55 protein-coding genes and 1 pseudogene (1 of these 56 running past the window's edge) are annotated in these 57,203 nt (G+C 57.7%); 27 read left to right on the forward strand and 29 right to left on the reverse strand.

All coding sequences use genetic code 11. The annotated features are described in order from the left end of the window. Positions 1-192 precede the first annotated feature (192 nt). The 4 genes and pseudogenes from GRH90_RS26625 to GRH90_RS20955 all read right to left on the reverse strand — a co-directional run bounded on the left by GRH90_RS26625 (position 193) and on the right by GRH90_RS20955 (position 4,501). Positions 193-1,257 (reverse strand): helicase RepA family protein, encoded by a 1,065-nt coding sequence (locus GRH90_RS26625; RefSeq protein WP_312857210.1) that lies wholly within the window; start codon positions 1,255-1,257, stop codon positions 193-195. A gap of 84 nt (positions 1,258-1,341) precedes the next feature. Further along, positions 1,342-2,256 (reverse strand): annotated as a pseudogene (locus GRH90_RS26630) (primase-helicase zinc-binding domain-containing protein); the annotation flags it as partial. Continuing rightward, positions 2,253-3,134, reverse strand: a complete 882-nt coding sequence (locus GRH90_RS20950) for an integrase domain-containing protein (RefSeq protein WP_162367916.1) — start codon at positions 3,132-3,134, stop codon at positions 2,253-2,255. The gene GRH90_RS20950 and the pseudogene GRH90_RS26630, both read right to left, overlap by 4 nt. 887 nt (positions 3,135-4,021) lie before the next feature. Beyond that, complete coding sequence (locus tag GRH90_RS20955) at positions 4,022-4,501, reverse strand: Lrp/AsnC family transcriptional regulator (RefSeq protein WP_162367917.1); 480 nt, start codon at positions 4,499-4,501, stop codon at positions 4,022-4,024. Between the two features lie 163 nt (positions 4,502-4,664). Here GRH90_RS20955 and GRH90_RS20960 point away from each other — a divergent pair, with 163 nt between their 5' ends. From GRH90_RS20960 to GRH90_RS20995, 8 genes are all read left to right on the forward strand, one after another. Beyond that, on the forward strand, positions 4,665-5,027 hold the full coding sequence (locus GRH90_RS20960; RefSeq protein WP_162368049.1) for a Dabb family protein: 363 nt from the start codon (positions 4,665-4,667) through the stop codon (positions 5,025-5,027). 11 nt (positions 5,028-5,038) lie between these two features. Continuing rightward, positions 5,039-5,461, forward strand: a complete 423-nt coding sequence (locus GRH90_RS20965) for a DUF2000 domain-containing protein (protein ID WP_162367918.1) — start codon at positions 5,039-5,041, stop codon at positions 5,459-5,461. A 107-nt stretch (positions 5,462-5,568) separates the two neighbouring features. Then, on the forward strand, positions 5,569-6,981 hold the full coding sequence (locus GRH90_RS20970; protein WP_162368050.1) for a phenylacetate--CoA ligase family protein: 1,413 nt from the start codon (positions 5,569-5,571) through the stop codon (positions 6,979-6,981). After that, complete coding sequence (locus tag GRH90_RS20975; RefSeq protein WP_162367919.1) at positions 6,978-7,949, forward strand: branched-chain amino acid transaminase; 972 nt, start codon at positions 6,978-6,980, stop codon at positions 7,947-7,949. Before GRH90_RS20970 ends, GRH90_RS20975 begins: the two co-directional genes overlap by 4 nt. A 25-nt stretch (positions 7,950-7,974) precedes the next feature. Further along, positions 7,975-8,559: a type 2 periplasmic-binding domain-containing protein gene (locus tag GRH90_RS20980; RefSeq protein WP_162368051.1), complete on the forward strand. Its 585-nt coding sequence runs from the start codon at positions 7,975-7,977 to the stop codon at positions 8,557-8,559. A 16-nt stretch (positions 8,560-8,575) separates the two neighbouring features. Continuing rightward, positions 8,576-9,127 carry a carboxymuconolactone decarboxylase family protein gene (locus GRH90_RS20985; protein ID WP_162367920.1) on the forward strand — a complete coding sequence of 184 codons (552 nt, stop codon included), beginning with the start codon at positions 8,576-8,578 and terminating at the stop codon, positions 9,125-9,127. 15 nt (positions 9,128-9,142) lie between these two features. After that, positions 9,143-10,090: an ornithine cyclodeaminase family protein gene (locus GRH90_RS20990; protein WP_162367921.1), complete on the forward strand. Its 948-nt coding sequence runs from the start codon at positions 9,143-9,145 to the stop codon at positions 10,088-10,090. Positions 10,091-10,157: 67 nt separating this feature from the next. Next, positions 10,158-10,784 carry a LysE family translocator gene (locus GRH90_RS20995; protein WP_162367922.1) on the forward strand — a complete coding sequence of 209 codons (627 nt, stop codon included), beginning with the start codon at positions 10,158-10,160 and terminating at the stop codon, positions 10,782-10,784. Between the two features lie 382 nt (positions 10,785-11,166). Here GRH90_RS20995 and GRH90_RS21000 read toward each other — a convergent pair whose 3' ends face one another. Next, positions 11,167-11,418: a S24 family peptidase gene (locus GRH90_RS21000; RefSeq protein WP_246236187.1), complete on the reverse strand. Its 252-nt coding sequence runs from the start codon at positions 11,416-11,418 to the stop codon at positions 11,167-11,169. A 360-nt stretch (positions 11,419-11,778) separates the two neighbouring features. On the opposite strand from GRH90_RS21000, the gene ssuE reads away from it, so the two are divergent. The 4 genes from ssuE (at position 11,779) to GRH90_RS21020 (ending at position 15,945) form a co-directional block, all read left to right on the forward strand. Next, entirely contained in the window at positions 11,779-12,342 is a 564-nt protein-coding gene (gene ssuE, locus GRH90_RS21005) for an NADPH-dependent FMN reductase (RefSeq protein WP_162367923.1), read from the forward strand. Positions 12,343-12,466: 124 nt separating this feature from the next. Next, positions 12,467-13,453: an ABC transporter permease gene (locus tag GRH90_RS21010; protein ID WP_162367924.1), complete on the forward strand. Its 987-nt coding sequence runs from the start codon at positions 12,467-12,469 to the stop codon at positions 13,451-13,453. Then, complete coding sequence (locus GRH90_RS21015) at positions 13,450-14,292, forward strand: ABC transporter permease (RefSeq protein ID WP_162367925.1); 843 nt, start codon at positions 13,450-13,452, stop codon at positions 14,290-14,292. The genes GRH90_RS21010 and GRH90_RS21015 overlap by 4 nt, the downstream gene beginning before the upstream one ends. A gap of 6 nt (positions 14,293-14,298) precedes the next feature. Continuing rightward, positions 14,299-15,945 carry an ABC transporter ATP-binding protein gene (locus tag GRH90_RS21020; protein WP_162367926.1) on the forward strand — a complete coding sequence of 549 codons (1,647 nt, stop codon included), beginning with the start codon at positions 14,299-14,301 and terminating at the stop codon, positions 15,943-15,945. Between the two features lie 48 nt (positions 15,946-15,993). Here GRH90_RS21020 and GRH90_RS21025 read toward each other — a convergent pair whose 3' ends face one another. Genes GRH90_RS21025 through GRH90_RS21050 form a run of 6 tightly spaced genes read right to left on the reverse strand, consistent with a single transcriptional unit; the run spans position 15,994 to position 23,754 of the window. Further along, on the reverse strand, positions 15,994-16,809 hold the full coding sequence (locus tag GRH90_RS21025) for an SDR family oxidoreductase (protein ID WP_162367927.1): 816 nt from the start codon (positions 16,807-16,809) through the stop codon (positions 15,994-15,996). 11 nt (positions 16,810-16,820) lie between these two features. Further along, positions 16,821-18,056 (reverse strand): acyl-CoA dehydrogenase family protein, encoded by a 1,236-nt coding sequence (locus GRH90_RS21030; RefSeq protein WP_162367928.1) that lies wholly within the window; start codon positions 18,054-18,056, stop codon positions 16,821-16,823. A gap of 1 nt (position 18,057) precedes the next feature. After that, positions 18,058-19,425 carry an LLM class flavin-dependent oxidoreductase gene (locus GRH90_RS21035; protein ID WP_162367929.1) on the reverse strand — a complete coding sequence of 456 codons (1,368 nt, stop codon included), beginning with the start codon at positions 19,423-19,425 and terminating at the stop codon, positions 18,058-18,060. After that, positions 19,422-20,777: an LLM class flavin-dependent oxidoreductase gene (locus GRH90_RS21040; RefSeq protein ID WP_162367930.1), complete on the reverse strand. Its 1,356-nt coding sequence runs from the start codon at positions 20,775-20,777 to the stop codon at positions 19,422-19,424. Before GRH90_RS21040 ends, GRH90_RS21035 begins: the two co-directional genes overlap by 4 nt. 54 nt (positions 20,778-20,831) lie before the next feature. After that, positions 20,832-22,094 carry an acyl-CoA dehydrogenase family protein gene (locus tag GRH90_RS21045; RefSeq protein WP_162367931.1) on the reverse strand — a complete coding sequence of 421 codons (1,263 nt, stop codon included), beginning with the start codon at positions 22,092-22,094 and terminating at the stop codon, positions 20,832-20,834. Between the two features lie 55 nt (positions 22,095-22,149). Then, complete coding sequence (locus GRH90_RS21050; RefSeq protein WP_162367932.1) at positions 22,150-23,754, reverse strand: ABC transporter substrate-binding protein; 1,605 nt, start codon at positions 23,752-23,754, stop codon at positions 22,150-22,152. Positions 23,755-24,038: 284 nt separating this feature from the next. Here GRH90_RS21050 and GRH90_RS21055 point away from each other — a divergent pair, with 284 nt between their 5' ends. The 5 genes from GRH90_RS21055 to GRH90_RS21075 are packed head-to-tail and all read left to right on the forward strand — an operon-like array spanning position 24,039 to position 30,402. Beyond that, positions 24,039-25,640: an ABC transporter substrate-binding protein gene (locus tag GRH90_RS21055; protein ID WP_162367933.1), complete on the forward strand. Its 1,602-nt coding sequence runs from the start codon at positions 24,039-24,041 to the stop codon at positions 25,638-25,640. Position 25,641: 1 nt separating this feature from the next. Next, positions 25,642-26,427: a class II aldolase/adducin family protein gene (locus tag GRH90_RS21060; protein ID WP_162367934.1), complete on the forward strand. Its 786-nt coding sequence runs from the start codon at positions 25,642-25,644 to the stop codon at positions 26,425-26,427. Further along, the gene (locus GRH90_RS21065; protein WP_312857211.1) at positions 26,405-27,631 is read left to right on the forward strand and encodes an acyl-CoA dehydrogenase family protein; all 1,227 of its coding nucleotides are present in this window, start codon (positions 26,405-26,407) and stop codon (positions 27,629-27,631) included. Before GRH90_RS21060 ends, GRH90_RS21065 begins: the two co-directional genes overlap by 23 nt. 8 nt (positions 27,632-27,639) lie before the next feature. After that, positions 27,640-28,785, forward strand: a complete 1,146-nt coding sequence (locus tag GRH90_RS21070) for an LLM class flavin-dependent oxidoreductase (protein WP_162367936.1) — start codon at positions 27,640-27,642, stop codon at positions 28,783-28,785. Positions 28,786-28,812: 27 nt separating this feature from the next. Continuing rightward, entirely contained in the window at positions 28,813-30,402 is a 1,590-nt protein-coding gene (locus GRH90_RS21075; RefSeq protein WP_162367937.1) for a rhodanese-like domain-containing protein, read from the forward strand. A gap of 67 nt (positions 30,403-30,469) precedes the next feature. Here the strand turns inward: GRH90_RS21075 and GRH90_RS21080 are convergent, their stop codons facing one another. Further along, entirely contained in the window at positions 30,470-31,198 is a 729-nt protein-coding gene (locus tag GRH90_RS21080) for a helix-turn-helix transcriptional regulator (RefSeq protein WP_246236189.1), read from the reverse strand. A 413-nt stretch (positions 31,199-31,611) separates the two neighbouring features. Further along, positions 31,612-31,839 carry a YgdI/YgdR family lipoprotein gene (locus GRH90_RS21085; RefSeq protein ID WP_162367938.1) on the reverse strand — a complete coding sequence of 76 codons (228 nt, stop codon included), beginning with the start codon at positions 31,837-31,839 and terminating at the stop codon, positions 31,612-31,614. 211 nt (positions 31,840-32,050) lie between these two features. Between GRH90_RS21085 and GRH90_RS21090 the strand changes: the two genes are divergently transcribed. Next, positions 32,051-32,968, forward strand: coding sequence for a class I SAM-dependent methyltransferase (locus tag GRH90_RS21090; protein ID WP_162367939.1), 918 nt, complete (start codon positions 32,051-32,053; stop codon positions 32,966-32,968). 38 nt (positions 32,969-33,006) lie between these two features. Here the strand turns inward: GRH90_RS21090 and pagP are convergent, their stop codons facing one another. Continuing rightward, the gene (gene pagP / locus GRH90_RS21095; protein ID WP_162368053.1) at positions 33,007-33,501 is read right to left on the reverse strand and encodes a lipid IV(A) palmitoyltransferase PagP; all 495 of its coding nucleotides are present in this window, start codon (positions 33,499-33,501) and stop codon (positions 33,007-33,009) included. Positions 33,502-33,882: 381 nt separating this feature from the next. Continuing rightward, complete coding sequence (locus GRH90_RS21100; protein WP_162367940.1) at positions 33,883-34,830, reverse strand: LysR family transcriptional regulator; 948 nt, start codon at positions 34,828-34,830, stop codon at positions 33,883-33,885. A gap of 251 nt (positions 34,831-35,081) precedes the next feature. Here GRH90_RS21100 and GRH90_RS21105 point away from each other — a divergent pair, with 251 nt between their 5' ends. Beyond that, positions 35,082-35,720, forward strand: a complete 639-nt coding sequence (locus tag GRH90_RS21105; RefSeq protein ID WP_162367941.1) for a nitroreductase family protein — start codon at positions 35,082-35,084, stop codon at positions 35,718-35,720. A 17-nt stretch (positions 35,721-35,737) separates the two neighbouring features. On the opposite strand, the gene GRH90_RS21110 is transcribed toward GRH90_RS21105, so the two are convergent. From GRH90_RS21110 to GRH90_RS21125, 4 genes are all read right to left on the reverse strand, one after another. Then, entirely contained in the window at positions 35,738-36,523 is a 786-nt protein-coding gene (locus GRH90_RS21110; RefSeq protein WP_162367942.1) for an anti-sigma factor family protein, read from the reverse strand. Next, on the reverse strand, positions 36,520-37,041 hold the full coding sequence (locus GRH90_RS21115; RefSeq protein ID WP_312857207.1) for a sigma-70 family RNA polymerase sigma factor: 522 nt from the start codon (positions 37,039-37,041) through the stop codon (positions 36,520-36,522). The genes GRH90_RS21110 and GRH90_RS21115 overlap by 4 nt, the downstream gene beginning before the upstream one ends. A gap of 102 nt (positions 37,042-37,143) precedes the next feature. After that, positions 37,144-37,407: a hypothetical protein gene (locus GRH90_RS21120; protein ID WP_162367943.1), complete on the reverse strand. Its 264-nt coding sequence runs from the start codon at positions 37,405-37,407 to the stop codon at positions 37,144-37,146. Further along, a complete protein-coding gene (locus tag GRH90_RS21125; RefSeq protein ID WP_162367944.1) occupies positions 37,346-38,227 on the reverse strand; it encodes a DUF305 domain-containing protein in 882 nt (293 codons plus the stop codon). The genes GRH90_RS21120 and GRH90_RS21125 overlap by 62 nt, the downstream gene beginning before the upstream one ends. A 79-nt stretch (positions 38,228-38,306) precedes the next feature. Between GRH90_RS21125 and GRH90_RS21130 the strand changes: the two genes are divergently transcribed. Continuing rightward, complete coding sequence (locus tag GRH90_RS21130; protein ID WP_162367945.1) at positions 38,307-38,456, forward strand: hypothetical protein; 150 nt, start codon at positions 38,307-38,309, stop codon at positions 38,454-38,456. Between the two features lie 458 nt (positions 38,457-38,914). Here GRH90_RS21130 and GRH90_RS21135 read toward each other — a convergent pair whose 3' ends face one another. Further along, entirely contained in the window at positions 38,915-39,259 is a 345-nt protein-coding gene (locus tag GRH90_RS21135; protein WP_162367946.1) for a DUF202 domain-containing protein, read from the reverse strand. After that, positions 39,256-39,651 (reverse strand): YidH family protein, encoded by a 396-nt coding sequence (locus GRH90_RS21140; protein ID WP_162367947.1) that lies wholly within the window; start codon positions 39,649-39,651, stop codon positions 39,256-39,258. The genes GRH90_RS21135 and GRH90_RS21140 overlap by 4 nt, the downstream gene beginning before the upstream one ends. Before the next feature lie 274 nt (positions 39,652-39,925). On the opposite strand from GRH90_RS21140, the gene GRH90_RS21145 reads away from it, so the two are divergent. Continuing rightward, a complete protein-coding gene (locus GRH90_RS21145; RefSeq protein WP_162367948.1) occupies positions 39,926-40,570 on the forward strand; it encodes a hypothetical protein in 645 nt (214 codons plus the stop codon). A gap of 78 nt (positions 40,571-40,648) precedes the next feature. Here GRH90_RS21145 and GRH90_RS21150 read toward each other — a convergent pair whose 3' ends face one another. Further along, positions 40,649-41,932 (reverse strand): MFS transporter, encoded by a 1,284-nt coding sequence (locus GRH90_RS21150; RefSeq protein ID WP_162367949.1) that lies wholly within the window; start codon positions 41,930-41,932, stop codon positions 40,649-40,651. A 552-nt stretch (positions 41,933-42,484) separates the two neighbouring features. On the opposite strand from GRH90_RS21150, the gene GRH90_RS21155 reads away from it, so the two are divergent. Then, positions 42,485-43,336 (forward strand): oxidoreductase, encoded by an 852-nt coding sequence (locus GRH90_RS21155; protein ID WP_162367950.1) that lies wholly within the window; start codon positions 42,485-42,487, stop codon positions 43,334-43,336. Between the two features lie 201 nt (positions 43,337-43,537). Beyond that, positions 43,538-44,707: an amidohydrolase gene (locus tag GRH90_RS21160; protein WP_162367951.1), complete on the forward strand. Its 1,170-nt coding sequence runs from the start codon at positions 43,538-43,540 to the stop codon at positions 44,705-44,707. A gap of 147 nt (positions 44,708-44,854) precedes the next feature. Here the strand turns inward: GRH90_RS21160 and cbl are convergent, their stop codons facing one another. The 4 genes from cbl to GRH90_RS21180 form a co-directional block, all read right to left on the reverse strand. After that, entirely contained in the window at positions 44,855-45,811 is a 957-nt protein-coding gene (gene cbl / locus GRH90_RS21165; protein ID WP_162367952.1) for an HTH-type transcriptional regulator Cbl, read from the reverse strand. Positions 45,812-46,217: 406 nt separating this feature from the next. Beyond that, positions 46,218-46,937 carry a cysteate racemase gene (gene cuyB / locus GRH90_RS21170; protein ID WP_162367953.1) on the reverse strand — a complete coding sequence of 240 codons (720 nt, stop codon included), beginning with the start codon at positions 46,935-46,937 and terminating at the stop codon, positions 46,218-46,220. Then, positions 46,934-47,947, reverse strand: coding sequence for a D-cysteate sulfo-lyase (gene cuyA, locus GRH90_RS21175; protein ID WP_162367954.1), 1,014 nt, complete (start codon positions 47,945-47,947; stop codon positions 46,934-46,936). The genes cuyB and cuyA overlap by 4 nt, the downstream gene beginning before the upstream one ends. Positions 47,948-47,979: 32 nt before the next feature. After that, positions 47,980-49,014 carry a malate/lactate/ureidoglycolate dehydrogenase gene (locus GRH90_RS21180; RefSeq protein ID WP_162367955.1) on the reverse strand — a complete coding sequence of 345 codons (1,035 nt, stop codon included), beginning with the start codon at positions 49,012-49,014 and terminating at the stop codon, positions 47,980-47,982. Positions 49,015-49,309: 295 nt separating this feature from the next. On the opposite strand from GRH90_RS21180, the gene GRH90_RS21185 reads away from it, so the two are divergent. The 4 genes from GRH90_RS21185 (at position 49,310) to GRH90_RS21200 (ending at position 53,369) form a co-directional block, all read left to right on the forward strand. Further along, entirely contained in the window at positions 49,310-50,314 is a 1,005-nt protein-coding gene (locus GRH90_RS21185) for an ABC transporter substrate-binding protein (protein WP_162367956.1), read from the forward strand. 33 nt (positions 50,315-50,347) lie between these two features. After that, positions 50,348-51,202, forward strand: coding sequence for an ABC transporter ATP-binding protein (locus GRH90_RS21190; RefSeq protein WP_162368055.1), 855 nt, complete (start codon positions 50,348-50,350; stop codon positions 51,200-51,202). Between the two features lie 40 nt (positions 51,203-51,242). Then, positions 51,243-52,109, forward strand: a complete 867-nt coding sequence (locus GRH90_RS21195) for an ABC transporter permease (RefSeq protein ID WP_162367957.1) — start codon at positions 51,243-51,245, stop codon at positions 52,107-52,109. A gap of 75 nt (positions 52,110-52,184) precedes the next feature. Beyond that, positions 52,185-53,369, forward strand: a complete 1,185-nt coding sequence (locus GRH90_RS21200; protein ID WP_162367958.1) for an iron-containing alcohol dehydrogenase family protein — start codon at positions 52,185-52,187, stop codon at positions 53,367-53,369. Between the two features lie 9 nt (positions 53,370-53,378). Here GRH90_RS21200 and GRH90_RS21205 read toward each other — a convergent pair whose 3' ends face one another. The 3 genes from GRH90_RS21205 to ompC all read right to left on the reverse strand — a co-directional run. Next, on the reverse strand, positions 53,379-54,380 hold the full coding sequence (locus tag GRH90_RS21205) for an ABC transporter substrate-binding protein (RefSeq protein ID WP_162367959.1): 1,002 nt from the start codon (positions 54,378-54,380) through the stop codon (positions 53,379-53,381). A 524-nt stretch (positions 54,381-54,904) separates the two neighbouring features. Continuing rightward, positions 54,905-56,011 (reverse strand): porin, encoded by a 1,107-nt coding sequence (locus GRH90_RS21210; protein WP_162367960.1) that lies wholly within the window; start codon positions 56,009-56,011, stop codon positions 54,905-54,907. Positions 56,012-56,504: 493 nt separating this feature from the next. Beyond that, on the reverse strand, positions 56,505-57,203 hold the 3' portion of the coding sequence (ompC, locus tag GRH90_RS21215) for a porin OmpC (protein WP_162367961.1). 438 nt of this gene lie beyond the right edge of the window; 699 of the gene's 1,137 nt are visible here — the last part of the coding sequence; its start codon lies off the right edge, out of view; it ends in the stop codon at positions 56,505-56,507.

Raw genomic sequence — 57,203 nt, forward strand, 5'->3', positions numbered from 1 at the left:
AATAACGGCCAGGATCTGGTGCTCGGTAAAACGGGCTTTGCGCATAGTGATCTCCTCGTTGGCATCTTCATTATGCCGGAAGATCTCTAAAAGTAACTGGCTCTGTTATACGGGATACTTACACAATCATCTGGTCCCGTTGTTGTTAGTTGCGGGCCCCACGGATGCCGTCGGAGGGTCCTTGAAATAGCCCTACCGCTTTGTTGGTATTGTTAAATAAATATTTTCACCATCCAGCGTAATCACCCCCTCTTTTTCCAGCTTGAGCAGCCAGCGAGAAAACTTCTTATCGGCGCTGATACCCTTGGGGCGCAGTGCCTGACGAAGCTGCGAGCGGGTGCAGTCTCCGAGGTCGAGGAGCGCCTGCCAGACGGCGATATGATTGCCCGTCAGATGCGACACTCCTGCCAACTCCGGGTAAACAGCGGTCGGGTCCTGTGCCGCCCTGGACTGGTCATGCAACACCAGGGAATCCACAGGTTCACCGTCCTCATCGACATACACCGTGACCGGGCTCAGGTCATACGCCGCCGGCTCGGGTGGCTCCGCGTCCTTCATCTTAGTGCAGCTCAATACCAGGGCATGCCCTTCGCCTTCACGCCGGACGTTAAACTCCGCGTCCAGCGCCGCCTGAAATGCGCTGGAGCCCCGTGCGCCCCGGTCCTGGTCCTTGCCGGAGTGATGGACAATCAGCACCGAGGCCTGCGTGGCGGTGCGAATGGCGTCACAGCCCTGAATGAACGCGCCCATGTCGCGTGCGGCGTTTTCGTCCGAGCCGCCAAAGCAGCGCGCCAGGGTATCAAGGATAATCAGCCGCACCGGCATGGTGGTCAGACGGTTCACGTCCGCCGCCGCCTGAATGACCTGATTGACGCTTTCCGGGCTGGCGGGGAATACGGCACAGTCCACCCGGAACAGGCCGTCCACCGGGCTATTGCCGTTGAGCGTCTGTTCCCAGGCCCGTATACGGCGCGGGACGCCGATACCGCCTTCACCGGCCACGTAAATCACCGCGCCCTGATTCACCCGCTGCTGCGCCCAGGGCTTGCCGGTAGCAATATGGCAGGCCCAGGAGACCGCCAGGAAAGACTTAAACGAGCCGCCCGGCCCGTAAATACTGCTGAGCGAGTTGCCGGGGATATGGCCCTTAATCAGGTAGTTCTGCGGGGTATCATATCCCTCCGAGCCCCGGCGCAGCGGCAGGGAGGTGGTGAGTTCAGGGGAATGACGGTCAACGGACGTGATACCGGGTTTCATGGTGGCGCTCTCCTGGTGAAAATCAGAATGGGAAATGAAAAGCTGGCGGTAAAAATCGCGGTGGGCCTGTTCGGGGCCGTACAGGCGCAGGGCATCATCGTGGTCGGTTGCCTCACCGAGCGGCAGCACGACCACCCCGTTTACGGCGCGGGCGGCGCGTACTGCCTGCAGTTTTCCGGGGTTGTCTGGATGAGTTCGGTCGTTATCGGCGGCCAGAATAAGGCGTGCCTGCGGATAGGCCTCGCGCAGGGCACCGGCCACATTCAGCAGGTTATTGGCTGACAGGGCGGCGCAGATGCGCATGCCGGTCATAGCCCGGACCGCCAGCGCGGTGGCGTAACCTTCGGTAATGGCGATGTCTTCAGTGGCTGGAGCGGTAAAACCGGCTGGAGGGCAGACAGTGGCATCCGGCGGCAGCGCCACAAAAGCGCCTTTCAGGTGCGAGCTCGGGAGCAGATGTTTGGTGCCCAGCGGACTGACCAACTGGGCGCCGGTCAATTGTCCTGTTGTATCCTGAAGGGGTAACACCAGCGAGCCAGGGGGAAAGATGTCTCCGGCCACGGTGATGGTCTGTCCCGCCGGCAACACCGGTCCGGCCAGGTCATAGCCCTTCGCCTTCAGGTAAGGGGACTCCCCCGTGACACAGCAGGCCAGCAGGGAACTGACCCGGGCGGTGATATTGACGGTCGGCCGGGCTTTTTCCCTGGCTGGCGGGGTTGACGTTGCGCCCTCCAGAGAGGCCACTCTTCTGGCCGCTTCAGCAAGTGAACAACGGTGGACGCGGGCCACCAGGTCCAGTCCGTCGCCGGCCCCGCAGCGATTGCAGTACCAAGTGCCCCGCCCTTCCCGGTCATCCATACGAAAGCGGTCCAGCCCGCCACAGACCGGACAGGGACCGTGCCGATGATGTGCCGGCACCGGTATCGACAGCGAGGACAGAATGGCGGGCCAGCGGTGCCGGGCCTGGCGGGTGATATCGGAAACAAAGGTGCTCGTCACGGGCTCACCCCCTGGGCATACACCCGGCGGATATAACGCCCGCGCCCGTCACCATGTCCAAGGTCGGTGGACGTCAGGGCACAGGCTTCCCGCAGACTGAATCCCTTCGACCTATAATGGCGAAGCGCATCCTGCGCCCAGGCATAACGCAGGCTGTGGGGGGAATACACCCCGGTCAGTCCGGCGCGAGTGGTCTGCGAGCGCCAGTAGTTCATGGCGGTTTTCAGGTCGGGTTTGGGGATTAACCGTCCATGACGTGTGGCGGAAATATCCAGCGCCCGATTTACGGCGTGTGTCATCGCTTCACGGTCCAGTACCAGGGTCTGGCGCGGACGTCCGCCCTTGGTGCCGAAGACCACTGCCAGACGTTCATCGCCCCGCGCCAGCGCCGCGGCCCAGGTCGACAGCGACTGTGAACACTGCACGGCCTCCTGCGAGCGCAGCCCCATTAGCCGGGTCAGCTGTAGCGTGACGGCCAGTCCGGCATCCTTTTGCGTGCAGGTATCGAGGGCGGCCTGATAACGCGTCTGGCTGATGGCGACACGGGTGCCGGCCCGGCTGGCGCCCTGGAGCCCCAAAGCCTGATTGCCGAGGCGGTCGGCGTCGGCCAGCTTGTCCCGCCCGGCTTCGCGCAGCATCACCCGCACGGCGGCCATCTCATTGTGCAGGGTGCGCAGACTGATGCCCTGCGCCTGGCGGTCAGCGATATAGGATTCAATATGTTTGGCTTTCAAGTGACTAACCGATTTCACCTGAATGTTAAGGTCCAGCAGATGGCGGCTGAGACGCTCGGCCATATGCAAACGGTCATGGACCGTCTTGTGACTGCCGCCGGCCTGGCGGGCCAGCTTTTGCAGTTCACGGCATAATGCTGTCATGGTGATACCCCTGTCTCCGGCGCGCGATAGTCCGCGACACGGGGGTATCCCGTGCCGTGCTGAACAATACCTGTGCGCCGGAGTGGCAGTGGTTGAGGTGTGGCGGGGAGTCGGTTATGCACTCGGTGCAACCGCCTGCGTCAGCAGGAAATCCCCTCAGGCGGTAAAGCCTGCCTCAGGTATTGATTCAGTCCTCCTTTGGTGAATGGATGAGAAGAATTGACGCAGAAAAGCGTGCGTCAGATGACAGGGATGCTCAGTCAGGCAGCATAATTTCAGCGTTGGTGCGGTGGTCGGGTGCGGCGTCACTTTCACCCGTTAGCACGGGAAAAGTGACGCCGCTGCCTCATGGAAACATCAATTGAGGCAAAAAAGGCCACGGCCACGACGAATGCGCCAGGGTGGAACGAGGAATAACACACACCAGCCAGGGAAAGGGCATGGCATTGGGGATACATCAGATAAATGACCGCCGGCAAAAGCCAGGCATCAATGAGAGATGAATATCAGCACCGGATTGGCGCAGAGGGAGAAATTAGCCACCACCGCCGAAGCGATACCCGCGCTGCCGGTGACGAAGCGGGCTAGGGATTGACCACTCAGATTATCCCTGAGCGTTGCCTTGCAGGACGTGGCAACCTGGGGTGTTGTCCTCAGACAACAGGTACAAAATAATCCTACACCGGCAATTATCCGCTGGCAAGGCTGACGCGCTTCGCTTGTCGTCTCCGGTCTGCCCATGCAAATAAGTTGTATGGGCAGACCGGAGATTGAAATGATCTCATAAGATGTCGCCCTACACATAATGTTATATGTCTTGAACACATGGGGCCAGACTATTAACTGATGGAATTCCCGTCTAAAACCGGGGGTACTTCTTTATAGGATTACCCTGCTTTGGATATGCCTTTTATCGGATAGGTGACTAGTGGTTTTATTTCCTTCAGGACAAACATACTTTGCATCGCTTTTATACCAGGCAGGCGGCGAACGACCGACATGGCAAAATCAGCATAGGAGTCCAGGTCATTTGCGACGACCTGCAATAAAAAATCAGCATCTCCACCTATGCTATAACAGGCTACTACGTCTTCGAGAGCCGTAACCTCTTCTTCAAATTTTTTAGCTTCAGCCTCACTGTGACTATCGATGGCAACGCGCACAAAAACCATGACACCAAGCCCGATTTTTTTCCTGTCCAGTACCGCCCTGTACCCCTGGATGACTTCATCTTCCTCAAGCTTCCGCACTTTGCGCCAGCATGGGGAAGCAGAAAGACCGATCTTATCTGCCAATACTTGGTTGGTAATGCGAGCGTCATCCTGTAGAAGCCGCAAAATTTTCATTTCTGTCTTATCCAGTGCCATAAAAGCAAATCTCTTTCTGAAATAGCGTTCATTTGGGTAAAACTATCCTATTGACATCAGAAATGAAAGGCAGATAGGTAACAAATTTCCGCCAACCGCAGGCATAATAATTACTCAGTCTAATAATTCAAAGCCTAAGAATGGCATGGTATTTGAGGTGAAAATGCTGCTACACATTGTCTTGTTCACTTTTAAAAGTCCCTGGAACTGGTCATCGCTTGAAGCTATCGATGCAGAACGGGCTACCCGGAGACACCATCATTACATCAGAGAGATAAAAGGGTGGATTTCTGGCCGAAACGTTACCCACCGCAGCATTGCTGCCGATTTTGCTGTCGTTGGCCTATTTGAAAACAAAGAAGATATGAATGCTTACCTTGTCCATCCCGATCATCAGGCCGGGGTAGACAAATGGAAGATCATTGCGAACTGGTCAATTGTAGATCTTGAACTGAATAGTGACTTTACGCTTAATACGGGCTTATTTGAATCGCTTAGTTCTATCTGCCACTTTCCCCAGGAATAAAAGGACTAAATATGAAATTTGATGCCAGTATTCATCGCTGCACCATCATCATTCACAGCGACCTTCCCACCGGCTTGGCAATGAATGCCGCCAGTGTGATCGGTATAAGTTTCGGGAAAACTATCGAAAATCTCGTCGGCCCGGATATGCAGAGCCTTGACGGTCTGAATTATCCGGGTGTGATTCACTCTCCTCTGCCAGTACTCCTCTCTTCTGGAGATTATTTACAGGAGCTGCAGCGTACAGCTAAAGAAGACGCAGATATTTATGCAATGCCGTTCAGTGCGCTTGCACAATCCTGTAAAACATATGATGAATATGGGGAACGCATTTCTTCCGTCAGCAGCACAAACATAGAATTGGTGGCTATAGGCTTGATTGGCCCCAAAAAGAAAATAACCGGACTTACGGGTAACCTTCCCCTTTACAAATAATGAAGTAAGCACAACTTATTCAAGTAATCTCAGAATAGTTTAAATCCTGAGCCGAACTATGCCATTAAAGTGATGGTGTGATTTTTTTAACACGAGAGGTTTTTATTATGTATGCTGTTTTCAAAGACGACCTCCTCCTGAAAGCCAGGAATGTGTATCAGCAACATAGGGATTTCGAAGCAGGAAAAATTAGCCGGAGTCAGCTGATTAAACATCAAAACGACAGTTTTAAAGATGTGCTGAATTATGTGTCTTCAAATTCGCAATTTTATAAAAATCATCTTTCTGGAATAACAAATCATGACATCGAAAACATTACCCTTAATGAAATAAACTCACTCCCGTTTACCACAAAGGATGACTTAAGAAAATATGGGGCATCGCTGGCGTCAGCCCCTCTTCGTGATAGCTGGATCTATTATGAAACGACTGGAACGACGGGATCTCCGACGCCATGTCCACGAAATGAGATCGACTCAATACATAATAACACACCTCTGATCATTCATTACCGTAACATATTTAATCAACATGGTACCGGACATATAGTAGGCGTAATGGGGCCAAGCGAACTGCATTCAACTGGTGATACTTTTGAAGATGTTTTACGCAGCTTAGGCCACAGCGTTGTAAAAATGTGGCCGCGTTCGCCCGTCGTTGGCATGAAGCGTGTGATGGCACTGATTGATGAACTGAAAATCACGGCTTTAGTCTGCACTCCTGCTGTCGCCATTTCGCTGGCCCGCTTTATGAGGCAATGCGGTCGTTCTCCCGCCGAGAGCAGCATCCGTTTGATACTCACCGTCGGTGAGCTCACCACTCCCGCCCTATTAAGAAACATTGGCGACGTTTGGAACGCCCAGATATATAACTGCATGTATGCTTCACAGGAATCCTCCATTCTCGCGGTCTGCAACCATGATGGCTATCTGTATACCGTTCCGCTGAACAACTACTATGAAATCATCGAGCCTGTCAGTGGTAAACCTTTTGATAGCGCCAGCGGACAGGTCACAGGTGAACTGGTCATTACCCATCTTTATAAGGGACAAAAGCCCCTGATACGCTATAGAACCGGTGACATGGTGCGTTCAACGTTAATGCCGAATGGATGTCAGAGGCTTGTTCCGATAGGGCGTGTGCGCGATGTCCTCAATCTCAACGGGACCCAATACTGTGCGTGGGACCTTGAGGCTGCATTACTCGACAGGTTGACCGGCTGCCTCGATTTCGCCATCCAGATTGAACGCCATCAAAGAACGGACACGCTCAATATCACTGTGGAATTATTTGATTCCACTACAGACTCCGCTGCCCTGCTCTCTGAAGTCAAAAAACATATGGAAGGCAAATTAAATGGCGTGAGAGTCAACCTCGCAACAGGCGAGACCACAGCCATCACCGGAACCTCAGCGATGGTGAGCTGGAAAGCCGCACGGTTGCATGATCGCAGACCTGAAGGGGATAACACCGACCGGGATGCGGCGCTGGACTTAATCACTGGTGGGTTTAAATCATGAACATCCCGGTTCGCCACACATCATCAATAGAAACTAAAACTGCACATCATCCCTTGGTTTATCTCAATGGTGAGATTGTCGAAACTCAAAACGCCACGCTGCCGGTGACTACTCAAGCATTTAATTATGGGACGGGAGTATTTGAAGGAATACGTGGATATATCAGCCATGAGGGAGAAAACGTAAATATTTTCCGGCTGGATGAGCACATAAGACGGCTACTTAATTCTGCATCATTGCTCCTGATTGACGATATCCCCACCGCTGATGAAATACAGAAATCAATTCTCAACTTATTGCGTCTCAATAATGCCCGGAGCGATTGCTACATTCGGCCTCTGGCATTTAAGCAGCATTTACTGCCAGGCAGCGGCTTTGGTGTAAAGCTTTCAGGTGTAAGCAGCGGTTTATCTATAAACACCTTAAATATGCGTTCTTATGTAAAACAGGATGGAATACGCTGCACTTTTTCCAGTTGGCGGAGGATTGCAGACAACGCCATTCCTGTGCGTGCAAAAATAACAGGAAGTTATGTTAACTCTGCGCTGGCGATAGAGTCTGCCCGGCTGAGCGGTTTTGACGATGCATTTATGTTAAACACGCATGGTAATCTGTCAGAAGCGACAACATCAAACATTTTCATTGTAAAAGAGAACAAAATAATTACTCCTCCGGTTAATGCTCATATTCTAGAAGGCATTACACGTGCTACCGTTATAATCCTGGCAAAGGAACGGTTGGGATTAGAAGTAGAAGAGAGAGATATCTTGCCTTCAGAAGTACTTATGGCGGATGAATGTTTTCTCTCCGGAACAGGTGTGGAAATCTCCCCGGTTATACAAATCGATCACCACCATCTTAAAAGCATCAATGATGAAAGTACTACTTTGTCGATAAGAAATATTTATCAACAGGTCGTGCGTGGCGAAATAGATAATTTCAGTTCCTGGTTAACGCCCGTTTATTAATTCGTCCTTATAGAGAGAATGAATGATGAAAACTTATTTCATGGATATGGGGTTAGAACGAGCATTAAATTTACCTATTTACACGCTTGGTCCGTCAGGTACAAGCAGCGAATATGCATCGCGGTTTTTCAGTAAATGGATGGTTGATACTTACAACCGTAGCATTCACGCTTTGGTCCTTAATGACACCTATGAATTGGCGCGTGAAAATCTCAATAAGGAGAAAGGATTATTAGTTGTTGCCAATGCCTATCCCGCAATTAATGATTTTTATATGGATACACGGCTGTCGCTCCTGGCGACATTCGTTTTTGATACTCCCCTGTACGGTCTTGCTGTCAAAGGTCCATTACCCTATCGTCCACTGTGTATAGCTTCACACCCTGCCCCCATTCCATTAATCAGTGAATTGCTTCCCGAGGGGCTTTTTATCGCACGAATTGTCGAGATGGACTCTACCAGCGCTGCTGCCATAGCAGTGGCAAATGGTGAAGTCGATATGGCGCTAACGACGGAAATCGCCGTTGGGTTACACAACCTGAAATTCGTATCCAGCACCCGACCGATCCATATGCTCTGGTCTGTATTCGGCTCTCAGACTCAACACTAATAAGGTAAGAATAAAAATGGACATATTGAAACCGCATACTCCGCAAAGCGCTCCCTCAGCCAGCCGGGCGCTATTGCAGAGTTCTGTTGACAGTTTTGGCTGGGTTCCCAGGCAGAGTGCTTACATGGCCGAATCTCCAGCGCTTCTTTCATCCTATCAGTTTGCTCACGATACTTTTTCGCAATGTTCATTGCAGGAAGAGGAACGAGCCGTGGTGTGGATCACCACCGGCATTATTAATGGATGCAGCTATACCGTTCAGGCTCATAAATGGATAGCAATGCACAAGGGCGTACCCGCTCAAATTCTGGATCAGTTGATATATGACCCACGTGATTTACCGGAACGACTATCTGCGCTTTATCACTTTACGCGTGCGGTAATACTGGCGCATGGACAGATCCCTGCGGAAAAGGTGGCCGCATTCCTTGACGCCGGTTTTACCCGTGAAAATATGCTGGACGTGATCCTCGGCGTCTCACAGAAAACCATGTCCACACTGCTTAATAGCATTGCCGGAACTGAGGTGGAACCTCAGTTTATGGACGTCGGCACCGAAATTGAATGAAAGGTCCTCTCCGCTATGCGCTATTTTGATCGACAGAGTGTCGAGAATACCTTGCCACCCGAGCTGTGCCTGCAACTGAGCAGAGAAGCTTTTATGCTTTTCAGTCAGGGTAAAATCATGCAATCCCCACGCGACATCATCGCGGCTGAAGACGGCTGCATTATGGGAACCATGCCGGCATGTATCCGGGAAGGAGACTGGAAAGGCTTTGGCTTAAAAACGGTGAAAGTTGATTTCAGCCATGCCGATGGACGAGCTTCGCATGAGGGGGTAATACTGCTGTATGACGCCCTGCCGGACGGAGGAATGGCGGTTATTGACGCCGGTGCCATCACGGAATTAAGAACGGCGGCAGCATCCGCATGGGCAACTGAACAACTTTCTTCTCCTTACTCCTCCCGGCTTGCCATACTGGGCAATGGCGTACAGGCCAGAAAGCATGTGCAGATGATGCGATTCATCAGACCAATAGAAAGCATTACAATCTGGGGTAGGGACAGCGCCCATACCGGCCTGTTTGCCGCCTGGTGCCGCGAAAAAACGGGCTTGCGTATTGAAGTAAAACAAACACCTGAAGAGGCGGTCAGTGGCACAGACATTATTTGTACTGTGACTGCGTCAAAATCCCCATTGCTCCGGCTAAAGGATCTTAAACCGCATTGCCATGTCAATGCCGTGGGCGCATCTGCACCGGGTTTTCAAGAGCTTGATGCAGATGTTTATGCCGGGGTTGAGCTGTATGTCGACTCACGCGATGCCGCCTGGCAAGCCTCGTCTTGCCTTCAGGAGGCCAGGAAAAATCGGCTAATCAGTGCGCAATATCCTATCAGCGAAATCGGTGAGCTGGGCGATGCCTTATCATCCCGCCGGACATCACGCTCAAAACCCACGGTGTTCAAATCGGTAGGAATTGCTGCGCAAGATTTGGTTTTTGCCCGAGCTGTAGTCAGGATGTGCCCATAATTAATTTTTCAATTTTCATCTGTTGATGGACAGGGACATCAATGAACTTACGAAACAGGAACACAACATGTTAGGAATCACGCAGATTTTAACTTATGTCGCGGCTCTCGGGCTGGCCGCCGCCATTCCGGGACCGGGAATGACGGCCCTGGTTGCCCGCAGCGTCAGCGGCGGGGCTATTTCGGGCTTTACCATGCTGGGCGGTCTTATTATTGGCGACCTTGTTTACCTGTCTTTTGCTGTATTCGGACTGGCGGTGATTGCGCACAATTACAGCTCTGTTTTTATATTGATAAACTGGGCAGCAGCCCTGTATTTATGCTGGCTCGCCTGGCAGTTCCTTAAATACCAGCCGCAGGCTATCAGTATCGGAAAACCGGCGTCGCGGCACGAGCTTGCATCTGCCTGGCTGTCAGGTTTTACCATCACCCTGGGTAATCCCAAAACGGTGGCATTTTACCTTGCCATCCTTCCTCTGGTTATCTCCCTTGATAATGTGTCGCTGATGACGTGGGGGATGATGCTGGTGCCGTTGACAATCCTCGTTCTTTTAAGCGTAGGCGCTGTATTTATTCTGGCCGCGCTGAAAATCCGCCATTTTCTTACCAGCGCAAAAGCGCAAAGGAGACTGTTCCGTTCGGCAGGAGTAATCATGCTGTTGGCCGCGGCGGGAATGGTCATGAAGACTTTCTGAGCTAGTCAATTTCGCGCATTGATTCGCTGTATTTGTTTACGGGAACAGGCCGTTAGTCAGGTGGAGGGATGATGTCCCTATTTCGTATAGCAAATAAATGCGATAATTGTGACGATGCTCAAATATTTTTCGATCTATTTTTTAGGCATTGATTTAGGCATATTTTCATGATGTGTAATTTAATTTTTCATTATTTTACAATTAGATAGTGATTTAATATTAACCCTCTCATGCCGACCAAATATCCTGAAGAAAACCAACCAGTTATGGTTGGTTTTTTTTCGCCCGTAATTTGCTTAGGGAAAAATGAGGGAAAAACTCAGGTTTTTTCGATGCAGTTACATCACCGGGCTATCATCAAATTCTCCTGTCCGCATATCGTTCAGCACATACGTGACCACACCGAAGCACACGCCCCCTCTTCCTCATCAAAAAGCTCTAACCGCCCTGGAAAATCAAGTTGCTCCAGCAGCCCGCGCGCTGGGTAAAGTTTGTAACGTCGTAGCCTAAACCCGCCGTCAATTTTCAAGATGACAATGCTGCCGTCTACCGGTGCCAGGGAGCGGTCAACGATGAGCGCTGCGCCCTGATGGATGCCATGGCGGAGATTGACTGCCCCTGGGATTGTGGACATTCCAGTCTCCGGCACCGGCCATCGACCTGATATGACCGATGGCGTTGGAGCCTATGGCCTCGCGCGTCTTCGGTTGCGCTTGTTTAAGGGCCAGTCTCACACCGCCTCGAAGGTTGGCAGTCTCGTTTCCGTTGCGCTAGCCAGGATCCGGAGGCCTGGCCGGCAGCAACAGGCGAAATCATCATTTTCAGCTATAGAAATCCAAAAATAATATTTTAATTTTTTTTTCATGCGTAATAAGGTGGTTAACCGTTTGTAATAGAGCTGTTTTGATTTTGGAATAATATCAGGGCGCGATACAGGTTTGCGTCCCGGTTAGCCAGACCGATCAGAATATGATTTTTATTTTAAGGAGCCGCAATGAATGTGATTACCCTGGCCGGTAGCCCGCGTGTCCCCTCCAGATCCGCGGCGTTGTTGACTATCGCCCAGCGTTGGCTGGAGGGGCAAGGCATTGACGTTACACCCTGGAATCTGTTTAATTTCAATCCGCAAGATTTGCTTTACGCACGCTTTGACAGCCCCGCGCTGCAGGTTTTTATCGGGCAGATTGCCGCAGCCGATGGGGTGATTATCAGCACGCCTATTTATAAAGCCTCGTTTAGCGGCGCGCTGAAAACCCTGCTGGACCTGCTGCCGGAACGCGCCTTCGAGCATAAGGTCGTGTTGCCGATAGCCACCGGCGGCTCGGTCGGACATATGCTGGCGCTCGACTATGCGCTCAAACCGGTGCTCAATGCGCTGAAGGCCCAGGAAATCCTGCACGGCGTTTTTTCCGAAGACAGCCAGATATCCCATTACGACAGCGATCCGCTGTTAAGCGCCCCGCTTGAAACCAGACTTATAGACTCCCTCGAGACGTTTATTCGCGCGCTGGAAAGGCAGTCGCAATTCCACGCCCTGAGCATTTCATCCGCGTCGTAGGCAATATCATCAGCGCCGGCCAACGACCGGTTAAGCGCGGAGAATGTGGTAGATATTATGATGTTAATTCTATTTAATTATGGCAAAGACACCGGGTCCTGGTTTTTTATAAGAGGGATAGGTGATGCAGGGTAGAATCGGTTATATAGGTTGGCGGTTGTTCCAGATTGTGCCAACCACATTTACCATTGTCCTTTTGGCCTTTGTATTAATGAAATTGGCGCCCGGCGATGTCATTGATGTCGTCGCGGGAGAATCGGGAGGCGCCACGCCTGAATATATGGCGGAAATGCGCGAATTATATGGGCTGAATATTCCGATCTGGCAGCAATTTGTTCATTATATTGTTTCCCTGGTTCATTTTGATTTGGGCTATTCATTTCGGGAAAATATGCCCGTTGCCGATTTAATCCTCAGCCGGCTGCCCGCGACAATTAGCCTATCGCTGACGGCAATAATTTTTGCCCTGGTCGTCGGGGTAATGCTGGGCATTATCGCCGCGCGCTACCGTGGCTCTTTTCTTGACGGGATGATTTCGGTTTTTTCCACCATTGGTTTTGCCACGCCGCTATTTTGGATTGGCCTGCTGCTGATCGTATTATTTTCCATTAATTTACGCTGGTTTCCGGTAAGCGGCATCACCACGGTGGGCGCGGACTATGCCAATGATCTTTCTTATCTGCTGGATGTGACGCGGCATTTGATATTGCCGGCGTTCTCACTCAGCCTGTTCTTTTTATCGATGTATGTCAGGATCACGCGTTCATCGATGCTTGAAGTCTATGGGCAGGACTTCGTGCGCACGGCCAGGGCGAAAGGGTTAAGCGAATGGCGGGTTATCTTCGGCCATATCCTGCGTAATGCCGCGCTGCCCATTATTACCATTACCGGATTGGAAATCGGCGGATTGCTTAGCGGCTCGGTGGTGGTGGAAACCGTTTTCGGCTGGCCGGGTATCGGCCGGCTGGCGTACGACGCGGTATTTTCCCGTGACCTGAACCTGTTGCTGGGTATTTTCCTGTTCAGTTCCTTTCTGGTGGTGCTGATGAACCTCGTGGTTGATTTATTGTATGTCGCGCTGGATCCGCGCATCGGGGGACGCCGCTCATGATATCCCGTCGTTTTTTCACGCGCCTGGCAAGCTCGTATTCTACCCAGACAGGCCTGTTGTTATTGTTGCTGGTCCTGTTCGGCGCGGTATCGGCTTCTTATTTTTTCCCCGGCGACCCGCGCAATATGGTCGCCAGCCCGACGCTGTGGCCGGGGGCCGATGCCAGGTTCCCGCTGGGCACCGACATGATGGGCCGCGATATGCTTTCCGGCCTGCTCTACGGCGCGCGCGCCTCGTTGCTGATCGGCCTGTTTGCCACCGCGCTTTCCGTTATGCTCGGCATTATCATCGGCGTTATCGCGGGGTATTTTGGCGCGTCCTGGATAGACGATATCCTGATGCGCCTGACCGAAGTGTTCCTGACCATGCCGCGTTTGCTGTTCGCCATTGCGCTGGTGATGGTATTGGGGCCCTCGACGTTCAGTATTTCACTGGCGCTGGGGGCGACATCCTGGCCGCAAATCGCGCGCCTGGTGCGCGGCGAGGCGCTGCGCGTGCGTGAAATGGAATTTGTGCGCGCCGCCGCGACCATCGGGCTGGGACACGTACGCATTATTACCCGCCATGTACTGCCCAACAGCATTGCGCCGGTGATGGTGGCTTCATCGGTGCTGGTGGCGCAGGTCATTTTGTCCGAGGCCTCGTTATCCTTTCTCGGCCTCGGCGATCCCAGCGTGGTGACCTGGGGAGGCATGGTGGGCTCCGGGCGCGAGGTGCTGCGCACCGCGTGGTATATGACCGCCCTGCCGGGCCTGGCCATTTTCCTCACCGTGATGGGCTTTATGCTGATAGGCAACGGCCTGAACGATATTTATAACCCACGCCTGCAAAGGAATTAAATTACGATGGCCACAGAAGACAGAGATACCGCCGCCGTCGAAGGACCGATACCGCTGAAGTTGCTTGACGTGCGGGATTTACGCATCGGGTTCAACGGCGAGGAGATCGTGCACGGCATTTCTTTTCATATCAAACCGCATGAAAAGGTGGCCCTGGTGGGCGAGTCGGGATCGGGCAAAAGCGTGAGCGCCATGAGTTTGCTACGCCTGATCCCGGGTGCCCGGGTGTCGGGACAGGCGCTGTACGGCGATACCGATTTGCTCAAGCTGCGGGAGGCGGAAATACGCGCCGTCAGCGGCAAGGATATTTCGATGATTTTCCAGGAGCCGATGACGGCGCTCAACCCCCTGCATACCATTGGGGATCAAATCGCCGAAGTCTACCGGCTTAAACGCCATATGGGGCGCAAAGACGCCTGGAAACATGCCGTGGCCCGCCTCGCGGAGACCGGCATCGCCGAGCCGGAACGGCGCGCCAATGCCTATCCGCACCAGCTTTCCGGCGGCCAGCGCCAGCGCGCCATGATAGCCATGGCGCTGGCCGGCGAGCCGAAGCTGCTGCTGGCGGACGAACCGACCACCGCGCTGGATGTTACCCTGCGGCTGCAAATCCTTGAGCTGCTGTCGGCCCTGCAGCGCAAGAACGGTTTATCCATCCTGCTGATTACCCACGACCTGCATCTGGTGCGCCGTTTCGCCGATCGGGTCATTGTCATGGAAGCCGGCAATATCGTGGAGGTCGCCCCCACCGAGCAGCTGTTCCAGGCGCCGGGGCACCCTTATACCCGCCAACTCATCAACAGCCGTCCGCAACGGGACATCGGCGCCGTCGCCGCGGGCGACGGGCAACACCCGCGCCTGGAAGGCAAAGCCCTGCATATCAGCTACCCCATCTCGCAACCGGGGATCAACAACTGGTTCCGGCGCCATCGTTTCCAGGCGGTCAAGGATGCCGATGTTGTCTTGCAGCGCGGCCAGACGTTGGGCGTGATCGGCGAATCCGGTTCGGGCAAAAGCACGCTGGCGTCCGCCGTGCTGGGACTTATCGGCCATGAGGGCTCCCTGCTCATCGACGGGCAGTCATGGCAGCAGGCCAATGCGCACTCTTCCCTGGCGCGCCGGACGCAGCGCCGTAAAATCCAGGCGGTGTTCCAGGATCCCTTTTCTTCCCTCTCCCCGCGCCTGGATATTTCCCAGGTGGTGGGCGAGGGACTGCATTTCCATCATCCTGAACTGTCGGCGCGGGAGCGGGAGCGGCGCATTATCGCCATGCTCGCCGAGGTTGGGTTGAGCGAAGCCCAGTTTCCCGGCCTGCTGCGCCGCTACCCCCATGAATTTTCCGGCGGCCAGCGCCAGCGCATCGCCATTGCGCGGGCATTGATTATCAACCCCGACATCCTGGTGCTCGATGAGCCGACCAGCGCCCTGGACGTCACCATCCAGCGGCAGATCATCACCTTGCTGCAGCGCCAGCAGCGGGAGCATGGATTAAGCTATCTGATTATTACCCATGATGTGGCGGTCGTGGCCGCCATGGCCCATCGCATCATCGTGATGAAAGAGGGCAACGTGGTCGAGTCGGGGGACGCGATGACGATACTGAGCGCCCCCCTCCATCCCTATACGCGCAGCCTGATCCTGGCGGCCGCATGATATCGATACCCGATCCGGCCCCCTCGCCGGGCCGGGAGGCCCGCGCGGCTAGAAGACCGTATGCTGCCCGCCGTCCACCGAGATAAACGCGCCCACCACATAGCTGGCGCGCTCGCTGGCCAGGAACAACACCACATCGGCAATTTCCTCGGGGCGACCGAAGCGCCGCAGCGGCAGCCCGGCGCTTAGCCGGTCCAGCGCTTCCCCGGGCGTCACGCCCAAACGCCGGGCTTCATGGCCGACGGTGTGATCGATGCGATCGGTTAAGGTATAGCCCGGATTCACGGCGTTCAGCCTGATGCCGTAACGCGCGTAATACTGCCCCAGTCCCAGCGTGGACAACAGCAGCGCCGCATTGGCCGCCCCGCCCGCCACATGGGAAGGATGCGGCACGCGCGCGCCGGTGCCGATGATATTGACCACCGCGCCAACCTGGCGCGCCGGCGGGCCGTCCCCGTTCCCGGCCCGCGCCACCCAACGCTTGAGCACCGCGTCCTGGGCGTGGATATAGGTAAAGTATTTGGCGTCCATCGCGGCACGCCAGGCGACGCTGTCGAGGGATTCCGGCGGGTTGCGCCGGGCGGCGCCGGCGCTGTTCACCAGGATATCAATGGGCCCCAGCTGCCGGACGATCTGCTCGACGGCGGCCTCCGCCTCATCGCTTTGGCCCAGGTCGGCCCGCGCCACGGCAACCCCGGCCCCGTCGTCCGCCAGCGCCAGCCGCGCCTGCTTCAGGTTGCGCGTATCGCGCGACACTATGCCCACCCGCGCGCCCTCGCGCAAAAAGGCGCGGGCGACGGCCAGGCCGATGCCTTTGCTGCCGCCGGTCACCAGCACCACTTTCCCCGCCAAACCGAGTTCCATAACCATGCCCCTTAGATTTTGGTGTTGATCGGCGGCAGCGCGCCGTTTAAATAGAAATCGCCCACCGCCCGCGCCTTGTACGCCACCGGATCGTGGGTGGTATGCGTGCGCGCGTTGCGCCAGTGCCGGTCAAGGTTAAGCGCGGCCGACGTCGCCGAAGCCCCACCGATGCGGTAGATCATTTCGCTTACCCTGACGGCGGCTTCGGAAGTGGCGTACTTGGCCTCGGCCACCGCAATCGAGGCTTCCCCCAGCAGGCGATCGCTTTCCGCCCCGCCGGCCCATTCCGCCCGCAGGGCGTTATCCAGCAGAAGCGCCCCGCGCTCAAGCAGGGTTTCGGCGCCGTGCGCGATGATGGCCATTTCGCCGACGGTATGCAGCACATAAGGATCGGCGGTGGCGCCGCCTACCCCGCTTTCGCGCGGCGCCCGCGCCTGTTTGCGTCCGTAGGCGCACGCGTCCTCCAGCGCCGCCAGGGCGATGCCGGCGTCAATGGAGGCATGGATCAGCTGCGCGAATCCTCCTTCATGGGTACGGCGATGGCCGTAGGCCGGGATACGCAAGATCTCGCCCTCGTCGACGCGCACATTATCGAACTCCGATGTGCCGCTGGCGGTGGTGCGTTGCCCCATGCCGTCCCAGTCATCGCCGACGGTCACCCCGGGACGATCCACCGGCACAAACACCGCCGCCCGGCCCCCTTCCTCATGCTGCGCGGTGACCAGGATAATGCTGGAAAACAGGCTGCCGGTGCTGTAGTACTTGCGCCCGCGCAGGCGCCAAATCCCGTTATCCCTCACCAGCCGGGTCGCCACATCGCCGATAAAGACGCCTTCGCGTTCGGCGGCGGCGTTGCTCATCATGGCCCCGTCCAGCGCCAGATCGAAATAGCGCCGCTGCTGCGCGGGGGTGCCGTATAAACGCAGTTTTTCCAGATTGGCGAACTGCGGCGCGATCGCCTGGGCGATATTGGGATCGCCCGCCGCCAGCAGGCGTATCACACGGGAGAAGGTCACCAAATCCGCTTCCCGGCCGCCGTATTCCCGCGGCACCCGCATCGACAGCAGGCCGCTTTGCCGCAGCGCCTGGATTTCCTCGTGGGGCAGCGCGCGTTGGCTATCGCGCCGCGCCGCGCCGGCGGCAAAACGCCGCCTGAATCCCTCGGCCAAGGCGATGAAGCCGTCCCTGCTGTCTTTGTCATGCCCGTCGGAGCCTAAGCCGTTTTCCTGGTCGTGATTAACCGACATGTTATTCTCCCGCCGTTAGGCGATGATTTACCGGCGCCGCATAGCGGCCGGCCGGTCGAGCCAGACCCATGATGTCCCGCGTGGTGGCGCCCTGGTAGCGGCGGCGGAATACCCCCCGCCGCTGTAGTTCCGGCACCACCAGATCGACAAAATCCGCCAGGCCGCCCGGCAGCCAGCCGGGCATGATGTTAAAGCCGTCCGCGCCGCCTTCCTGGAACCAGGCGGTCATCATATCGGCGATATCCGTCGCGGTGCCGATCAGCACCGGATGGCCCCGGGCGATGGCCACCTGCAAATATAAATCCCGGATGGTCAGGTTATCGCGCCGGGCGACATGCTGGAGCAGGGCTATCCGGCTGGTGGGGTTATCCCCGGCCTGGGGCAGCTCGGGCAAAGGTCCGTCCAGCGGATATCCGGACAGGTCAACGCCGCCCAAATGGTGCTCAAGCTGGGCCAGTCCCACGTCCGGATGAATAAGCGATTGCAGGTAGTCGAATTTTTCCCGCGCCTCGTCCCGGGTCCGGCCCACGACCGGGAACAGTCCCGGCAGGATACGCATCGCGTCCGGGGATCGCCCCGCCGCCTGCGCCTGTTCCTTTAATTGGCGATAAAAAGACCGCGCGTCCGCCAGGGTGGTCTGGGCGGTATAGATGACCTCACCCACGCTGGCGCCGAGCGCCATGCCGGCCACCGACGATCCGGCCTGCACCAGCAGGGGGTGGCCCTGCGGCGGCCGGGCGATGTTCAGCGGGCCGCGCACGGCAAAGAACTCGCCCCGGTGGTTCAGGGCATGCAGGCCGTCCGGCCGGAAATAAACCCCTGATGCCGGATCGGCGACGATGGCGTCGTCGTCCCAGCTGTCCCACAGGCCGCGCACGACCTCGACAAATTCAGCGGCGCGGCGGTAGCGCTCCCGGGCGGCGGGTATGGGGTCGGCGCCGAAGTTTTCCGCTTCGGCGTCGCTGGACGAGGTAACGATATTCCATCCCGCCCGTCCGCCGCTTAGAAAATCCAGCGAGGCGAATTTACGGGCAATATGAAAAGGTTGGTTAAAGGTGGTCGACGCCGTGGCGATCAGCCCGATATGGCGGGACGCCATGCTCAGGGCCGACAGCAGCGTCAGGGGCTCAAAATGCGCTTTTGGACCCCGGCCCAGGCGTTCGGCCGAACGATCGCGGATGGCCAGCCCGTCGGCCAGGAAAAACAGATCGAACAGGCCGCGCTCCGCTATTTCCATCACCCGCCGGTAATGCCCGAAGTCCAGCGGCGCCAGGGGATTGACCTGCTGGTGGCGCCAACTGGCGAGGTGCCGGCCGGTGGTCTCGACAAACACGCCAAGGTTCATTTCACGCCGTGCCCCGCCGCTCATGACGCGCCCCCCGGCGCCCGATCGGCATAACGGTTGGCCGGCCGCGCCAGCCCCAGGTTCTCGCGCAGGGTAGCGCCGGCATATTCATGGCGAAATAAACCGCGCCGGCGCAGCTCCGGCACTACCTGGTCAATGAACTCCAGCAGGCCTCCGGGCAGCCAGGGCGCCATGATATTAAAACCGTCCGCCCCGCCGCCGGTAAAACGTTCCTCAAGCTGGTCGGCAATTTGCGCCGCCGTGCCGAAAATCGCCCAGTGGCCGCGCGTGCCGGTGACGTGCCAGTAGAGTTGGCGGATCGTGAGGTTTTCCCGCCGGGCGAAATCCACCAGCAACCCCTGCCGGCTCTGGTTGCCCTGGGTCAGCGGCAGTTCCGGCAACGGTCCGTCGACGGGATAGGACGACAGGTCGATACCGCCCAAATGACGGGCCAGCACCGGCCAGCCGATTTCCGGGTCGACCCATGACTGCAGTTGTTCGAATTTTTCCCGGGCATGGGCCTCGGACTCGCCGATAATGGGGAATACGCCCGGCATGATCTTAAGCCGATCGGGATGGCGGCCATAGGCCGCCATTTTTTCTTTGACGCCGCGGTAAAACGCCTGGGCGTCCGTGAGCGAGCGCTGGGCGGTAAAAATCACCTCCGCGCTGCGGGCGGCCAGGTCCTGGCCGTCGGACGAAGAGCCCGCCTGCACCAGCACCGGCTGCCCCTGGACCGACCGCGAAATATTCAGCGGTCCCCGCACCTTGAAAAACCGCCCCTGATGATCGAGGACATGCAGCTTGCGGGGGTCGAAAAAGTGCCCCGTGCTTTTGTCATTAAGCAACGCGTCGTCTTCCCAACTGTCCCACAGTCCCTGCACCACCTCCACGAATTCCTGGGCGCGCTGGTAACGCAGGCCGTGCTCCATCACCTCGTCACGGTTAAAGTTCAGCGCCTCGCCCAGGGTCCAGGAGGTGACCACGTTCCAGCCCGACCGTCCCCCGCTGATATGATCCAGCGACGCAAACTTGCGCGCGACGTTAAACGGCTCGTTATAGCTGGTGGAAGCGGTGGCCACCAGGCCTATCTTTTCGGTGATCATCGCCAGGGCGGACAGCAGGGTAAGCGGCTCGAAATTTACCGTGCGGGTGGTGCGGCCGATATGCTCGTCCTCCCCGTATTGGAAGGTCATCTGATCGCCAAGGAAAATCATATCGAATTTGGCGGCCTCGGCCCGGCGCGCCAGCAGCTTGAAATGTTCCAGGTTCATGCCGGCGTTTAGCGGGGCGTCGGGATGACGCCAGGCGCCGATATGATGGCCGACATCCTGCAAAAAAGCGCCCAGGCGCAGCTGTTTTTTCTGTTGTTTCATCGTTACCGTTCCGATTGTTAACCCCGGGTCCGGCCGCCGCCCGTCATCAAGGCGTCAGTCATACATGGTGATGGGGGGCGGCGTCTGGTTAAGGTAATAGTTGCCGACCACACGATAGCGGTGATTGATCGGATCGTGGGTGGTATGGGTGCGCGCGTTGCGCCAGTGACGGTCAAAATTATTTTCACGCAGGGTCGAGGAAGAGCCGCCGACCTCGTAAATCAGCTCGGCCGCCCGCAGGGCCGCGCCGTTGCAAACGATTTTGGCCTCGGCCGTCGCGATGGAACCTTCTATCAGCCGCTGTTCCAGTTCCTCGCCGGCGACGCCGCCGTGCCAGGCCGCCACCGCCGTATCGACCAGCGCGGCGGCGCGTAGCAGGGCCGCCTCGGCGCCGTGCGCGTGGGCAATAATATTGCCGATGGTATGCTGGACAAACCAGTCGTCGACGGAACGCTGCACCCCGGAATCGGCGCGCGGCCGCGCGCCGCGATGCGCCCAGGCCACGGCGTCGTCCAGCACCGCCAGGGCAATGCCCACCTCGATGGTGGAATGCAGCATTTGGGTGGCCGCCGGCTGGTAATTGCGTTTTTTGCCCGCGTCGCTGGCGTAGAACATCACCTCGTCGTCCGCCACTTCGACATCAAGGAATTCGGTGGTGCCGCTGGCGGTCAACCGTTGCCCCATGCCGTCCCAGTCGTCGTGCTGCACGATGCCCGCGCGCGCGCGGTGCACAATGGCCGAGACCGTATCCCCCCGGTCGTCCCTGGCGGTAACGCGCAGCCGATCCGCCATCAGGCCGCCGGTGCTGTAGAATTTTTTCCCGCGCAGCCGCAGCCCCTGCGGCGTCTGCACCAGGCGGGTGGTCATATCCGCGACGAACTTACCGCCGCGCTCGCCGGTCGCGCCGCTGATTAAATCACCGTGCAGCAGTCCGTGGAAATAGCGCTCCTGCTGGGCGGCGGTGCCGGTCAGGCGGATACGCTCCACCGAGGTAAAATGCGGGATCAGCACCTGGGCCACGTTGGGATCGCCCTTGGCCAGCAGGATGGCTATCCGCGCCAGGTCCGAATAGGACAATTCAGGGCCGCCGAACGCCTTGGGCACCCGCGCCGCGCCGATGCCCGCCCGCAGCACCAGGTCCAGTTCCGCATGCGGTAAAATACGCTCCTGATCCCGCCTCGAGGCGTCGACCGCCAGCCTGGCGCCGAGTTCCCCGGCCTGGGTTATCACATCGCGCGCGGCGGTATCACGCCCGGCGACCGGCTCGGTAAACCTGCCGGCCGGTCCGGCGTTGATGGTGGAAAACGATAAAGACATCAAGATCCTCTCTTATGACCGTTAAGGGATGGCATCGATACCCGGGTGGACGGTATCAGGGCTGTGCGGCAATCCAGGCGTCGCGAAAACCGGAATGCGCCCCCGCCGGCGAAAAATCCAAACCCTGCAATTTACGGTTGTAGACGGTGAAAAAAGGCGCCTCCATTACCGGCAACAGCGGTAAATCAGTCAGCGTCTGCCGCTGGAATTGGTGGAAAACATCGATCCGCCGCTGTGGATCGACCTCGTTTTGATAGGCGGTGATTAGCCGGTCTGTTGCCGGGCTGGAATACGCGAACGCGTTGGCATAAGGCACGCCGGGGGACTGCGCTTTAGAATCAAATACCCGCGTCAATCCCATTTGCGGATCGAGCATCACGCCAAAACCCTGGAAAATAATATCGTAGTCGTAATCCGAATAGACTTTTTTCAGGAACGTGGCGTTATCCAGCGGCGAGAAGGCGATATCGATACCGATTTTACTGAATTCCTGGCGCAGGAATTCTCCCGCCAACAGGAATTGCCCGGAGCTGGGATCGGTATACAGGCGCAGCGTAAAGCGCTTGCCTCCGGCTTTCACCGGATAACCCGCCTCATCCAATAATGCGCCCGCCTTCGCCACGTCGTAAGCGTAACGGGGAATATCCGACGTGTAGAATCGGGTCAGGGACTCGGGAACCACGCTGTATTCCGGCTTGCTTTGCCCATACCAGACGGTGTCGATTAAGCGCTGGCGATCGATGATATGGGCGATGGCCTGGCGGACGTTCAGATTGGACAGAACAGGCGAGCGCAAATTAAAGCCGATAAAATAGGTCTGCGCCGCATAGGCATAACCACGGGATTCAAATTTAAGCTCGGGATTTTTTTTCAACCGCGCAATATCTGAAAACGGCACGCCGGCATAAGGGATGTACGACACTTCGCCCGATTCCAGCGCGCCGCTGCGGGCGGCCGCGTCGGGGATAAAACGGTAGATAACCCGATCGAGGTAAGGTTTGCCTTTATCCCAATAGTCCGGATTTTTTTCCAGCACCACGTATTGTCCCCGTTTCCATTCCTTGAAACGAAAAGGTCCGGTGCCGATCGGCCGCGCGTTTTCAGGGCTTTTGCGGATATCGCCGCCGTCGAAAATATGCTTTGGCACCACTTGGGATTCCGCGCCGTCCAGGGCGCTTAATATCACCTGGGACGGCGAGCTCAGGCGAAAAATCGCCGTGTCGTCATCGGGGGTTTCCACATCCTTTAACGCGGAAAAGGTCGACCGGCCGCGCGAGTGCACTTTTTTCCATACTTCCAGGGCGGAATATTTTACATCCGCCGAGGTAAAGGGAACGCCGTCGTGCCATGTTACGCCTTTGCGCAAATGAAAGGTGATGCTCAGGCCGTCCGCCGCCACTTCCCAGGAGGTGGCCAGGCGGGGCCGCGGCTGGAATTTATCGTCGTAATAGACCAGGCCGTCAAAAATATTGGCTGAAATCACACGATTGGCATACTGATTGTTATAGGTCGCCGTCAGCGTGACCGGCTCGGGATAAATAGCGGCAATCAGGGTTCCACCCCTAACCGGCGTCGGCTCGCCCGCCATGGACGCTCCCAGGAAACTTGACGCGAGCAGGAGTATTCCCACGGATAAGGCGGACAGGCATGTTCTCGACATCTGATTAAACCTTTTATTATAACGACTATTGCAGGCGATGTTATTCACAAACTGAACGAGTCTATCCCGCTAGGCAGGATTTAATTAAATAACAATACCTACTGTTTATAGCCAACTTTGTGATATCGGGTTTATTACCATGCTGGTTCTAAGTTAATTCAAAAAAAGCATTGGATTAAGGCGGTCTTAATTTATATTTTATGGTGTTTCATAATTGTTAATAAAAAAGTATTTTTATTACCAGCGCCGGATATACAGTTACCGAGGATGCAAGGTCATCATTTATGTCAATTTTTAACCTGCCTTTGCCACGTTATTTACTCGCTGCCGTCGGCATATGTTTCACGCTAACCGCCGGCTCCGCCACGGCTGCCGGCGGTAATCTGGTCGCACTGGTTCAACCTGAACCCGTGGCGCTTAATACCGCGTTTAACACTAATTTCCCCAATGGCGTGGTATACAATAATATTTACGAGGGACTGGTATCTTATAACCAGGACATGCTGCCGCAGCCCAGCCTGGCCACCTCCTGGGAAGTGGCGGCGGACGGCCTGAGCATCACCTTTCATTTGCGCAAAGGCGTAACATGGCACGACGGCGTTCCCTTTACCTCGGCGGATGTAAAATATTCGGCGCTGGAGCTGTGGAAAAAAGTCCATCCGCGCGGACGCACCACCTTTGCCGCGCTGGAGGATGTGGAAACGCCGGATGACCATACCGCCGTGTTTCGCCTTAAGCATCCTTCGCTGGTTATCATGAGCTCGCTTAACGCTAACGAGGCGCAGATTTTACCGGCGCATCTGTTTGCCGGCACGGATGTGCGCACCAGCCCGTATAACGCCAAACCGGTGGGCACCGGCCCCTTCAGGTTCGTGAAATGGCAGCGGGGACAGTATATTGAGCTGGAACGCAATCCCGACTATTGGGAGAGCGGCAAGCCGAAAGTCGACAAAGTCATCTTCAGCATTATCCCCGACGCGGGGTCGCGCGCCGCCGCGCTGGAAACCGGCGATGTACTCTATGCCCCCTATGATTCGGTCCCCCTTTCCGATGTGCGGCGCTTAAGCCAGAACCCACAGTTGGTGGTGACCAGGCAGGGGTATGACACGTCGGCGGCCTATACGTTTTTAGAGTTCAACCTGCGTAATCCCATTTTAGCCAACCTGAAAGTACGCCAGGCCATCGCCCGGGCCATCGATAAACAGGCGCTGGTGGACGTGGTCTGGTATGGCCTGGGCAAACCAGCCACCGGCCCCATCCCCTCCTCCCTGAAGCGTTTTTATACCCAGGACGGCGTCCCGCAATATGCCTACGATCCGGCCGCCGCGGAAAAATTACTCGATCAGGCGGGCTATCCAAGGAAAGACGGCGGCGTGCGTTTCCGGCTCGCCATCGACTATTTCCCGGTCAATGACGGCTTCAAGAACCAGGCGGAATTTATTCGCCAGAGCCTGAGCAAGGTCGGCATCGAGCTGAGGGTACGCAACCAGGACCTGGCGACCTTTATCAAGCGGATCTACAGCGATTACGACTTTGATATCGAGACCGGCCGTTGGGTGCCGATGATGGATCCGCAAATCGGCGGACTGCGTCATTACTGGAGCAAGAACATTGCCCAGGGCACGCCCTGGTCCAATGCCTCGGGTTACACCAACCCAGGAATGGATCAGATCATCGAGGCGCTGCAGGTGGAAATCGACCCCGGCAAACGCGCCGGGGAATTCAATGAATTCCAGCGCCTGGCCCAAACCGACCTGCCGGTTATCCCCCTGGTCGAACAGCAAAACTTTACCGTCTACAGCTCGCGGCTCGCGGGCGTCAGCACCGCGCCGGACGGCGCCTTATCGTCGTTAAAAGACGTTTCTTTGTTACCTGAAGGAAAATAAGATGAGTACTTTCACACCCGGCGATCCCACCGCCCTGGCCCGGCACGAGGCCCGGCTGGACCTCGCCGCTGCGCACCGGCTCGCGGTCTGGCACGATTTCAGCGAAGGCATCTACAATCATTTCACCCTGGCGGTGCCGGGCAGCGGCGATCGTTTCCTGCTGCCCCCGTTCGGCCTGCACTGGTCGGAAGTGCGGGCCAGCGAACTGATGACCATAGGTTTCGACGGCAAACAGCTGGCGGGCGAAGGCATCATCCAGCGTTCCGCTTACTGTATCCACGCGCCGATACACGCCGCCCACGCCAAACACCAGGCGGTATTCCATACCCATATGCCCTATGCCGGCGCGCTGACCCGTCTGGAAAACCAGCACCTGTTGGCGCTAGGCCAGACCGAGGCGCTGCTGCTCGATCAAATCGCCTATGACGACGGCTACGACGGCCTGGCGCGCGATCCCCTGGAGGGGGAACGGCTGGCGAAGATTTTGGGCGAAAAAACCATCCTGTTCATGGGCAATCACGGCGTGTTGGTTACCGGCCGCTCCACCGCCGAAGCCTACGACCGCCTGTATACCCTCGAGCGCGCCGCGCGGGTGCAGCTGTTTGCCCTGTGGACCGGCCAGCGCCTGCGGGGTCTTAACGCCGGGCAGGTAGACAAGGTACAAGACCAAATCCATAACACCCCGCTGCACGATTCGCCGGGCGCGCAATACAAACCCGGCTATCAGCTGCATTTTGACGCGCTGCGGCGCCTGCTTGACCGTCGTGAGCCCGATTATCGTGATTGACCTGACCCGGACGGACAAGAACCCCATGACGTTTTCCCGGCTGCTGGCCGCCGCCGGGCAGTTCGGCGCGCTCTTTGGCGCCGGCGCCGCCCGGCGCGACCAGGAGCGACAGTTGCCCAGGGAGGAAATCGCATCCCTGGCCGGCGCCGGCCTGCTGGCGGCCCGCGTGCCGCGGGAATATGGCGGCAGCGGGGTGAGCCTCTCTGAATGGGTGCGCCTGATGCTGCCCCTGGCCCAGGGCGATCCTAATATCGCCCAGGCCATCCAGCCCCATGCCTGCGGCATTGAAAAGCTGCGTATCTACGGTACCCCGGCGCAGCGGCGGCGCTATCTGGGCGTTATCGGCGACGGCGCCCTGATAACCAACGCGTCGGCCGAGCGCGATACCGGCGTGGTCGGGCAGATCGCCACGCGCCTGGCGCGGGAAGGCGCCGGCTGGCGGCTGGACGGCACCAAGCACTATGCCACCGGCAGCCTGTTCGCCCAATATTTCTATGTATTGGCCAATGATGATAACGGCGGGCGGGCGCTGGCGCTGCTGCCGGTGGACCGGCGCGGCGTGCATATCAAGGACGACTGGAACGGCATGGGGCAACGCACCACCGCCAGCGGCAGCGTGACCTTTGACCATGTATTGCTGGCCGACGACGAAATCCTGCCGCTGCCGGAATGGAAAACCCGCCGCACCTATGAAGGCGCCTTTGCCCAACTGCTGCACGCGGTTATCGACACCGGCATCGCGCTGGGCGCGCTGGAGGATGCCGCCGAATACGGCCGCAGCCGCGCCAGGCCCGTGAGCGACGCCAGGGTCGACCGGGCCGGCGACGATCCTTACGTTCAGCAGGCGGTGGGTGAAATGTCGGTGCTGGCGCACGGCGCCGAGGCGTTGGTCGGGCGCGCCGCCGGGCGGCTTGAGCAGGCCATGGCGTTATTTTGGCGCGGCGCGGACGCCGAACGCGCCCTGGGCGAGGCCTCGGTTGCCGTCGCCGAAGCCAAGGTCGCGGCCGAGCAGGCGGCGCTGCGCGTGAGCGAAATGCTTTACCGCGTCGGCGGCGCCGGCGCGACGGTGCAGACGCTGAACCTGGATCGGCACTGGCGCAACGCGCGCACCCACACCACCCATGATCCGATCGCCTACAAGACCAAGACTATCGGCGATTTCGTGCTAAACGATCGCCTGCCGCCGATCGGCACTAAAATTTGAGGTTGCCCATGCACTATCCCATTTTACCGCCGCTGCCGCCGGATAGCCCGTTGGGCATTGCGATGAAACAGCCGCTGATGCTCGGACTGTTTTTACCGATCCACAATGGCGGCTGGACCATGTCCTCCTACCCCAGGTCCACCGACTGGACCTTTGATTACAACGCCGCGCTGACCCGTCAGGCCGAGGCATTGGGTTTCGAGCTGGTCTTCGGCCCGGCGCACTGGCTGCCCAAAGGCGGCTTCGGCGGGGAAATCCGCTATCGCGAAACCGCGCTCGACACCTTGATGACCGCGGCCGGCCTGGCGGCCGTCACCGAGCGCATCCTGCTGATTGCCACGGTGCATATTTTCTACGGTCCCTGGCATCCCCTGCATCTGGCCAAGTTCGGCGCGACGCTTGATCATATGTCGGGCGGCCGCTGGGGACTGAATGTCGTCACCGGTTTTCGTAAAGACGAATGGGCGATGTTCGGCCAGGAGCAGCCCGGCCATGATCGGCGCTATGCGCTAGCCGACGAATATGTCTCGCTGCTCCAGCGGCTCTGGGCAGGGACGGATAACCTGGATTACAAAAGCGAACACTGGGAGCTGAACCAGGCGTTTGTGACGCCAAAACCCCGTTATGGCCGTCCCGTGATGGTCAGCGCCACCAGTTCGACGGCCGGCATAATCCATGCGGTACGCCAGGCCGATTTAATCTTCGTGACCAGCCCGGCCGGCGCGTCGTTCGAGGCGGCCATCGCCGCGCTGCCGGACATTACCCGCCAGGTCAGGGCGGCGGCGCAGGCTATCGACCGCGACGTGCGTATCCTGATCAACCCGATGATTATCGCGCGCGATACCGAGGCCGAGGCGCGCGCGGTCTATCGGTCGATCCTTGATCGGGCAGACCAGGGGGCGGTGGACGGTTTTTTCCATTCCCACGCCACCGGCGACAGCCGTTCCTGGCGCGGCCACCAGCGGGATGAGCGTATCGTCGGCGGCAATATCCAGCTGGTCGGCACGCCGGAGCAGATTGTCGAACAAATCATCCGGCTTAAGGCTATCGGCTGTGACGGACTGCAGTTGTGTTTTGTCGACTATCAACCCGAGCTGGCTTATTTCGGCCAGCGGATCCTGCCGCTGCTCAAACAGGCGGGCCTGCGTATCTGATGTTTCTTTTCCTAAAACAGGTAATCTATGACTCTACGACATGACTTCGGGCGGCCTGTGGCGCTGCCCGCCCTGCTGGACTGGCTTGACGATGGCGAGGAGCTGGCGTTTATCGATATCCGGGAAGAAGGCCCCTATGGCGAAGGGCATCCGCTGCTGGCGGTAAACGTTCCCTACAGCCTGCTCGAAACCGCCCTGCCTCCGCTGGTGCCGCGCGCCGGCACGCGCCTGGTGGTGCTGGGAGACGATGCGGCCGTGGCGGCGCGGGCGCTAGAACGCCTGTCCGTCCTGGGGTATGACGCGCTTTATTTTCTGGCCGGGGGGATACAGGCCTGGGAACAAGGCGGCCAGCCGTTATTCAAGGGTGTCAATGTGCCCTATAAGGCCTTTGCCGAGTTTGTCGAACACCTGCTGCATACGCCGGATATCGCTCCGGCCGAACTGGCGCGCCTGATTGAACAACAGGAGGATTACATCCTGCTGGACAGCCGCACGGCCGAGGAGTACGACCGCTTCCATGTGCCCAGCGCCATCTCCGTGCCCAGCGCCGAACTGCTCTACCGCTTCGATGATCTGGTGCCTTCGCCCGATACGCTGGTGGTTATCTCGTGCGCCGGCCGTACCCGCGGCATCATCGGCGCGCAGACCCTGATCAACGCCGGCGTGCCCAATAAAGTGGTCGCGCTGTCCGGCGGCACCCAGGGATGGCGCCTGGCCGATCTGGCGACGGTACGGGACGATGCCCGCTATTTCCCGCCGTTAAGCGCCAGGGCGGAGAAATCTTCCCGCGACCGGGCGGCAAAACTTGCGCAGCGCTACGGCGTGAGGACTGTCGACGCGGCCACGCTAGGACAATGGCAGTCGGACCCGGAACGCACCACGTACCTATTTGATGTGCGCAATCATGACGAATATCTGCGCGGCCACCGGGCCGGCGCCCGCTGGGCGCCGGGCGGACAGCTGGTGCAATCCCTGGATAAATGGGCGGGCACGCGCAACGCGCGCATCGTGCTCAATGATAATGACGGCGTACGGGCCACCACCACCGCCCACTGGCTGCTGCAGCTTGGCTGGGACGCCGTGGTGTTGCCAGGGTTCGATGCGGCGCAGGCATCGTCACCCCCACCGGCGCCCTTATCGTTGCCGTCCGTCCCGGTTATCGACGCGGCCACGGCCCGGCAACAGCTGGACGCCGGCGCCCTGGGGCTGAGCGCCGATCGCAGTTGGGACTACCGCCGCGCCCACCCCGCCGGGACCCGCTGGGTAAACCGGTCGCGGCTGACGGATGCCCTGCCAGTCCCGGTGGAACCGTCCGCCGAGATACTGGTCTTTGCCGGTCAAGGGCCGTTGGCCGAAGGCGTGGCGCGCGATTTAATCGCCGCCGGGTACGATGCCAAACGCGTGGCCGGCAAGCCGCAGGAGTGGCAGGCCGCGGGTTTGACCGTGCAAAGCAGCCCACAGGATCCGTCCGACGCCCAACAAATCGATTATTTGTTCTGGGTGCATGACCGTCATGGCGGCAACGCCGCCGCCAGCGCCGCCTACCTTGCCTGGGAAGCCGACCTGCCGCGTCAGGTGGCCGACCCCGCCGTCGCGCATTTCAATATCCGCAGCTAAGTGGCATGCCTGTCGCGTCGCCCGCCGCCGCGACAGGCATTTCTAAAATTGGTTGCGCAAATGGCCCCTACCGCAGGGACGGCGTATCAAATTCGATATGGTCGGTCTGTAAAAAGCGTTTCGGCAGATAGCGGTGATAATGACGTTGTTCGCAAAACGCCCTGAAGTCGTCAATGTGGGTCGTGCCTGACTTGTTATAGAGTTTTTGCATATAATTGTGCACGGTGTTTTCGGCGAGGTTTAACCGTTTCGCCACCTGTTTGGACTTCATGCCCTGCAAACGAAAAAACATCACCTCGCATTCCTTTTCAGTGAAAAAATCATCCGGCTTATTAAGCAATAACGAGCCGGGCATATGACCTTTTACATAGTCGTTAAGGGTATATACCTCCAGCTTTTTGGTGTAGACCAATACGCCGACGCACTTATCATCCATATCCTTGAAAGGAAGTTTATTGACCACGATGGGGTAATCTATGGCGTATGGATGATTTTCCAATATATTATTTGCTTTCTCTGTGCTCATCACCCGCCGGTCTTGCTTCACAAATTCCCGCGGGTTATCAAATTCCTCTAGCGCAGAGTCTATTTCACAATCCAATTTACCGATTAACTCCTTGGTCGACTTGACATTAAACACCTCTCGCGCCATCGGTTCGTTAGCATAAATAATCCGGGACTCCCGATTTTTTATGCAATACGGATCGGGCAAATGATCGAGCAATTTAATCATTTCTTGGTTTAGCGTTATTTCTGGAATTAAATCATCACTACCGCTTACGGCCGCATTCATCATAATATCATCCTGTTCAGTTAAAATATGGTTAACTAAGACAGGATAGCACCCTGTAACATTCGGTTATACTGACCTTTAGTCAAGTCGATATCCGCATCTGACAATTATAATAGAATTTAATAAAACAGATGTAATAAACACCGATCTTACAATGGACCTGATTCAGCGCATGCCGCTGAATCCGTTATCCACGCTATCAATGCGCGATTTGCCGCTTCAGGCCGCCCAAGCGTTGGCGATGGACGCACTGCGGCGCCGCCGTCGCGTGGAGGGCCGCCGCCTTGCCCGCAATGGTTTACCCCGAGCGTAGAGTCAATGGCCGCCGGCCATAGGGCCATAACGGCGCCTGTGCGCCATGGGCATAAAAAAACCCCAGTCGGGTGGGGTTTTTACCTCTGCGCAAACGTTAAGGGTCAATGCTGGATTTCCATCATTTCCTTAACGTCGCCGCGATTGATCTGCTGCTTGGTACCATTAGCATCTTTATAGCTTATCATGCCGGTCTGGTCGTCAACCTTAGGTTTCCCTTCGCTGACGATGGTGCGTCCGTCATTGGTATGCATAGCATAATTATTATCGGCGCAACCCGCCAGCAGGGCGGTAAACATAAAAGCGGATAAAACACATAAGCTTTTTTTCATAAACAACTCCTTTTTGTTAGGCCTAATACAGGTTTAGCACATGTCACCGAGGCCGCAAGCGGGAGCGCATCTTTAGCTCATTTTATCAATGGACCTTGATGCCGGTCACTTTAAAACGTCTGCGAACTCTTTATTTTAGCCGTAGCGAGCGATACGCGCGACCCGGCCCCGGACTGCTGTTATCAGTCTTCTTTCATTGGAGGAACCCGCTGTGTCGAAAAAAAAACTTTTTTATTCTTCTACCGCCGAAATGACCTGCCTGTTCCGGGCCCAGTCGTTTGGCGAACAACGAAAACAGTTCAAAGGCGACGATTTTATCGCAGTGATGATTTGTAGCGCCTTGAACTCCTTCCTTTCGATGATGCACAAATCTTTTCCGCCGGGTTCCGATATATTTAATTCTTTAGCGCCTCCGGGCGCCTATGAATATATCTCAGCCAGGACTAACTTCCTGGATAATTTATTCAGGACATTGCCAATGGAATGCCGGCAGGTATTTATTCTCGGCGCCGGCTTTGATTCCAGGGCCTGCCGGTTCCAGCAACAGCTTAAAAACTGCCAGGTTTACGAGTGCGATCATCCCGATATGCAACAAACCAAATTAGCTATATTTAAAAAAATTGATATTGATTTCCCTGATAATGTACATTTTGTCGCGGTGGATTTCTCCCGGCAATCGTTAAGCGATGCTTTTGCACAGCACGATATCCCGCGCGGGGAAAACTGTTTTTTTGTCCTGGAGGGGCTGACGTATTACCTTGATCCGCCACGTGTCGCGGACATTTTCGCCGCTATCAGCGCACACGGCTGCCCGGGGAGCCAGGTTTTTTTTGATTTTCCGGATGCCGGGGTTATCACCGGTGAAAATGATAACCATGATTCACAGGCGTGCGCTGAAGAGGTGAAAAAACTGGGTGAAATATGGAAATTCGGCATTGCGCCCGGTATGGCGGCTCAATTCCTGGGCAAATTCAATTTCGATATTATCGAGCTGTTGACCTCGGACGAGATGGAACAGCGCTATTTTACCGATGAAAATCATCACCGGCTGGCCAAGGTAATGAGTTCACTTACGCTGGCGCTAGCCCAGCGGGCACGCACGGGGTCTACACCCGGCCATGGCCGCTGAAGTCCCGCCGCCAGGACGGAAAATCAGGATCGCCAAGATTAAATTTGCCATCTTAACCAGGCAAAAAATACGTTGCCGTTATTGCGGGTTCCGGGGATATAAGTGCCCTGGAAAGTGAATTTCTGATAGCTCACCGACGCCAGCGGCAATACCGCCGGGATGGGATAATAACCCCAGTTATGCCGGGCCGTGACCCCGAGGGTAAAACCCGCCCCCACCCTGAACGCCTTATCAGCCAGCGGTCGCCACCGCGATTCCCAGGCATATCCGGCGAAAGGCTCCCAGCGATTGAATGAGTCCTTGAAGGCCATCATATATAGTGCATGCCAATTATCACGTTCGTCCAGGCGCGAAACGCCATATCCAGCCCCCCAGGGGCGTTCATTATATCGCCGGATATGTTCGTCACTATAAAAATATCTGTTATGCCAGGATATCGCCGGCAAGTAAATATCCTGATCGGGTGAAGCATGCCATGTTTTAGCCACATTGGCGGTAAAGCTCCGCCACAAGCCGTTATCCCGCGCCGGCATGGGATCATTAGCGAAATTTAATGCAATCGCCTCAGGTAATATACCCGCCACCAGCAGCGGGACTGCCACCCATTTATTAAACAACGTCACATTACTGCTCCCTGATGGCGATATTTCGCACCATCATTAACAACAAGCATTGTATATTATTAAGCGTAGGTCATACACAGGCTACCCGTAGGATCACGCGTGATGAAATTCTCGAAGCGCAGTTTATGCCACACTTTGTATAAACCTAATATAAATAAACATAAAAAGATGCCGATGGCCGCGGTCGATTTTTATCACCCCGCGCGGGCCTCGGCGGCCAAGGACAGGAAGATTGTTCCTAGGGCGCCGTTGCAAGCGGCCGGTGGCGATAAGCCACGGCTCCACGGCCGCTCACTTTCCTAAACGGCTGGTAACCGTGGGATTGTTGTCGGAGGCTTGCGCTCCCGCGTCCCACGGCAGGCCACCGGCGAACAGCCGGGTGATCCACTGGATGAAGGCCCCGGTCCGCGCGGGCGTGAACTGCCTGGATGGACGGACCAGATAAATCCCCTCGTCTATCGCGAAATGCCATTGCGGCAAGACCTGGATCAGGGTGCCCACGGCAAAGTCGCGGGCCATTGACCAGTCGCCGAAGCCGACGATGCCGATCCCCTGGCGCGCCGCTTCGAGCAGGGCGCCGATGTCGTTCGAACGATAGCTCCCCGCGGGCAGGATCGTCTCGCGCAGATTGCCCCTGCGCATGCGCCATTCGGGCGTCGAGACCGGCCCGGTATACCGTAGCAGATTGTGGGCCGCCAACGCGCCAGGGGAGGCGGGAACCCCGTGGCGTTCCAGATAATCCGGCGAAGCGCCAAGGACGATCCGGTGGTCGCCGAGCTTGCGGGCAACCAGCCGACTGTCGCCCAGCGTGCCGAGACGCAACGCGGCATCGAACCCCTCCCCGACGAGATCGACATAGCGCTCGGCATAGTCGACCTCGATATCGAGGCCGGGATAGCGACGCGCGAAGTCTGGCAGCGCCGGCGCGAGCCATTGTCGCCCCATCGCCGCCGGGAAGGCCAGGCGCAACCGGCCCCGCAGCTCGACTCCGCCGGCCGCGGCCTCCTGCTCGGCCTCGAAAATGGCGTCGGTCGCGATCCGAAGGCGTTCGGCGAATCGCGCGCCTGCTTCCGTCAGGCGCACCCGCCGCGTCCCGAGACGTCGCTCCAGCGCGCCGATGCGCTTGGAAATGACCGTCGAATGACGTTGGAGCGCCGAGGCCGCCGCGACGAACGAACCTTCCCGCGCGACAGCGAGTAATGCCGCGAACTCATCGGCTTGCCTCTTGTCCAGATTCATAGCGCTAGCATCACCCTTTGTCCAGATCCATGACGCTAGCATAGGCTCGGCGTTGCGTCGCCACAACCCTCCGATTGCTGCATGACTTGCAGCATTGTCCTGCACCAACCCCGGCTTTACCCGTGCTACAGTGCTGCTATTATTTAGCGGGATCCCCTTCTCGCCGTTCGCCGGAGAGCGCTGAGGCCGACGCTACACCACCCGGCGGGACAGGATCCCTGCCGGCAAATTCAAACCTGAAGGAAAACGAGATGACGACCGTAAATGAAAGACTGGCATGGCGCTATGCAACCAAGAAGTTCGATGCGACGAAAAGCGTGCCTGCCGAAAGGCTCGAACGTATCGTTGAAGCCGTGCGGCTGGCGCCTACCTCAAGCGGGCTCCAGCCATTTGAGTTGTTGGTGGTGAGCAATGCGGATGTCCGCGCAAGGATTCGGAACGTGGCGTGGAACCAGGCGCAAATTACCGACTGTTCGCACCTGCTGGTATTTGCCGCATGGGACGACATCACTGACGATCGCGTTAATATGATGTTCGACCTGACCAACGACGTCCGGGGTTTTAAAAACGAGGGTTGGGAAAATTATCGCCAAATGTTGCTGGGCATCGTCGCCGATCGGGGAACCGAGGCTAACTATCAGGCGGCCGCGCGCCAAGCTTACATCGGCCTGGGCGCCGCCTTGATTGCCGCGGCTTTCGAAGAGGTCGACGCTACGCCGATGGAAGGATTCGACCCGGCGGCGGTCGATGATATCCTCGATTTGCAATCGAAGCACCTGCGTAGCGTCGTCATGCTGCCGCTTGGTTATCGGGCGGCCGAGGGTGACTGGCTGGTGAACCTGAAGAAAGTCCGGCGCAGCCGCGATAGCTTCGTCACTGAAATTAAGTGAACCATACGGTGCCGTCCTTAGAGCGTATGGGCGGCGGCGGTATAGGCCGCGATGGCATTTTGCACCGGCTGCGCGCGGCTGTTGTTTACCGGGCTGACCATGGCGTAATTGTATTTATTATCGCTCCAGTACTGCGCCAGCAGGTTGCCGGCCTCGCGTTTTCCGCTCCTCAGGCCGTTGTGGCCCGATGGCCGGATATAATAGGTCACCCGTACCCCCTGGCGATCCTGGTAAACAATCAGCGCCGACGGCCCGGCATCGGTGGCCATCAGACGGCCGCCTAACAGGGTGAAGCCATACTCCTCCAGGTTGGGCGGCATGGCGCCGTTGATAAAATAGCGGCTGAGCCAGTTATTCATTGCGCCGCGGTTATCTGCCACCACGTCCAGCACCGGCAGCTTATCCCGGCTAAACATTTGGTAGGCGCGGACCGCGTCCTCCATGGGCAGGACATGACGCTGCATGTCCATGTCGCGGAGCTGCCAGCCGGCAACGCCGCCGCCGCCCAGGGACAATATCAGCGTAAAGGCCAGCGCCCAACGCATCTGACGCCGGGACCGGATTTGACGGCGAATTACCTGGGGTTGCGAGTATTGGGGTTGCGGACCTTGCGCCTGCGCCAAGGATTCGTCGCCGGCCAAGGCCACCCGCAGCCGCTGCGTTTCGGATTGCCAATCGGCGACCCTTTTTGCCGCCTCGGGATGCTGCGCCAGGTAACGCTCTACCCACAGACGTCGCGACTCATCGAGCTGATTGTCCACATAGGCCTGCAGATCGTTTTCGGTGGGCGTCCGGGTCATCATTTCAATCTCCTCAACGACGGGTTCACTGGCGCGGTGGCGCCTTCCGCCAGCTCGTGCAATTGCCTGCGCGCGCGCGATAGCCGCGACATGACGGTACCGAGCGGGATATTTAATGTATCGGCCACTTCCCTGTAGCGCAAACCCTCGACGCCGACCAGCAGCAGGATGGCACGTTGATCGGTGGGCAGCGAGGCGAAGCCCGCCAGCACGGCATCGGTCAGCGCCAGCTCTTCCGGCGAGGAGGAATATTCCGCCTCGCCTTTAAACAACGATAAAATACGCATATAGCGTTTTTTGCGGCGCTCGCCGTCGATAAACTGCCGGTACAGTATGGAGAACAACCATATCCGCAGGTTCTCTTCACGCTGCAGGGTCGCATAGGAGGTCAACGCCTTCTCGAGGCCGGACTGCACCAAATCATCGGCCCCAGCGGGATTACGGGTTAGCCACAGGGCGAAGCGCCGCAGCTGCGGCAGCACCTCCCTTATCTGGTCATCGGTAAGCTCATGCATCGTCATCGGCATCCTTTTATTCGCGCAAGCGGCGCGTTACAGCGCCTGGATTTGCACCGGCGCGCCATAGCTATCGGCAGTGCCCTTCACCACCACCAGATAGCGGCGTTAAGCCTTCCGGCCCTGGCGCACGATCTGGCGAATCGGCCCGATGGCGTTGACAATCGCCGCCCCGGCCGGATTGGTCATAAACGCGCTTAACGGCTGGAGGCTGCCGCTGCCGTCGGGACGCGAGGCCAAGGCCAGCACATAACCCTGTTTGGGCTGCGGCCCGGTGACCGCCGCCTGCAGCACCTGCGTCAGGCCTTGTTCAAACAGCGTTACCGTGGTCGGCGGATGGGCGTCGGCCGCCGCGCCGGCGTTGTTCAGCACCAGGGTTGAGTCCGCCGACCGTAATATAGGCGAAGACGCCGTGGACATTATGCGCGATATTGACGTGATTGGTAATCGGCCCGGTATCAAGGGTTTTCAGCAGCTGAAACGGCGGCCGCGCGGCAAAGACCTGCATGCCGGGGCCGGCCGGCACCTTGATGCGCAGCTTTTCTTGATAACTGGCCGCGTCCAGTACGGCAATATAATCCTCGCCGCGCACCGTGACCCACACTTCCTTGCCGTCCGGCGTATAGAATGCCTCATGGGGAGCCCGCCCCAGGTAAGTAGTGTGCCTGACGCTATTGGTGGCGGTGTCGATAAAGGTGACTGGATTGGTGCCGATGGCCACCACGGCCAGGGTTTTGCCGTCCGGCGAGAACCCCAGGCCGTGCACCAGCACCTGGCCGCGATAAAGCGGGCTCAGGTTGCCCGGCTGCGGGTCGCCCAGCGCCTGGCGCATGGCGGTGATCTCCTGCTGCCGGGTGACGATGATTTCCTGTGCCAAACGGAGCAGCCGTTCGTTGTGGCCATGGCGCAGCTCCGCCTGGGCCATGGCGATGGCGCCCTGGTGATGCGGGATCATCATGGCGACAAAATCACGATCGACATCGCCGCTGGGCGAGAGCGCCATATCATTCATCATTTGTGTCATGGCGGCGTCGTTTTCCCGCAGGAACGGCGCTTCCTCGGCCGTGCGAGAGGGTTCGGCGCCGGCGGCCGGCACCGGGTGATGATCGCCATGGGCATGGGAGGCTGCGGCCATCAGCAGGCCCGCGAGAGCGGCGGCGGCCGGCCGGCGTGCGGATGTAAGGAAAGTCATCTTATCTCCGGCGAATCAGTGCATAGGTACGGATAAGACGCACGGAAGAGCGGACTATTCCACGGCGGCGGGATTTATTTTGCCGATAAGCGCGGGGACAATAAAAACCGCCGATTGGGATTACCGGCAGCCGGGTAAAATATACGCCCGGCTGACGCTCAATCCCTACCGGGCGTGGCAAAACGCCGCCATGGCCGATTTTTTACGCAAGGCGCAATCCGTTGACTGAATTGAGGGTTATTGATTAAGCAAAATGTTTCATCAGTCACAATCGTTTTCGCCGAACTGGACCATGCTAAGGCCAGATGGGCGGGAGGTGACTGATGCAAACCAACGACATTACGTTTCTCGCGGCGCTGGCCGTAATCATTATCGGTTTTGTTTCGTTTATGTATGCGTGACCGGCGGCGGGAATCTTGACAGAGAAGCGCACCGACAACCTTTGCTGTACTCCCTCTTTCGAGGAGGTAAGTAGCCGATGCGCTTTTCTGAGGAAAAAAGCCCCGGATATCGGGGCCGTCATCTATTGACGTTATCCTTTCCGGCGCTTATCTCCGGCGCTCATGGCCGGGGCCAAGGCGTTAGCTCTGTGAAGGATGGGCTGCATATTAAGATTACTCTTAATATAATTCAGTGATAAACATCACAGTTCCCTAGAATCGATAGTTATTATGCCCTGAAAGTGGATCATCCCAGGAAAGCCAGCGCCGCCAGCAGGCTGACCACCAGCACTGTCGCCGTCGTCAACGCCATCATCCATCGGCTTTGCCCGGCGGGACGCGTCCAATGCGGATCGGGTAGCCTCAATCGACCATATCCCCACAGCCACATAATCCCGGCCTGCATCAGCAGGATCACGCCGCCGGCCAGCATCAGCCGGTGGCCGCCCGTCGCCGCCCCGCGCAGCAGCAATAAGGCGTTAATTACCAAGATAAAAGCGGTGCGCGACCAGGCCAGGCAGGTGCGCTCCGGCTGCAGGCCGGGATCCGCCGGCGGCGGCCGGCCGGTGCCGGGCAACGACGGTATGGTCATGACATCAGGATAAGAAAGGCCAGGGCCAGGGCGATGCCCGCCACAAACAGCGCCATCATCATCAACAGCGGGGTTTGCGGCAGGGAAGCGCCGGTGCGCATGGCCAGTTCGCTGGCCGCCCAACGGCGGTACGCCATGATGCCGAGGGTCGCCGCCATCACGGACAGCAACACCGCCAGCCCCGTGCGCACCTGTTGCGGCCCCAGGCTCGGGGCGAACTGATCGATGCCTACCGCGCCCGCCAGGCACGCCAGCGCCGTGCGGATCCAGGCCAGGAAGGTGCGTTCGTTGGCCAGGGAAAAGCGGTAGTCAGGAGTTTGACCCCGCTGCCACCAGCGACCGACGCCCTTGGGCGCGGCGGCATGCGGCTGATTGTCGGTGTGATTGTCCATAGCGGCCTGTAACCGGCGGAACCGCGTCCCGCCGGTGTTAACAATAGGGGTACCGCACCCAAGATAGCCTAAACCGGCCGGAACCTGAAGCGGCGGTTAAATCCTGGTTCGTTGCCGGCTCCGGCCGTGGCCCGGGCCGCCGGGCAATAATATATTCACCGGCGGCGCCCGGTCGCCCATCATTTCATTACAGCACGATTTAAGTGATTTATCCTAACATCATCATTTTATGCCGGTTTTTTTGTGGGATCAAAATTATGGGAGTGCCATGGATATGAATAACAATTACGCGGGCCTGAAAAACTTCACGTGCGACCATTCATCAACCTACCGACAAGGCGAAACATACGCATCGTCGATTAATTCTCCCCACTGCTGGGGCGCGGCATCCCGACGACGATCCCCTGCCTTTCCCTATGGCCGCGGCGAGCCGTCATCGATTAACTCCAGCGCCATCCCCTATAATCACGGCGGGCCGGCATCGATTAACGCGCACGCCCTTTTCCTGGCGAAACCGGTGCAAAACACCCCGCTGGCCCCCTCGTCATCGGTCAAAACCCCGTGCGGCGCCGCCTCCGCGTCCCCTGCCAGACAGTCCGCTCCGGCCAAACCCACACCGACGGCGCCGGGAAAAATCAACAATGACCCGCGCCGCAATCCGCCCAAACGCGGGAAACAAATGCCGTCCCCAGGCCCGTTGCGCCGGTCGTTACCCGGCCAGATCCTGAACACCTCCAGGTTGAATAATACGCCGACGGTCTCCGGCCGGTTTACCATTCTGCGCGTGGCCGACGACTGCCATGGCGGCGGTGTTCTGCCCTCGGATGAGCCGCCGCCCTATTCGAAACACGATCCGCTGGCGAAGAAACACGGCAATATCTTCTTAGACTGCCTGTCCTTTTGTTGTCACGACGAATAATTAAAACGCCCCGGCCGGGCAACGGCGCGGGGCGTAGCGAACAACTGGCGCGGGCGCTGCCCGCGCCATCGCCTGGAGTTACACCGCCGGTGTCGGGGTGAGCTCCTTTTTATCAGGACGGCCCTTTACGACGGTCCAGACGATGATCATTGCCGTGATTTCAAATATTGACAACATCAGGAACAGCGGCGAGAAGCCGATAATGCCCACCAGCGCGCCGACCACCAGCGTAAACAAGGTCGACCCGCCCCAGCCGATCATACCGGTCAGGCCGTTGGCGGTGGCGACTTCGTTGCGCCCGAACAGATCCGAGGAGAGCGTAATCAGCGCGCCGGACAGCGTTTGGTGGGCAAAACCACCAAAGCAGAGCATGGCGATGGCAAAATAGGGGCTGTGATATAAGCCGATAAGCCCTGGGCCAATCATGCACAGCGCGCCGACCGTCACCACCAGCTTACGCGAAACGATAAGCGTAACGCCAAAATGCTTTTGGAAAAACCCCGGCATATAACCGCCCAGGACACAGCCCAGGTCGGCAAACAGCAGCGGCATCCAGGCAAACATGGCGATATGTTTCAGATCGAAGCCATAGACTTTATACAAAAACAACGGCACCCAGGCATTAATCGTGCCCCACGCAGGCTCGGCTAAAAAACGCGGAATGGCGATCCCCCAGAATTGACTGTCCTTCAATAATTGACTGACCGGCACCTTCTGTTTATTGCTGCTGTGGTGGCGAGACTCCTGCCCGGCATAAATATACTCACGTTCTTCCGCAGAGATATTTTTATGTTTATCCGGCGTATTATATAATTTATACCAGCCCACCGCCCAAATTAAGCTTACCCCGCCGGTCAACAAAAACGCAAAGTTCCAGCTATGCACCATGATTGCCCACGCCACCAGCGGCGGCGCCAGCACCCCGCCGATCGCGGCGCCGGCGTTAAACCACCCCACGGCCACCGGACGCTCATTAGCCGGGAACCATTCGGAAGAAGCCTTGAGACCCGCCGGGATCACGGCGGCTTCCGCCATGCCCAGCGCGCCGCGCAGGATACCCAGCGCCACCCAACTGCCGGCGAAGGCGTGGGCCATATTCAGCACCGCCCAGGCAATGGCGAATAACAGATACCCCACCTTGGTGCCCAGGAGATCCAGTATGTAGCCCGCTACGGGTTGCGTCAGGGTATAACAGCCTTTAAAAATAGCGTCGATATAGGAATATTGCTGCACGGTAAAATGCATTTCTTCCATGATGGTCGGAGCCGCCACAGCCAGAGAATTTCGCGCCAGATAGTTAAGCACCGTGGCCAACATCACCATCCCAATCATATACCAACGTAAATTTTTTATTATCCTCATCTTTTTACCATCCCGGAGAAATTGTTGGGGTTATCGAGAATGAAAGCTTGGGAAACACAAAAAGAAATCAATATTCATTAAAATTGAAATGATGTTTCTATTTCGAGCGGAGTATATTATCGCCTTAGACGGTTTGACGTGACTAGCTTCACAAAATGTGGAGGTTTTAAGCGGATTTTTAGCAGATTTTTTTAGAATTTAAAAAAAATTGCAGTTATATGGACAAATATTTGGGACATGTTACCGCTGGCGAAATGACAGAAAACGATGATAAAGATAACAAGTGATATCCGCTTTGCAGTATTTGGCAAAAATTTAACAGATGTTTCTGCCATTATTAACACGGTTATCACAACCCTGCCATTAGACGGCAAACATATGGACTGAACGGTTATTTACTGTCTCTGGCCGCGAAGCCTAACGCCTAACGCCTATCGCCGGGCGTGCGCATCTTCCGTCGGTTGCAACCCGGCCCGTCGTATTACACTATGTGTTAGCTTTAACGCCTGGGCATGACCAGGCTCGTTATCCTGAACAACCTGGAGAATGATGATGACGCAACAAGAAAAACCAGTATGGTTCATTACCGGCTGCTCCACGGGCTTTGGCCGCGAACTGGCCGACTATACCCTGTCTTTGGGTTATCCGACGGTCGTTACCGCGCGCAATCCGGATCAGGTCAAGGATCTGGTCGCCGGCCATGAGGATCATGCGCTGGTATTGGCATTGGACGTTACCAGGCAGGAGCAGGTCGACGCCGCCGTGAGCGCCGCGCTGGCAAAGTTCGGCCGTATCGACGTGCTGGTGAACAATGCCGGCATCGGTTATTTCGGTTCGTTCGAAGAGAGCAATATGGACGATGTGCACCGGATGTTCGATATCAACGTCTGGGGACTGACCGCCATGACCCGGGCCGCCCTGCCGGCCATGCGTAAGCGGCGCAGCGGCACCGTGGTCAATATTTCGTCAATCGGCGGCATTACCACCTTCCCTTCCCTGAGTTTTTACCACGCCACTAAATTCGCGGTGGAGGCGCTGTCCGAATCACTGGCGCAGGAAGTGGAACCGTTAGGCATCAAGGTACTGATCGTCGAGCCGGGACCGTTTCGCACCGACTGGGCCGGGCGCTCGGCCAATGAGGCGCCGCAGACCATTGCGGACTATGCCGAGACCGCGCACGTGCGCGCCCGCGCCAGCCGCGACAACAGCGGCAAGCAGGCGGGGGATCCGGTACGCGCCGTCAAAGCCATCGTCAAGGCGGTCGAGGCCAAACAACCGCCGCTGCGTTTGCTGCTGGGCAATCCGGCGCTGGAAAACGCCCATAAAAAAATCAAACTCCTGCAACGGGATTTTGACGGCTGGGCCGACGTCACCCGCGGCGCGGATTTCCCCAAGGACGAATAAGCGTCGGCGGCAGCTTATTTCAGACCGCTGGTAAAATAGTTTATAAGCCTCAGCAAACGTTTAGGGGCCGGAAACGGCCCCCTTCCGGCCATCATACCTGATGGCTATGTAATATAACCGAACAGTATTTACTGCGATTTAACATACCCGCTAAGATAATTTCTATCCGCTATTTTTTATCTAACAAAAGGGTCATACCCTATGTCCGGCAATATTGCTGAAAAATTGATTAGCTGTCGACGCGAGCTGCACGCCTACCCTGAATTGTCGAACCAGGAGTTCGCCACCACGGAAAAAATCACCCGCTGGCTGCAGGACGCGGGCATCCGGATGTTACCTTTAGGATTAAAGACCGGCGTGGTCGCCGAAATCGGCCGGCAAAAAGCGCCGCTGATTGCCCTGCGCGCGGATATCGACGCACTGCCGATCGAGGAGCTTTCCGGCGTGCCGTTCAGCTCGCGCCATGAGGGGGTGATGCACGCCTGCGGTCATGATGTCCATACCTCGGTGATGCTGGGGGCCGCGCTGTTGTTGAAAGCACGCGAAGCCACCCTGCCGGGCGCGGTGCGGATATTGTTCCAGCCGGCGGAGGAAAACTTCAACGGCGCGTGCCATCTGATCGACGCCGGCGCGCTGGAGAATGTGTCGGCGGTATTCGGCATGCATAACGCGCCCGAGCTGCCGGTGGGCACCTTTGCCACCCGGCGCGGCGCCTTTTACGCCCATATCGACCGTTTCCAGATTACGGTGACCGGCAAAGGGGCCCATGCGGCCAAACCCGAACAGGGCATCGACACCATCGTTACCGCCAGCCAGATCGTGAACGCGCTGCAAACCCTGCCGAGCCGTAACTTCAGTTCGCTGGAATCCCTGGTGGTCAGCGTGACGCGCATCCAGGGCGGCAATACCTGGAACGTGCTGCCGCAGACGGTGGAGCTGGAAGGCACCGTGCGTACCCATAATGTGAAAGTGCGGGAAAGGGTGCCGGATATCCTGACCCGGGTGATTGACGGCGTGGCCAGCGCCATGGGCGCCGAAGCGCGCCTCGCCTGGTATCCGGGTCCGCCGGCGGTGGTGAATACGCCGTTCTGGGCGGATTTCAGCCAGCGGGTGGCGGCGGACGCCGGTTACCAGGTGCAGGAAGCGGAGCTGCAAATGGGCGGGGAAGATTTTTCGCTGTACCTGCAGCAGGTGCCGGGAACCTTTGTCAGCATCGGTTCGGCCAGCGAGTTCGGGCTGCATCATCCGCGTTTTAATCCCAGCGAGCAGGCGATTTATCCTGCGGCGGCCTATTTTGCCCGCCTGGCCGACGAGGCGCTCTCCGCGCTGCTGCTAGCGCAAACCGCAGCCCCGGCTGAATCGATGGGTTAACGGCCTGTCGCGCCATGGGGCGCGTTCCCTTGAACACGACTGATTTAAGTTTAGCGGCGGCGGGCCGGGCGGCCTGCCGAAGATGAGATTTGCCCGGGGTGGGATTTGCCCGGGGTAAGATTTGCCAGTGGTTAAATTTGCCAGTAGTTAAATCTGATAGTCCAGCGCAGTCTCGAGGGCGTGGGGCGACAGCACCTGTTCCTCAATCTCGCTCAGCGAGAGCTGCGGATTGCAGAGCTGGATAAAGCGCCAGGCGTATTTCCGTTGCAGCTGCCCGCGTTTAACCCCCAGCCAAACGGTGCTGGCTTCAAATAAATGCTCGGCGTTAATGCTGACCAGCCCGATATCGCGCTCGCGGTTATAAGACATATCCGCCAGCAGGCCGACGCCCAGCCCCAGCTCCACATAGGTTTTAATCACATCGGAATCCTGGGCGCTCAACACCACTTCCGGCTTCAGGCCGGCGGCCTGGAACGCCACGTCCAGCCTGGAACGGCCGGTGATGCCGCGCCGGTAGGTGACCAGCGGATACTCGCTCAACGTCTCCAGGGTCAGTTCGCCCTGCTGGGTCAGCGGATGGCCTTCCGGCACCAGCACCGCGTGATGCCAACGGTAATAAGGAAACGCCGCCAGCTGCTCTTCGCTCATCAGCTTTTCACTGGCAATGCCCACATCCGCCTCGCCCGACTGCAGCATGGAGACAATCTCCTCGGGGCTGCCCTGGTTCAGCACCAGGCGCACGCGCGGATAAAGCTCGCGGAATTCCTTGATCACTCCCGGCAGACTATAGCGCGCCTGGGTATGGGTGGTCACGATGGACAGTTCGCCGGAATCGTTATTGGCGAATACATCGGCGATACGGCGAATGTTATTGGCATCGCTTAATATCCGCTCCGCCACCACCAGCAGGGCTTTACCCGGTTCGGTCATGCCGATTAAACGTTTGCCGCGCCGGATAAATATTTCCACGCCGAGTTCTTCTTCCAGCTCACGAATATGACGGCTAACGCCGGACTGGGAGGTAAATAACATACTGGCCACGTCGGTCAGGTTATAATTGCACCGGGCGGATTCCCGAATAATACGTAGTTGCTGAAAGTTCACGCGACGCCCCTCCTTTATCTTTAATATAGCTATATTCATACCGAGTAATAACTAAAGGGACAAATAAGAAAAAACGGTAACTTATAGTTTTTTATACTAAGGAAAATCGCGATAAAGCGCCGGGATAAATATTATTTAAAATATCATTAAAAACAAATGGTTAGAATTTATCTTTTTTATCCAATCCATTTTTTCCACGCCAAAGGGCCGGGCTAAAGTCAAAACTTATCTAAGCTTCTGCTTTTTAGCTCTAAAGGCCAAGACCTGCTTTGCCCCCAAGGCATGTTTGCCGGGCGGGCGTATTGACGAGCCGGGATAAGGAAACAGGCGCGGGGAAACGGCGGGGAGCTCATATCATTGGCGCGGGTTTGCCGGGGATGCCGGCGGGGGAAGGCCGCCGGGGAATTTACGCCATGGCCGCGCGATCCCGGTGATCCCGCCACAGCCGCGCGGCGGCCCGCGCCAGCGCCCGGGTCGGATCAATGCCGATCGATTGCCAAGGCGAGTCGATGGCCGCCAGCGCCGGCGGCACCTCGGTGCAGGCAAGAATCAAGCGCCCGGCGCCGCGCTCCGTCAGCGACGCGGCCAGCAGGGACAACAGCTCGCCCCCTTTACGCAGTTCGCCGCGTTTTACCGCGTAACAGCCGGGCACAAACCACGCGCGCATTTCCTCCGGCAAAGGCGCCAGCGTCTGGCCGCCGAGCGCGGTTATGCGCTGCTGGAACCAGCCGGCGTCCAGCGTGCCCTGGGTGGCGATTAACCCGATGCGCTCGCCCTGCACCGGTCGCAGGCTATCCATGGTGGCGTCGGCGATATGCAGCAGCGGCGCCCGGCTGGCCGCCGCTAGCGCCGCGTACCAGTGGTGGGCGGTATTGCAGGCGATCAGTATATGGCTGGCGCCGGCCCGGTTAAGCTGCGCCAGGCCATACAGCAAATCCGGCAGCGGCGACGGGCCTAAGCCTGCCAGCGCCTGCTGCCGGTCGGCGATTTGCGGCACATTCCAGGCCACCACCGGCGCATGCTCCTGATCGCGTTGCGCGGGGGTTTCCTGGATGATTTTTTGCATCAGATCGACGGTGGCCAGCGGCCCCATGCCGCCCAGGATCCCCAACAGGAATGGACTCATTGCGCCGCCTGTTGCTCCAGCAGCTGGCGATAGCCGAACAGCCCCGCCGAACCGCCGGTATGGATAAACACCACGTTTTCACCCTGTTTGAACTGCCCTTTGCGGATCAGATCGATAAGCCCCGCCATGCCTTTGCCGGTATAGACGGGATCTAATAGAATGCCCTCCAGCCGGGCCAGCAGCCGCAGGGCTTCCAGGGTGCCCGCGGTAGGCAGGCCGTAGCCTTCGCCCACATAGTCGCTGTTAACCGCCACCCGGGCGCGGTCCAGTTCGCCGCGTGCGCCCAGCAGCTGCCAGGTGCGCGCGGCCAGCGCGTAGACATTTTCCTCCTGCCTGGCCTTGGGCGCGCGCACGCTGATGCCCAGTACCGGAATGCCGCTGTTGCTGGCCTCCAGGCCGCTGAGCAGTCCGGCCTGGGTGCCGGTGCTGCCGGTGGCATGGACGATATGATCAATACGCAGCCGCTGTTGGCTGGACTGGTAAAGCAGTTCTTCGGCGCAGGCGACATAGCCGAGCGCGCCGATGGCGTTGGAACCGCCGCCCGGGATCACGTAGGGCCGGCGGCCCTGGGCGCGCAGGTTGTCGGCCAGGTTTTCCATGGCCAGTTGCATATCGGTGCCGGCCGGCAGATGTTCGACGATGGTGCCGCCAAGCAGGTTATCCAACAATATATTGCCGGAACGCTGGTATTCCTCGCCGAATTTATCCACCCGCGTCTCCAGCAGCACCTGGGTTTTCAGGCCGAGTTTAGCGGCGCCGGCGATAGTCTGGCGCACATGATTGGATTGCGTCGCTCCCTGGGTAATGATCACATCGGCCTCCTGGCGTACGGCGTCGGCCAGCAGGAACTCCAGTTTGCGCGTTTTATTGCCGCCGCTGGCCAGGCCGGTATTATCGTCACGTTTGATATACAGGGTCGGGCCGCCAAGGTAACGGCTTAAATTGGGTAACGCCTCCAAGGGTGTCGGGAACTGGCCTAAGGCCAGGCGTGGGAAACGGGCCAGATGCATAATAGTTTTCCTGGATTAATGAAAGAGAAGAATCAAAAAGTCGCGGCGCCCTGTTTTTCCAGGGCGGCTAACTGCGCCCAGCTGGTAGCGTCGATGTCAATACCCTCGCGCAGTCGTTGTTCATATTTTTCCTGCTCGGCATCCCCGGGCAATAATAAGGCTCCATCCTCGCGGGAACTGCGCACCCAATCCAGCAGGCCGGCGATCTCCTGTTGATAATTGCCCGCCCCCCCCAGTTTTTCCGGGTCGATGATAATCGACAGCATGCTGTTGAGGATGCGCTTTTTATCACGGTTGTCATGCCGCTCGGTCATGCCGCCGGTCAGCGCCGCGCCCAGCAGCGAACAGACCACCGACAGGCCGGACCCTTTGTGTTCGCCGAACGGCAGCAGCGCGCCGAAAGGTTCCGTCATCAGCCAGCGCGGATCGACGGCGGGCTGGCCCCGATCGTCGACAATACAGCCCGGGGCCAACGGCCGGCCGGCGTTCCAGGCCAGCCGCGCCTTATTGCCGGCGATAATACTGGTGGCAAAATCCAGGATCAGCGGATGGCGGCCGTCCGCAACCGGAATGCCGACGCAAAAAGGGTTGGTGCCCAGGCGCGGCTGTTGTCCCTGCCAGGGCATCACCGGCGAGCGGCTGTTGACATTGGCGAAGTGGATGGAAACCAGCCCGGCCCGTGCCGCCTGTTCCGCCCAGGCGCCGATACGGCCAAGATGGTGGGCATCGGCCAGGCCGATCACCGCCACGCCATATTCCTTTGCCCGCGCTATGCCGGCGGTTATCGCCTGACGGCCCACGACCTGGCCGAAACCCTGGCCGCCGTTAAACGACAGCACGGCGCCGGCGTCAAGGGTCACCACGGCCTGGGCCTGGGGACGCAGCCCGCCTTCGCTTATGGCGGCAATATAACGCGGCAGCATGGTCACGCCGTGGGAGTCATGGCCTTTCAGGCAGGCGTCCACCAGGTTATCCGCCACCGTGGCGGCCACGTCCGGCGTAACCTGGATATCCGTCAGCCGGGCGGCGACATAGTCTCTTAAAAAGGGGTGCTGGAAAATCGGCACGTTTTATTCTCCTGCCTTAAGGCGGTGTATAACTCTATTTGGCATGGCGTTATTGCCCTGCGTGGTTGTCGTCACTATATCGCCGAAGAACTTGTCGCCAAACGACAAGAATTAACTATGGATAGACGAAAATTAACTTTAGGCCAATTTTACCAATGCCGAAAATAAACTAAATAAAGTCAAATATCGCATAAACATCTGCTTCTAATTTATTCCAAAAAACACTTTAACAATTTGGGTCGCATCAATTTATGATAGAGCGAATAATATGCCTCACTATTTTGGGATAACATGAATGAATGCACTTTTTAAAGGCATCGGCATTGTTGCCGCCTTCGGTTTATTGTTTGGCACTGCCCCGGCGCGGGCGGAGGGAACCATCAGTATCGCGCAGCAGTTTGGCATCGGTTATCTGATCCTGGATGTGGTGCGCGACCAGAAGCTGATTGAGAAACACGGTAAAGAACAGGGCCTGGACATCAAGGTGGACTGGCATAGCATCTCCGGCGCCACCGCGATGAACGAGGCTTTGCTGACCGGCGCGCTGGACGTGGCTTCCGCCGGGGTGCCGCCGGCGCTGACCGTGTGGGACCGTACGCGCGGCAAACAGAATGTCAAGGCGGTGGCCGCGCTCGGCTCGATGCCCAACTATCTGCTGAGCAATAATCCGGCGGTGAAAAGCGTTCGCGATTTGACCGATAAAGACCGGATCGCCGTTCCCGCCGCCGGGGTGGGTTTTCAATCCCGCACCCTGCAAATCGAAACCGCCCGCCTGTACGGCAACGCGGAATATAAAAAATTCGATAACATTACCCTCAGCCTGCCGCATCCCGACGCCACCAGCGCGCTTATCTCCGGCGGCGCGGAAATCACCGCTCATTTCTCCAGCCCGCCGTTCCAGTACCAGGCGCTGGAACATCCCAATATCCATAAGATCCTGAGCTCTTACGATGTGCTCGGCGGCAAAGGCAGTTTTAACCTGCTGTACGCCACCGAAAAGTTCCATGACGAAAACCCGAAGACCTACCGTGCTTTTTTCGACGCCCTGGCCGAGGCGGAGCAGATTATCAAAGCGGATAAAAACGCGGCGGCCAAGACCTATATCCGCGTAGAGCAGTCCCATCTGCCGCTGGAGCTTATCGAGAAGATTGTCAACGATCCGGAAAATGACTTTACCATCGCGCCGCAGAAGACCTTTGTTTACGCGGAGAAACTGCATGAGCTGGGTATCCTGAAAAACAGCGCCGGCTCGTGGAAGGATTACTTTTTCCCCGAAGCCTACGCCCTGCCCGGCAGTTGAGTCGCCGGGATCCCGAGTTAAAGGAAACACATGATGACATTACATATCCAGCAGGCTCCAGATGGCGCGCCGCTGTTGCGGGTCGGCGCGTTGAATCTTGAATATCGCACGCACCATCGCGTCGTGCGGGCCACCCATGATGTCAGTTTTGATGTCTTTCCGGCCGACCGGTTCGTGCTGCTCGGGCCGTCGGGCTGCGGCAAATCGAGCCTGCTGAAGGCGGTCGGCGGTTTCCTGCCGGCCATGAGCGGCAGCATAATGCTGGATGGGGAACGCGTCACGCAGCCTGGCCCGGACCGTCTGATGGTGTTTCAGGAATTCGATCAGTTGCCGCCCTGGAAAACCGTCTTGGAAAACGTCATGTTCCCGCTGCTGGCGAGCGGCAAGGCCCGGCGGGCGGAAGCCCGCGAGCGTGCCGGTTATTTCCTCGACAAGGTCGGCCTGGCGGCCTTTGCCGACGCCTATCCTCATACCCTGTCGGGCGGCATGAAGCAGCGGGTGGCCATTGCCCGGGCGCTGGCCATGGAACCCAAGGTGCTGCTGATGGACGAACCCTTCGCCGCCCTAGACGCCCTGACGCGGCGCAAAATGCAGGAAGAGCTACTGGCGCTGTGGGAAGAGGTGCGCTTTACGCTGTTATTCGTTACCCATTCCATAGAGGAAGCGCTGGTAGTGGGCAGCCGCATACTGCTGCTGTCGCCTCATCCGGGCCGGGTGCGGGCGGAGATCAATAGTCACCAGTTCGGCATCAACGATGTTGGCGGCGGCGACTTCCAGCACACCGCCCAGCGCATCCACGATGTGTTGTTCAGCGATCCCGCGGCGGCGCAGCCTGACCGGGACGCGGTGGCCAAACCCCGGTTTAAAGTCGTCGGCGGCGCCAGGTGATCGCTGTTTATGTAACACCACAATGCCAGGAATTTCTGCCATGAGCATGCATCCACCCATTCGTCCAGAGTATCAGCTGGAACTGCCGCCGATTGCCGAGCTGAGCCTGGCAACGCCGCTGCCGTGGCCCACGCGGCTGTGGAACCGGGCCTGGCTGCGCAAGTCGGTTATTCTGCTGGTGCTGATTGCCCTGTGGGAAGGCGCGGCCCGCTGGCAAAACAATGATTTGTTATTACCCGGTTTTATCCAGACCTTTACCGCCTTCGCGCAGGATATGGCCAGCGGGGAACTGCCGGCCAAAATCGGCATGTCGCTCGGCACCCTGGTAAAAGGCTACGCGATCGGCACCGTGCTGGCGCTGGCGTTAAGCTCGCTGGCGGTATCGACGCGCGTCGGCCGGGATATATTAGGCACCCTGACCTCGATGTTTAACCCCTTGCCCGCCATCGCCCTGCTGCCGCTGTCGCTGCTGTGGTTCGGCCTGGGGGAAAACAGCCTGATTTTTGTGCTGGTGCATTCGGTGATGTGGCCGATGGCGGTAAATACCTATACCGGTTTCCTGGGCGTTTCCGACACCCTGCGCATGACCGGCCGCAACTACGGGCTACGGGGCCTGCGGTACGTCTGGCATATCCTGATCCCCGCCGCCCTGCCCTCCATCCTGTCCGGCCTGAAAATCGGCTGGGCCTTTGCGTGGCGTACCCTGATTGCCGCCGAGCTGGTGTTCGGCGCGTCGAGCGGTAAAGGCGGCTTGGGCTGGTACATTTTCCAGAATCGCAACGAACTCTATACCGACCGGGTGTTTGCCGGGCTGATCTCGGTGATCATCATCGGTTTATTGGTCGAAGGCCTGATTTTTACCACGCTTGAGCGGGTTACCGTCAAGCGGTGGGGCATGCAGAAATAGCCTGGCACCCTGGTGTCCGGGCGCATCGGCGCAGACCCGCGCCGATCGTGTCGGCAGGATAAGGAGACGCATATCGTGATTGTGGTTAAAGCACCCCAGAATTACCTGAACGAGGCGGGACTGATTAAACGCATCGGCGAATTTGTCGCGCCGATAACGCGCGATCGGGTGATGATCATCACCAGTCCCCGCGCCTGGCAGGCGACGCGGCAGGCCCTGGAGACCAGTTTCGGCGACCAGGGCATTAGCTGCCAGCACTATTTTCTACAGGGCGAATGCACTCGCGCCACCATCGGCGCCTTTAGCGCGCAGGCGGCGGCCCAGGGCATCCGGCTGGTTATCGGCATCGGCGGCGGTAAAGTGCTGGATACGGCCAAGGGCATTGCCGAATCCAGCGGGCGGCTGCCGCTGATTACCGTGCCCACCATTGCCGCCACCTGCGCCGCCTGGTCGCCCATCTCGGTGTTATACACCGAGGCCGGCGGCCACCTGAACTCCATGCCCTTGCAGCGCACGCCGGAATGGGTGCTGGTGGACAGCGGCATTATCGCCGCCACGCCGGTGCGCTACCTGAAAGCCGGCATCGTGGACGCGCTGGCCAAATGGTATGAGTTCGAGCCTTACCTGCGCCGGGACGACAGCAGCCTGTCGCTGGCGCTCAAGGCGCAGGCGGCCAGGCTGGCGCTGGATATCTTTGAACAGTCGGGGGCGCAGGCGCTGGCCGATAACGAGGCCGGCGTCGCCACGCCGGTGTTCGTAAAGGTGGTGGACGCGGTGATTGCCCTGGCCGGCATGGCCAATAGCATGCGCGATGAATTTCCCCGCATCGGCATCGCCCATGCGGTACACAACAGCATGACCTACCATCCCGATCTGCATGGTTTTTTGCATGGCGAACTGGTGGGATTCGGGCTGGTGGTCCAGTCCTTCCTGGATGAGGACCGGCCGCAGGCGCAGGACCATTTACTGCAGTTGCTGAGATCGTTTTCCACGCCGCTGACCCTGCGTCAGCTGGGCGTGGCCGGATCGGTTGCCGAGCGGATTAAACAGATTGCCCTGGGGATAAAGATTTCCCAGGACAACGCGGCGCGGCTGCCTTTTGCATTGGGCACGGAGCGCATTGAGCGGGCGCTGGCGCAAACCGCCCGGCTTGACGAGCCCGATGCCGGGCGGGATCAGCTCAGCCCGCTACCGGCGCCAAACGCCGCGCTGTTCGAGCCGCGCCCGGGATATCGTGCCGGGACGCGGGCCAGGGCATAACCGCCCGCTTTATTCCTGCGGCAGGAAGTCGTTGGTGTAGTATTGGGCGGCGGGCAGCGTCTGCTTGACGATGCCTACCCCGGTAATAGCGGTCAGCAGCGCGCTCCAGGCGTCGTCGTTCAGCCTGAGCTGATCCTTGTCCGGTTTACCCAGTATCGCCATGGTGTCCTGCCACTGCTGTTGCACAAAAGCGGGATCGTAGGCTTTGCTGTACTGGGCGGCAAACGCCGCGGTACCCTCGTCCGGATGCTCAATGGCATAACGGATGCTTTTGGCGGTGGCGCGCATAAAGGCCTTGGCCAACTCGGGATTTTTCTTCAGCCACTGCTGGTTGCCGGCAAACATAAAGATCGGCGTATCGGGCACGCCGTGCGCCGTGGCCGCCAGGAATTCCGGTTTTTGCCCGGTAGTCACGGCAATTTCCGTTCCTTCGGCGTTGGTAATGCCGGTGGTGGCGTCGACACGATTTTGCAGCAGCAGGGGCACCGTATCATCCGCGGCGGCGACCATTTGCACATCGTCCAGCGTCATGCCGGCGCTTTTCAGCACCAGGGATAGCTGTGCCTTGGTCCAGGCGTCGTTATAGATGCCGATTTTCTTACCTTTCAGCTCCCTGACGGTTACCGGATGGCCCTGCGGGGTAAAGATGCCCCAGTTATTGCCGCTGCCATAGCGACCGATGGCGATCACCGGGGCGCCCTGCTCCTTGGCGAAGATAATATCCATCACCGTGGTAAACGCCACGTCGGCGCGGCCGGTGCCGAGGAATTTCATGGTATCGGCCACCGTGGGCGGCGCGACGATATTCAGATCGATACCTTCTTCCAGGTAAAAGCCCTTGGCTTTACCCAGCGTCCAGGGGATCCAGAAGCCGTCCGCCACCGGCCATTCCTGGACAAAGGTGACCTTGGCCGGTGTCGGCGCCGCCTGCGCCGCGAAGGCGGCGGCCAACGTCGTCATCAGTACCGCTGCGCAGAGCGACGCGCGACGAAATAATGCAGATAGTCTCATTAATCTTTTCCCTTAAGCCATGATGGGGCCGTTCCCCGACGGGGTCATGCGCGACGTGGACTAACGGAGCATGTCCGCCGCGCCACCTATGTAGAATAGTGGATACTCATCGTTTTTGTCGTGGTTTTTAAACCGTTACAAATGACAAGGATATAGCGGGGTTTTTAGCTTAAAATGCTACTTTCACCCGGAATGGCACTAAACAGCCGGAATTTCTAACTGGTAAACAGAATACTCTGATAGCCGGCGGGGGCAGATTCAAGGAAAATCCTCTTTTATTAAAAATAACAGAGGGCAAAGACAATGCAGAATTTGATTCTCATCGCCGTATTGCTCGGCATCGCGGTATTTTCGTTGGTTATGGCTGTTAAAGAAACGCGTAAGAAGTCGCTGATTCGCCAGCGCCACCGTTAGCAGACCGGTGGCGGGCACAGTGCGGGCAGGATAGCCTGCATGCCGGCCTGCCGCTACTAACGTGGACCGGACACCGAACCTAGGCCCGGCCCGATGGTATAGTTGCCCTGTCAGAACTGATACACCATTCCCACCGCGACGATATTATTACGCTTGATATCCGCCCGTTCGCTAAACTCGTTGCCGTCCAGCAGGTTGATTTGATAATCGACATGAGCCGCCAGATTTTTATTGAAACTATAGGTGGCGCCGACATCAACGTATTTTCTCAGAGGCTGACGACCGTATTTTTCTATATCGACACCCGTGGTCTGGAGATAAGCCAATGAAGGGGTGAGGCCGAAATCAAACATATATTGCGCCACCACCTCCAGGGTTTGGGCTTTGTGCGCAAATCCGCTGATTTTGCCGTCATCCTCGAAATCACCAAACCGCGCCAGGTTGTAGCTTTGGGTATACATCACCGCTAAGTACAGGTTTTGCGCGTCATATTTTAGCGCGCCCGAGTAGGCGTTAACCTTATCGCCACCGCGGCCGTATTCCAGCTTTTTCTGCCCGCCGGTGCGGCTGGCGCTGCTGAACGCGCCCGCGGCGCTGATGCCATGGCCCAGGTCATAGGTCGCAGACATGCCATAGCCATTGCCGTTGGCCGCGCTAAGCCCGCGACCCTTGCCTTTTTTTTCACCGGCGGCGTTGGCCCCCTGGTATTGCAGCGCCACGTCCAGTCCTTCCACCAGGCCAAAGAAGCCGGCATTACGGTAGGTTGCCAGGTTATTAGCCCGCTGGGACAGGTAATCGTCCGCCCCGAAGGCGTCGCCGCCAAACTCCGGCAGCCGGTCGGTCCAGGACAGCACATCGTACAGCACGCCCCAGTTGCGACCGTAATCAAACGATCCATAGTCGCCGAACTTCAGCCCGATAAATCCCAAACGCGTGGTCATATCACGGGATTCGTCTTTTTCATCCTGATCCAGCAAAGCCTGGTATTGCCACTGGGCGTAGCCGGTCAGCTGGTTGGTGACCTGTGTTTCACCGAGAAAACCGAACCGCATATAGGATTGATCGGTGTCGACATTATTATTTTTAAAATAATGTACCCCGGCCAAGGTACCGTTCAAATCCAGCTTATGGCCGTCCTTGTTGTAGATCTCGACCGCGCCCGCCGCGCCGGTAAAGACTAAAACCGGCATCAGGGCATAATTAAGACATAGTTTCATTATAATATCCTCGGTGTATATAGTGCATTGCGCCACTGCCACGCCAATAAACGGATTGACGGCAGGCAAGAACAACCTGCTCAAAGAATAGTTTCTGACATGAGTCGCGATAATACCTAATTGAATTTAGCGATTCAACCGACCGAAGGAAATATTAAAGCTGTAACCTCAATAAACAATAAATGAAATCGCTTTTAAATTTAGATGAAAAAAGATTATTTTCGCATTGAATATTAAGTAATAAATATCAATTTATCATATAGTTAAAAATATACCGGATCATTTTACCCCCTCATCGCGCCCAAATTAAAACCACCACGCTAATTAGATTAGCATGCTCACTTATTGGTCATGTTTTTATTAAAACGGTATTGTCGGCAAGACGTTTAATTGAGGTTTAGCTGCTGGCATAAAACAGGAGGAATAAATTATACTATTAATAATGAAATTAAAAACGGAACGGGACGCAAGCGCCTCCCGTTCCGCCCTGGCGTCAGAACTGATATACCAAGCCTAACGCGACCACGTCGTCGGTATTGATACCGGCGGCATCGGTAAAGTTATCGTCATCCATCAGGTTGATTTTGTAATCTACATAGGTAGAGAGGTTTTTATTGAAGTAATAGCTGGTGCCCACATCGACAAATTTCACTAAATCTTCATTCTGGTAGGTATTGTTGTCGCCACCCTGCCCCAGGTCCTTGCCGCGGGTCTGGTTATAGCCGACGAACGGCACCAGTCCGAAGTCGAATTTGTAGTCTGCATAGGCTTCGAAGCTCTGCGCTTTATTCGCGTAACCGTAAACGCTTGAATCACTGGAGCCGAAAGGCGCCGCGTTATAGGACTGGGTAAACATGACCGCCACGTAAACCTGGTTGGCATCGTATTTTAACCCGCCGGAGTATCCTTCAGCCCGGTCGCCGCGTCCCATGATGGTATTATAGGTGCGGGCGCCGTTTTGATCGTCGGTGCGTTTCGAGTTGAAAAATGCGCCCGCCGCGCTGACGCCCATGCCGAGATCGTAGCTTAGCGACATGCCGTAGCCTTCGCCGTTTTGCCCCAGCACGTCTCGCCCGTTGGCCGACTCTTCCGGGTCGGCATTCTTGCCCTGGTACTGCAGGGCAAATTTCAGGCCGTCCACCAGGCCGAAGAAATTATTATTGCGGTACGTCGCCACGCCGCTGGTGCGCTG

The organism is Acerihabitans arboris, assembly GCF_010131535.1.
GTDB lineage: Bacteria > Pseudomonadota > Gammaproteobacteria > Enterobacterales > Enterobacteriaceae > Acerihabitans > Acerihabitans arboris.

Coding starts and splice junctions, on each gene's coding strand:
- GRH90_RS26625 (WP_312857210.1), bottom strand. CDS start 1,257: ATGAAACCCGGTATCACGTCCGTTGACCGTCATTCCCCTGAACTCACC.
- GRH90_RS20950 (WP_162367916.1), bottom strand. CDS start 3,134: ATGACAGCATTATGCCGTGAACTGCAAAAGCTGGCCCGCCAGGCCGGC.
- GRH90_RS20955 (WP_162367917.1), bottom strand. CDS start 4,501: ATGGCACTGGATAAGACAGAAATGAAAATTTTGCGGCTTCTACAGGAT.
- GRH90_RS20960 (WP_162368049.1), top strand. CDS start 4,665: ATGCTGCTACACATTGTCTTGTTCACTTTTAAAAGTCCCTGGAACTGG.
- GRH90_RS20965 (WP_162367918.1), top strand. CDS start 5,039: ATGAAATTTGATGCCAGTATTCATCGCTGCACCATCATCATTCACAGC.
- GRH90_RS20970 (WP_162368050.1), top strand. CDS start 5,569: ATGTATGCTGTTTTCAAAGACGACCTCCTCCTGAAAGCCAGGAATGTG.
- GRH90_RS20975 (WP_162367919.1), top strand. CDS start 6,978: ATGAACATCCCGGTTCGCCACACATCATCAATAGAAACTAAAACTGCA.
- GRH90_RS20980 (WP_162368051.1), top strand. CDS start 7,975: ATGAAAACTTATTTCATGGATATGGGGTTAGAACGAGCATTAAATTTA.
- GRH90_RS20985 (WP_162367920.1), top strand. CDS start 8,576: ATGGACATATTGAAACCGCATACTCCGCAAAGCGCTCCCTCAGCCAGC.
- GRH90_RS20990 (WP_162367921.1), top strand. CDS start 9,143: ATGCGCTATTTTGATCGACAGAGTGTCGAGAATACCTTGCCACCCGAG.
- GRH90_RS20995 (WP_162367922.1), top strand. CDS start 10,158: ATGTTAGGAATCACGCAGATTTTAACTTATGTCGCGGCTCTCGGGCTG.
- GRH90_RS21000 (WP_246236187.1), bottom strand. CDS start 11,418: ATGTCCACAATCCCAGGGGCAGTCAATCTCCGCCATGGCATCCATCAG.
- ssuE (WP_162367923.1), top strand. CDS start 11,779: ATGAATGTGATTACCCTGGCCGGTAGCCCGCGTGTCCCCTCCAGATCC.
- GRH90_RS21010 (WP_162367924.1), top strand. CDS start 12,467: ATGCAGGGTAGAATCGGTTATATAGGTTGGCGGTTGTTCCAGATTGTG.
- GRH90_RS21015 (WP_162367925.1), top strand. CDS start 13,450: ATGATATCCCGTCGTTTTTTCACGCGCCTGGCAAGCTCGTATTCTACC.
- GRH90_RS21020 (WP_162367926.1), top strand. CDS start 14,299: ATGGCCACAGAAGACAGAGATACCGCCGCCGTCGAAGGACCGATACCG.
- GRH90_RS21025 (WP_162367927.1), bottom strand. CDS start 16,809: ATGGAACTCGGTTTGGCGGGGAAAGTGGTGCTGGTGACCGGCGGCAGC.
- GRH90_RS21030 (WP_162367928.1), bottom strand. CDS start 18,056: ATGTCGGTTAATCACGACCAGGAAAACGGCTTAGGCTCCGACGGGCAT.
- GRH90_RS21035 (WP_162367929.1), bottom strand. CDS start 19,425: ATGAGCGGCGGGGCACGGCGTGAAATGAACCTTGGCGTGTTTGTCGAG.
- GRH90_RS21040 (WP_162367930.1), bottom strand. CDS start 20,777: ATGAAACAACAGAAAAAACAGCTGCGCCTGGGCGCTTTTTTGCAGGAT.
- GRH90_RS21045 (WP_162367931.1), bottom strand. CDS start 22,094: ATGTCTTTATCGTTTTCCACCATCAACGCCGGACCGGCCGGCAGGTTT.
- GRH90_RS21050 (WP_162367932.1), bottom strand. CDS start 23,754: ATGTCGAGAACATGCCTGTCCGCCTTATCCGTGGGAATACTCCTGCTC.
- GRH90_RS21055 (WP_162367933.1), top strand. CDS start 24,039: ATGTCAATTTTTAACCTGCCTTTGCCACGTTATTTACTCGCTGCCGTC.
- GRH90_RS21060 (WP_162367934.1), top strand. CDS start 25,642: ATGAGTACTTTCACACCCGGCGATCCCACCGCCCTGGCCCGGCACGAG.
- GRH90_RS21070 (WP_162367936.1), top strand. CDS start 27,640: ATGCACTATCCCATTTTACCGCCGCTGCCGCCGGATAGCCCGTTGGGC.
- GRH90_RS21075 (WP_162367937.1), top strand. CDS start 28,813: ATGACTCTACGACATGACTTCGGGCGGCCTGTGGCGCTGCCCGCCCTG.
- GRH90_RS21080 (WP_246236189.1), bottom strand. CDS start 31,198: ATGATGAATGCGGCCGTAAGCGGTAGTGATGATTTAATTCCAGAAATA.
- GRH90_RS21085 (WP_162367938.1), bottom strand. CDS start 31,839: ATGAAAAAAAGCTTATGTGTTTTATCCGCTTTTATGTTTACCGCCCTG.
- pagP (WP_162368053.1), bottom strand. CDS start 33,501: ATGCCGGCGCGGGATAACGGCTTGTGGCGGAGCTTTACCGCCAATGTG.
- GRH90_RS21100 (WP_162367940.1), bottom strand. CDS start 34,830: ATGAATCTGGACAAGAGGCAAGCCGATGAGTTCGCGGCATTACTCGCT.
- GRH90_RS21105 (WP_162367941.1), top strand. CDS start 35,082: ATGACGACCGTAAATGAAAGACTGGCATGGCGCTATGCAACCAAGAAG.
- GRH90_RS21110 (WP_162367942.1), bottom strand. CDS start 36,523: ATGATGACCCGGACGCCCACCGAAAACGATCTGCAGGCCTATGTGGAC.
- GRH90_RS21115 (WP_312857207.1), bottom strand. CDS start 37,041: ATGACGATGCATGAGCTTACCGATGACCAGATAAGGGAGGTGCTGCCG.
- GRH90_RS21125 (WP_162367944.1), bottom strand. CDS start 38,227: ATGACTTTCCTTACATCCGCACGCCGGCCGGCCGCCGCCGCTCTCGCG.
- GRH90_RS21135 (WP_162367946.1), bottom strand. CDS start 39,259: ATGACCATACCGTCGTTGCCCGGCACCGGCCGGCCGCCGCCGGCGGAT.
- GRH90_RS21140 (WP_162367947.1), bottom strand. CDS start 39,651: ATGGACAATCACACCGACAATCAGCCGCATGCCGCCGCGCCCAAGGGC.
- GRH90_RS21145 (WP_162367948.1), top strand. CDS start 39,926: ATGAATAACAATTACGCGGGCCTGAAAAACTTCACGTGCGACCATTCA.
- GRH90_RS21150 (WP_162367949.1), bottom strand. CDS start 41,932: ATGAGGATAATAAAAAATTTACGTTGGTATATGATTGGGATGGTGATG.
- GRH90_RS21155 (WP_162367950.1), top strand. CDS start 42,485: ATGACGCAACAAGAAAAACCAGTATGGTTCATTACCGGCTGCTCCACG.
- GRH90_RS21160 (WP_162367951.1), top strand. CDS start 43,538: ATGTCCGGCAATATTGCTGAAAAATTGATTAGCTGTCGACGCGAGCTG.
- cuyB (WP_162367953.1), bottom strand. CDS start 46,937: ATGAGTCCATTCCTGTTGGGGATCCTGGGCGGCATGGGGCCGCTGGCC.
- cuyA (WP_162367954.1), bottom strand. CDS start 47,947: ATGCATCTGGCCCGTTTCCCACGCCTGGCCTTAGGCCAGTTCCCGACA.
- GRH90_RS21185 (WP_162367956.1), top strand. CDS start 49,310: ATGAATGCACTTTTTAAAGGCATCGGCATTGTTGCCGCCTTCGGTTTA.
- GRH90_RS21190 (WP_162368055.1), top strand. CDS start 50,348: ATGACATTACATATCCAGCAGGCTCCAGATGGCGCGCCGCTGTTGCGG.
- GRH90_RS21195 (WP_162367957.1), top strand. CDS start 51,243: ATGAGCATGCATCCACCCATTCGTCCAGAGTATCAGCTGGAACTGCCG.
- GRH90_RS21205 (WP_162367959.1), bottom strand. CDS start 54,380: ATGAGACTATCTGCATTATTTCGTCGCGCGTCGCTCTGCGCAGCGGTA.
- GRH90_RS21210 (WP_162367960.1), bottom strand. CDS start 56,011: ATGAAACTATGTCTTAATTATGCCCTGATGCCGGTTTTAGTCTTTACC.